This window comes from Micavibrio aeruginosavorus ARL-13 (assembly GCF_000226315.1).
Classification (GTDB): domain Bacteria; phylum Pseudomonadota; class Alphaproteobacteria; order Micavibrionales; family Micavibrionaceae; genus Micavibrio; species Micavibrio aeruginosavorus_B.
Map to the genome: position 1 here is coordinate 1837679 of NC_016026.1, position 57671 is coordinate 1895349.

Here is a 57671-nt window from a genome sequence, read left to right on the forward strand (position 1 = left end):
CGCCGCGCGGTCATTGCCGCCGGGGGACAGGCTATCCCCCATAAAGATGGTCAGAGCGTTGCGATCCACATAATCGGCGTTATCAATCGCATAGCCCTTGTTGAACACTTCGGACAACACCGTCACGTCATGTTCCGTATCGCTGTGGATCACAAATATTTTTTCACCATTCACCACCGGATGATGGGGTGATTGCAGGATGACCTCAAACGCGCCACGCGCCTCGGCCAGAATGGCGGCGCGCGCTTGCGGATTTTTGTCAATCATGTTGCGCGCATCAATATTCACGCATCCGTGTTTGTAATGCACGATCAGCCCCGGCGTCAGCGCACCCAGCGCCCCCGCCACCTTGTTAAACTGTTCAATGATGTAATCGGCCCCGGTCGGCAAAGGCAGTTTTTCGATGACAGTGCCACCGGCTCGCATCAATTCCGTTCCATGACTGCCCATGATGTGGAATGGCGGTTTTGTTTGCGAAACGGGCAAGCGGGCCAGCATATTTGCCGCCGACCGCCCGGTAATCATTGTAAAGGACACGTTCGGATGATTGATCAGCGACCGAATCCCCACCAACGCATTGCGATCAATCTTGGCCCGCAACGGGTCATTGCCGGACTGGCACAACGTGTCATCAAAATCGCTGAAAATCTGCACACGCTCGCCCGCACGGATTGCGGTGGAAACGCGATCAACCAATGTTTTTATATCCATTGTCTTATACCCTGTTCAATGAAGCCCGTTTAATTAGGCCTTGCGCGGTTTTCCCGGCGTTGGACCTTTGGGGATGGATCGCAATTGGCGTTCCTGCCCCAGATCATTTTCAATCGTGGCCAATGAGGCCGCCAATTGTTCGTTGATGTTGCCGCCATCAATAATGCCCGTCTGCGGCACCAGGCCCAGACGTTTGGCAACATCCTGATACGCTTCGATCACACCGCCCAGATCATGGCGGAAACGATCCTTGTCCAGCTTCTCACCCGTTTGCGCATCCCACAGACGGCAATTATCCGGTGAAATTTCATCGGCCAAGAACAGATACAATTCCCCGAATTCGCCGTGCATGCGACCAAATTCCAATTTGAAATCGACCAGACGCAAACCAACCCCGGTGAACAGGCCGTTCAAATAATCATTGATCCGCCATGCCATGGCCAGCAGCTCGTCCAGCTCATACGGGTCGAGCCAGTTGAACGCGATGATGTGGTCTTCGTTCACCAACGCGTCGCCGCTTTCGGCCTTCTTGTAATAAAATTCCACCACCGGGCGGGGCAGGATTGTCCCCTCTTTCACACCCAGGCGCTGGCACACCGGACCGGCGGCAATGTTCCGTACAACAACCGACAACGGGATCATGTCCAGCTGGCGCACCAGCTGTTCGCGCATATTGACGGATTTCAGGAAATGGGTCGGAATGCCGATCGTTTCCAGACGCGTCATCAAATGCGCGGAAATGCGGTTGTTCAACACGCCCTTGCCCGCGATCACGGCTTTTTTCGAATTGTTGAACGCGCTGGCGTCATCCTTGAAATACTGGATCACCGTTCCCGGCTCCGGTCCTTCATAGATGATCTTGGCCGCGCCTTCATAAATCACGCGACGTCTTGACGTCCGCGGGTCTTTGTTCCACATCATGGGCACAACTTTACAGAATGGGGTCGATAAGGCCCCTATATAACCATGGATTCAGCGGCTTTCAAATGCTAGATTTGGGCCGAAATTCGCATTTTTAACCCCGACCAAGAGGACCGGACAGTATGTCGAGCTTTAATGACCGCAAGGACGCTTTTGAAAACAAATTCGCCCATGACGAAGGCCTGCGCTTCCGGGTCGAAGCCCGCACCTGCAAGCTGTTTGGCCTGTGGGTTGCGGAACAGCTGGGCCTGAACGGTGCCGATGCCACCACCTATGCCGGCGAAGTCGTCGCCGCCAACCTGGAAGAAGCCGGATTTGACGATGTGAAACGCAAGGTCCGCCCGGATATTGATGCCAAGGGGCTGGATATTTCCGACCACATGCTGGACACGATGCTGGACCAGTTCGCCCAAACGGCCAAAGAACAGATCATGGCGGAATAACCCCAAACCGGGTGACCGATTAAAAAAGCCCCGTAAAACGGGGACGTTTTTATATTCAATTTTTTTGTTTTGTGTTCCCTAGTCCAACTCGCGGCTGGGTCTCTTAATCGGACCCGTAACCTTCGAACGTGCGCCTGTGGGAAGTCTCTGTCGCGGACTTTTGCACAGGGCGTGACCACCTCTTCAAATTTGGTATGGGAGAATTGTTAGCCAAGCGGGACTGGGGATGCAAGCAATAATCCATCCTTTCGCTACAAAATCACGTAATAAAGTTGCGAATATCAGCATTTTTTCCGAAAATTCGGTCTTTTGCGGCGCATCATGCCATTTTTTCGCCCTTTTTCACCACCCAAACCACCCCTGCCCCACCCCCGTTTTTCGCGTTTTGCGAACCGGGATGGTAGGATGAAAGAATAAGCCAGCCAGACAGAGACCTTCGCAAGCCGCTTCCGCTGGCCCGATTCCCTTGCTATGGCTTAAAGACCCTTTAAAAACAGGCACAAGGATAGGCGCACAAAGATGGCGACATTCTCCCTCCCCACGCTGAAACGCGGCATCAAGCTGGATATTCCGCTCTCCGTTGCAGGGTTGATGCTGGCCGGGGCGGCGGCGACGGATTACCCGCTGAACAATATCGGCCTGATCGGGGCGGTCATCGGCATCGTTTTCTTTATGGCGCGGGAGGCGGACCGCCTGTTCACCGGGCGCGCACGCACCGCCGTTCTGGTGTGGTGGATGGCGTGTTTATGTGTGCTGTTCGTGGTCAACATCCCGGTGGCTTTGATTATGACCCTCTTGCCCAGCGTGGTGTATGCCCGCCGTCACCGGGCCCAGGCCGCCCTCTCCGACGATTTTTTGATGGCCATGAAAGACCGGGGATACCGGCTGATCATCCTGGCCATGGTGTTTATGGTCGCCACGGCGGCCCTGTACGGGTTCAAAGTGGTCCCAAAAATCATGGATAAACAGGCGATAGAACTGGAAAGCTATTCCAAAGTCTCTATTTAACTCCCGGAAAAGCCGCTGAAAAGTCCGCGAAAACTTGCGCATTTTTGAGCGCGTGAGTATGCTAAACCCATCAGAAGGATACGGAAGTAACGCCATGGGCATGACCGCCGCCGCCATTGAAGACTTGATCCGCCAGGGCATCCCCGATGCACAGGTTCAAATTTCCGATCTGCGCGGTGATGGGGACCATTATGCGGCGTATATCGTGTCGGAATCCTTCCGCGGGAAAAGCCGCGTGCAGCAGCACCAGATGGTCTATGCCGCGCTTCAGGGAAAAATGGGGGCCGAGCTGCACGCACTGGCCATCCAAACCGCAGTACCGCCAGAAGAATAATGGAATCAGAAACACTGCGTAAAGAAAGAGAGTGACGAGGAATGGATAATATTATTTTCGACCGCATCCGCAGCGAAATCACCGCCAACGATGTTGTTTTGTTTATGAAGGGCACCGCCGTGTTCCCGCAATGTGGCTTTTCCGCTGCGGCTGCGCAAATTCTGACCCAACTGAATATCGCCTTCAAGGATATCAACGTGCTGGAAGATAGCGGCATCCGTCAGGGGATCAAGGATTTCGCCCAGTGGCCCACCATTCCGCAATTGTACGTCAAGGGCGAGTTTATCGGCGGCTGCGACATCATGCGCGAAATGTTCGCCAGCGGTGAATTGCAAGATCTGCTGCGCGACAAGGGCGTGGCCTTCAGCGACGCGGCATAAGCTTCGACCGCACAATTTTTCCAATAAAAAGACCGGATCGCTCCGGTCTTTTTATTACTCGGATTTTTAATGCGATGGCCCGGTTTGTACGGCCTCAACGGTCTTGATCCGGCGAGCATCCATTTCAACCACGGTCAGGGTCCAATCCCCAATCGTCATGGTATGGCCGATATCCGGCACGTGGCTGGCCTGGGACAGGATCAATCCGGCCACCGTGGCATAATCACCATCGGGCAAATCCGGCAGATTCAACAATTCCTGCACATCTTCGACCGGGGTCAGACCATCAATCGTATATCCCTTGGCCGTTTCGGTATAAGACGGAGCCGAGGCGACATCTTCCAGCCCCGGAATTTCACCGGCAATCGCTTCGAGAATATCCATGTGTGTGACCACGCCTTGCGTCGCGCCATATTCATCGACCACCAGAACGATGTCCTTCGGATGTTCCTTAAACAATTCCAGCAAGCGCAGAATATCCGTCGTTTCATGCACGGTCAGGGGGGCGTGAAGCGTGCGGTCAATATGCGGAACACCATCACGGATATAGGCCGAGAGCAGATCATCCTTGTCGATAATGCCCACAACGTTATCAATATCACCCCGTGTCGCGATAATGCGCGAGTACGGGCTGGATTCAATTTCCGCCAGAATGGCGTCCGGTTCATCATCCAGATCAATCCAGTGCAGATCCGGGCGGGGTGTCATAACCGATCGCGCATCCCGGTTGGTCAAGGCCAGAATACTGCGGATCATTTTTTCTTCTTCGGGTTTGAAAATATCCGTGTTTGGATTGTTTTTCATCAACGAGATCATGTCCATTTCACTGACCCCGTCATCGTCATGGCCCGTGGTTCCCTTGCCCGTCAACAGGCGCAAAACCGCATCCGTTGTTTTCTGGCGATAATCTGTTGTATCGGCCAGACGACGGCGATGTTTGGCCAACGCCGTCTGGTTGAACGCTTCGATCAGAAGCGAGAAACCGATGGCCGCATACAGATACCCCTTCGGAATATGCGCCCCCATCCCCTCAGCGACCAGAGAGAAACCAACCAGCAGAAGGAAACCCAAACAGAGCATGATCACCGTCGGGTGGGCATTCACAAAGCGGGTCAGCGGCTTGCTGGCCACAATCATGATGCCGATCGCCACCGTGACCGCGCAAATCATCATACCGACATCATGGGTCATGCCCACCGCGGTAATCACGGCGTCCAGCGAGAACACGGCATCCAGAACAACGATCTGGGCCACCACGACGCCAAAGCTGGGAACAACACTGACATTTCTGTTCCCGTGACCAAACCCTTCCAACCGGCCATGAATTTCCGATGTGGCCTTCATCAACAGGAACAAACCGCCCCCCAGAAGGATCAGATCACGACCGGAAAATTCCATTCCCATGACCGCGAACAATGGCGCGGTCAGCGTGACCATCCACGAAATACTGAGCAACAGAACCACGCGCATCAACAGCGCAAGGATCAGGCCGATCACACGGGCCTTATCACGCTGATGCGGGGGCAGTTTATCGGCGAGAATTGCGATAAAGACGAGGTTATCAACACCCAGAATAATTTCGAGAAGAACCAGCGTCCCGAAACCCGCCCACATTGTGGGGTCCAACATCCATTCCATGGCTTTTGAAAACCGCTCCTTTCGTCGTTACGTCAGTTGCGCGGCAATTTGCTATCGCGATGAATATTGGCGGATATGATCAAACCGAACCCGATCATGGCCGCCAGCATGGATGTCCCACCATAGGACACCAGCGGCAACGGAATCCCCACAACCGGGATTAACCCCATAACCATAGCAATATTGATAAACACATAAAGGGAGAAGTTCACCATCAGACCAAAGGCCAGCAAGCGCCCATACACATGGCGACAGCGGAACGAAATCCAGCCGCAGTATATGAAAATCAACAGCAACAGGCCCAACAACACCAAGCCACCGGTCAGACCCCATTCTTCGGCCCACAGCGTGAAAATAAAGTCCGTTTGTTTTTCCGGCAGGAAGTTCAGGTGGCTCTGGCTGCCGTTCAGGAAGCCTTTGCCCTCAATCCCGCCAGACCCCAGCGCGATTTTCGATTGCATAATGTGGTAACCAGAGCCCAGCGGATCGGCCTCTGGATCGAGGAAGGTCAGAACGCGTTGTTTCTGGTAATCGTGCATATAGAAATGCCAGACCAGTGGAATGGCCGCCAGCCCCGCCGCAATCCCGACGATAAACAGCCAGATCGGCGCGCCGCCTAAGAAGAACAACGCGGCCCCGTCCACCACCAGCATCACCGCCGTACCCAGGTTTGGCTGTAACAACACCAAACCGACAGGCGCAAGGATCAACAAGGCGGGCGGGATCAGGAAGGTTAAACGCCGCAAATCTTCGGACCGCGCCCCATTAAAATACCGCGCCAGCGCCATGACCAGTGCCAGCTTCATCAATTCCGATGGCTGAATCTGCATAAAGCCCAGATTGATCCAGCGTTGGGCACCCATGCCGATCTGCCCCATAAATTCGACGAAGATCAGCATGACAAATCCGGCGGCATAAATCAGATACGACATGTTGTACCAGAAGCGCTGATCAATCAGCGCCACAATGATCATGGCCACCATACAGAAGATAAAACGCACCGTTTGGCGCGACGCCCACGGGTCCATATTGCCGTTGCCTGCGGAATAGAGCGCCGCAATTCCGATAAAGGCCACCAGCGAAATCAGGACAATCAGCCCCCAATTCATATTGGCCAGCTTTTGCGACAAGGTCGGACCGGATTGAAGATCGAAACTGCCGAGCATTATCCCGCCCCCTGCGCTGGTGATGGTTCGCTTTCGGGTGTGACGGCTTCGGATTCCGGCGCAACCTCGTCCTCAATTTCAATATCGGCATCCGCCGGATCTGCGTTCAGTGTCGTGGTGTTGTTCACCTTGATGGGCGCTGGGGCAATCCCATGCCCGTCGGGCGATACAACCCGCGCCGCCGGATTGCGCTGTTGCGCCATCAAAATCAGATCTTTGGCGATCGGTGCGGCCACCGCCGAACCACCGCCGCCATGCTCGACAACGACCGAAACAACATAACGTGGATCATTATAGGGGGCATACCCGACGAACAACGCATGGTGTCGGTGGTTCCAGGGCAGATCTTCGTTCTTGATGCCCAGCGCCCGCTGTTCCTTGGTAATCCGGCGAACCTGGGATGTTCCGGTTTTGCCGGCCATCTCCATGCCCTCGATCGTGATGCGGGAACCATAGGCCGTGCCACGCGGATACATGACAACATGTTCCATCCCGTCACGCACGATCGCCAGGTGCGCCGGATTAAATCCCATGGACGGCCATTCTTTCTTCTCAACCGGAACATCGCCGATCATGGCCGTTAATTGCGGCATTACCGCGTGGCCACCATTCACCAACCGCGCCGTCATCACGGCCAGTTGCAACGGCGTTGCCTGTACATATCCTTGTCCGATCGAGGCGACAACCGTTTCCCCCCGATGCCATGGCTGGCCCAGATGGGACCGCTTCCAGGCCTGTGTCGGAATCAGACCTTTGCGTTCTTCGGCCAATCCGGTATCCAGCATCACGCCCAGACCAAAACGATTGGCCATTTCGCCAATCTTGTCGATGCCGATATCCAGCGCGACCTGATAAAAATACGTGTCACAGGATTGCGCCAGCGCCGTCACCAGATCAACACTGCCGTGCCCGCCCTGTTTCCAGCAATGGAACCGCGTATCGCCCATATTGAAATGGCCGGGGCAAAATACACGGCGCCCCGGCGTAATCGCGCCGCTTTCCAGACCGGCCATGGCCGTCACCATTTTATAGGTCGATCCCGGAGGGTACTGCCCGCCGATGGCCTTGTTGTTCAGCGGTACACCCGGATCGGCCAACAGGCGGTTCCACGTTTCCGGGGTCAGCCCCCGGCTGAATTCATTCGGGTCAAAAGACGGAACCGAGGCCATGGCATACACCGCCCCCGTTTTCGCATCCATAATGACCGCCGAGGCGGAACGCTGAACCGACAGACGCTCACGCACATAATCCTGTAATTCCGAATCAATGGTCAGGGTGACATTACGCCCTGGCTCGCCCGGTTTGCGGCTCAGCTCGCGCACCTCGCGCCCGACCACGTTGACTTCGACCTCCGCGGCCCCGGCACGGCCTCGCAATTCACTGTCCAGAACTTTCTCCAGCCCGGTCTTGCCGATTTTGAATCCCGGCATTTTCAACAACGGATCGTCAGTGGTCTGGTCCGCCTTGTCGACCGCACCCACATAACCGATCATGTGCGCAACGGCCTCACCCAACGGATAATACCGCACTTCACCCACATCAATCGACACACCGGGCAGATCGGGCAGATTGACTTCAATCGTCGCAACCTCGTCCCACGACAAATTGTCGCGAATTTCCAGTGACGCAAACCGCGGGGATTTTTTCGCCGTTTTCAAAACCGTCTGCACCGTTCCCTCTTTCAAGGGAATCAATCTGGCCACGGTATTGAGAACCTGTTCCAGATTTGTGGTTTGTTCCGGCACAACCAGCGCGCGGAAATTCTGGCTGTTCTCCGCCAGCGCGACACCGTAGCGATCAAGAATCAAACCGCGTGAGGGAGCCAGCAGCTTGACGTTAATCCGGTTATTTTCAGCCAGCGTTTTATACCGATGCCCTTCGACCACCTGCAACCAGGCCAGCCGTCCGGCCAGAACCGTCATCAACCCGCCCTGCATCGCACCGATCAGCAGCGCGCGGCGGGTAAACGACATACTCCGGTCCTTGTCACGTCTGCGTTTCATGAGGGCAACAGGCGGTGGGTCAAAATCAGGAACAACGTAATCACCGGGAACAGGAAGACCGTCATCGCTGCGGCCACCATGACCGGCATCAACGGCCCCCAGACCATATCAACCAGACCATACAGGCCCCATTGCAACAACGCCACCCCGCCAACGACGAATGAGAAAACCGCCCACGTGGTGATATATGGCTGCGCCATCAGGAAACGGCGCTGATCCCGCACGATCATCTGTACCAGTACGAAGGAAATGGCGTTTACGCCCAGCGCCGTACCGGAAATCATATCCAGCAATATGCCCACGATGAAGCACAGCGCCGGCGGCATCAAGGTTGGCCGATACACGGCCCAATAATAAACCGGCATCAACACCAAGAACGGTTTGACCACCCCCATATAGGGAACGGGCAGCGCCGTCACGTTCAACAGGAACAGTACAGCCAAAAGGATGTACGGGACCGTCAACCGAAGGGCAGCATCAATGCTGGTGATTGAAATTTGTCGCGAACGGCGTCTTCGCATGATGGATCAAGGCGCAGGCGCGGCAGCAGGTGAGATAACCGCAGGCGTTTCCGCAAGATTGTCCAGGACGGTGCGTTCCAGTACACGGTCAATGATACGAACGAAAGACAAATTATCGGCCTGCGCCAGAAGCTGGACACTGACCTGGCCATTATCACCCAGAACAACGTAACCAACCGGAACACCCGGCGGAAACAAGCCGCCATGACCCGATGTAACAATGCGCGCGCCAGCCTGTAATTCATGATCGCGCGGCAAGTGGATCAGCGCCGGTGTCGCACTGTTTTGGCCAGCGACCACAGCCTTGATATCAGATCCTTCAATAACCACAGGCACGCGCGAGTTCATGTCGGTCAGCAACAGAATGCGCGCGGCACGGCCACCGGATTCAATCACGCGGCCGACCAGACCTTCACCCGACAACACGGCCTGCCCCTTGATCACGCCGTCATTCTGCCCAGCAAGGATCAACAGACTGCGCGCAAACGTATTGCCCGCGTCCGCAATCACACGCGCCGTAATATAGGTATACGGCGGCGGCAGTTTCAGGTTCAGCAATTGTTGAAGCGATTCATTTTCGGATTTCAGGCTGAGCGCGGTTTGGTACCATTCGCGCAAGCGGGCATTTTCAGATTTCAGACGCTCATTCTCCGCCTGCAATTCGGCCAGCCCCGTCACGGCCGTCACATAATCAGCCGCCACACGGAACGGTGTGTTCACCGCGGCCATCAACGGCGCAGCCACATCGGTCGCCGCCAGACGAACCCCCTGCAACGTTGCCGGGTTCATTGCCGATGCCATAAACAGGATAACGCCAGTGGCGAGAAAGACGAGCGATGGAGTCCGCGTTCCCCACAAACGAAGGGACAGTAACCGGGTCATTCCTCTGCTGCGCGTGCGTATTCTCAAAACCCTGACCTTTAAAGCGCCCCTTTCGGACGGACGAAATGATATTCCTGAAGAGAAAATTACACCGAAAGAGGTAAAACAAATATGAAAGCCGTTTCAAGACCTTCCAATGTTTAATCTACCGGAAATTTCAACATTCGTCCACGCACATCGATTCAAATACGACGCGTATTGATTTCAAATGTATGTAAAATGCCCGTCTATATTTTCCGCGATTAGCCCATCTTTCAACAAACGGCGGCTGTGGGCCATAAAAAAGCCCGGCATCCTTACGGAAGGCCGGGCTTTCAAATCACGCGTAAAACGCCATCAGTAGCTACCAATCAGGACGTTTTTCAGGGCCTTTTCCTCTTCCAGCGCATGGCCAGTGCCCAGCGCAACGCAGGACAGCGGGTCGTCGGCAATGGTCACGGCCAACCCGGTGGCATGGCGCAGGACGTGGTCGAGGTTGCCCAGAAGCGCCCCGCCCCCGGTCAGAACAATGCCCTTGTCCACGATATCGGCGGCCAGTTCCGGCGGCGTGTGTTCCAGCGCGACCTTCACCGCCTCGACAATCGCGCCAACCGGTTCGGCCAACGCTTCGGCGATCTGGCGTTCGCTGATCATGATTTCTTTCGGTACGCCGTTCATCAAATCGCGGCCCTTGATTTCCATCTGGCGGCCCTCGCCATCGGCGGGCGGACATGCGGACCCGATTTCTTTTTTAATACGCTCGGCCGTGCTTTCACCAATCAACAAATTGTGCACGCGGCGTGTGTAGGCGATGATGGCTTCGTCCATCTTGTCACCGCCAACGCGCGCGGATTTCGCATACACGATACCACCCAATGAAATAACGGCAACTTCGGTCGTGCCGCCACCAATATCAACAACCATCGACCCCGACGGCTCTGTCACCGGCAGGCCCGCACCGATTGCGGCGGCCATCGGCTCTTCAATCAAACCAACACGGTTTGCACCAGCGGATTCAGCGGACTCGATAATCGCGCGCTGTTCAACGGCAGTGGACCCCGACGGAACACAGATCACCATTTTCGGTGAGACGAAAGAACGACGATTGTGAACTTTGCGAATGAAATGCTTGATCATCGCTTCGGTCACTTCGAAGTCGGCGATCACGCCATCACGCAGCGGGCGAATGGCAACGATGTTGCCCGGTGTCCGGCCCAGCATTTGCTTGGCCTCGTTCCCGACGGCCAGAATATCTTTCTTCCCGCCATTGATGGAAATGGCCACAACAGAGGGTTCGTTCAGAACAATGCCCCGCCCGCGCACATAAACCAGCGTGTTGGCCGTGCCAAGGTCGATGGCCATATCATTCGACATAAAACCGAAAAGCTTAGAGAACATGGATGATGGTCCGAAAAATCGAGAAAGGAGGGATGGTCTTCTTTATTCTGTATAGCAGAGAAAAAATGGCTTTTCACCTGCTATTCTTCATTTTCGTGGACATGAAAAAAGGCTGGCGGCACCGACGGTGTCCCAGCCTCTGATCCCATGTCACAAGAGCAATTAGCCCTGGCGCACTTTCATGCGCGGGTTTTTCTTGTTGATGATGTATACGCGGCCACGGCGACGCACCATTTTGCAGTTGCGGTCACGGGATTTCAGCGTTTTCAGCGAGTTCACGACTTTCATGGCACAATTCCATATATGTCCAAAATTCCTACAGAGGCCGCACAATAGCCATCGCCCGCCCCCCTGTCAAGCGTTCCTGCCGCACTTTTTTGAGAAAGAAAACGTATATTTATCAATGCACTAGGAAGGATCAGGCCGCCACGCTCAGTAAAACAAGCATGATATAAGCGAAATGAGTCAGGTTGTGGGCCTCCTGATCCAAGCCAAAGGACCACCAGAACCACCGATCATTCGGCCCCCAGCCATAGCGGCGGGTGATGATTCCCTTGGTCCGGTCAATGGTCCCATGGACGACACAATCCACCAATCCCAGCCACCACAGGCCCGGCGCGAAGACCAACATTATCAAAAATGTCATCGCCCCATGAATGGCCGCATGGATCGCCAGAGCCGTATATCCCGCCAGCCCGGGCGCGCCCTTGTTCATCGCCATCCAATCCGTTTGCAACAGGAAATCCCCCGCAAACTGCTTGGCCCGGAAGGTGAGATAGAGCAGCGGTAAAAGAACGATCCACGATATCATACATATGTCCCCTTCATATCGCCCCCGTCGATAATTATGGAAGCAATCTGCGATGCCGTCCAGCAAAGGATTGATTTCGTACGATTGCATCCGTTTTGTTAACCATCCATTCACCGACCTGCCCCATTATGGTGTGGGGGAAATTCCCGAACACTCTGTTGCGACCATCATTTCAAAAACTGCGGACTTCGACTTTGACAAAATCCGATTCAAACGGCGCCAGCCATTCCAAACGCAGCTTCGACACCGGCGAAATCATCATGCGCCAGGGTGATGCGGGCGATTGCGCCTATATCATCGAAGAAGGCACCGTCGAAATTCTGATCGAAAAACCCGATGGCCGTGTGCAACATGTTGGCACACGTGGCCCCGGCGCGTTGATTGGCGAAATGGCCATTGTTGACAGCGCACCGCGCACCGCGACCGTGCGCGCGTTGAAACCATGCAAGATGCTGGAAATCACGATGGAGGATTTCACCAGCCGCCTGACGGGCACCGACCCCGTCATGCAAATGATTATGCAGGTGATCCTGACCCGTTATCGCGACACGCTGACGCGCGCGGATATTTTACACGATAGCGATTCATTCCCGCCGCCGGAAATGCTGGAACAGGATCTGGCGGAAAAAGCCGATGTGGTTGAATCCATCAAGATCGCAAACGAATTTCAAACTGCGCTGGAAAACGGCGAACTGTCCCTGCACTATCAACCCATCATTGATTTGACGCGTGGAAACGTTGTCGGGTTCGAAGCCTTGATGCGCTGGATCCATCCGGAGAAGGGTTTTATTTCCCCCGGTGTATTTATTCCCATTGCGGAAAAGAATGGATTGATTGTTCAGGCCAGCCGTTGGGCGCTGGGTGAATCATGCCGCGCCCTGCGCCGGATCGAAGCCCGCGTGGGCGCCGATCGTGAAATGTATATGAGCGTCAACTTCTCCTCGACCGATTTCGCGTCGGAGAATTTTATTGACCACCTCTACAATATCATCAGCGAAAGCGATGTTTTGCCGACGCAGGTCCGTTTGGAAATCACCGAGCGTCTGCTGATCCAGCAGCCGGACAACGCCAAAGCGATGTTGCAGATGTGTAAAGATGCCGGCATGGGCATCGCCATCGACGATTTCGGCACGGGCTATTCCTCGCTCAGCTATCTCTACTACTTCCCGATTGATACACTGAAGGTGGACCAAAGCTTCGTTCGCGCGATGCAGCGCGATGAAAAAAGCCTGGAACTGGTGAAATCCATTGTCGGGCTGGGCAAAAACATGAAAATGTCGATTATTGCCGAAGGTGTTGAAACCGTTGAGGAAGCCCGCCTGCTGCAGGATATGGGCTGTGACAAGGTTCAGGGGTATTATTTTGCGAAACCGATGCCGGAAAAAGACGTCATCGAATTCCTGCGCAATTATCAGCCCATCAAATTGCGGGCCTAGCCCCGACCCTACCCGTATGAATTTCCAGCAAAATCCGCAGGTTTTCTGCGGATTTTTTGGTGCATAAAATTTTATCTATATCCGGCTCAAGTCCTTCAAAGATTTCAATAAAATGCAGGACAATAATTACACGAAATTAAACAATGTCCGGGATAATGAGAGAATGCGGCACAGGTGTATGCACCGGTCCGCATCGTGTGCATCGCGGATCACAATGGGGATTTCGCGGGTGAATTTGGGGAATATCAAAGGGGTTTAAAGATGGCACGGAATGTTGATGGCAGTGTCGAGGGCGTTTCTAGTTCCGATCAGGGAACCGTGAAAACAATCGATGCCAGCGGGCAGACGAAAATAGATTTGCCTGATTCCAGTTTCATCACGGATGTCACGATGACACGTGACGGGCAAGATCTGACCCTGCGCAATGATGATGGTCAAACCATCACCATCGAAAATTATTTCACCGCAGACACCGCCCCCGTCCTCAGCAGCCCGAATGGCGCCATCCTTAGCCCCGCGATGGTAAAATCCTTCGTTCACAGCGAAACCGCCGGTCAATACGCACAAATGGGATCCGTCGATGATGTCAGCCCCGTTGGCGAAATCACCGAATTGAACGGCAGCGCAACCGTCACCCGGGCCGATGGCACAACGGAAACCATCACGCTGGGAACAAAAATATTCCAGGGCGACGTGGTTGAAACCCAGGGCGATGGCGCGGTGAATATCACCTTCATTGATGAAACCAGCTTTGCCGTATCTGAAAACGCCAAGCTGGCCATTGATGAATATGTTTTTGATCCGGCCAGTGGCTCGGGCAAAACAGATTTCTCGGTTCTGAAGGGCGTGTTCGTATTTACGTCTGGTCTGATCGGGCGTGAAGATCCGGATGATGTGACGATTGATACGCCTGTCGGCTCCATCGGTATTCGCGGCACGACCATTATGGGTGACATTGATCCGAGTGGTGAAAGCCAGATTACCGTGGTCGAAGGGGCCATCGTCGTCCGTACCGAAGCCGGTGAACGCACGTTGGCCGAACAATTCGAAACTGTCACCTTAACGGGGCAAAATAGCGAACCAGCCTATCAGGGCACGTTGGATGCCAGCCGCGTGACCGATGATTACGGCGCAGTGAAATCCGTATCCGGTACCTTATTCAGCGCCTTTGGCACAAGCGACGCCCCGGCTGCAAACGATGCGGGCGACGCCCCCGCCGATGCCGCCGCCCCGGATGCATCGGACACCACCGTGCCCGAAGGCGACGAATCCGGCGCAGCACAGGACAGCGCCCCGACGGACGCGCCCCCGCAACAGGATGGCGCGTTAAACCTCGCCCCTGTAACGGATACAGCCCTGGTCGGTGATGACACCATGACAGGCGGACTGGATAGTGGCTTTGATCGCGCCGTTGATAGCGGTACGACCCTGACCAACATCGCCGGGTCGACGGGCAGCACCGTAGGAACAGCGATTAACACGGTGGGCAGCGCACTGGGGTCGACCACAACCAACACCGCCCCGGCCCTCACCACAACACGGCCAACAGACACAACATCACCAACCGATCCTTCCGCCTTGCCCAGCACGGGCACGGATGCAGGAACAGGCTCGGGTGGAGGTGGCGTCACGACACCGCCGCCACCGGTTCTGGCCCTGAATCTGAACATGCTGGGCAACCTGAGCGATATCAGCCTGTCCGGCGTTGTGGTTGGAACGGTGTCAACAACCGTGGCCTATACCGAAACGCTGAATTTTGTTCTGAACTCACCGTTAAGCGGTGGTGGGGATCCGCTGTTCCAGCTGGTATCCACGGGACCGGATTCGGCCAATATCGTGCTGACCGCGGCCGGAGCCCTGCATGTTCTGGCCAACCAGACTTATAATCTGAGCATCAGCGTTACCGAACCATCCAGCGGACGCACGGCATCAACCGCCAACACCGCCCCGGTTATGGATGAAGCGAATATCTCGCTGAACGACATTCTGTCGGCAGGGTCCACAGCCGATGGGCGTTATATCCCGTCCATCTCTGCCGGTTCGCACCATGCGCAGGCAGTCGCAGCCGTGGGCGATACAGATGGAAATGGTACAGCCAATTATATTTTCGCCAGCGACAATACATTGTTCCTGGATGATAATAGCGGCAACATTTCACAATATAGCTTGTCGACATTGGGCTTTGACAATACCGAAGGCCTGTCGATCAACGGCGTTGGTGATGTGGATGGCGACGGCCGTCTGGATTACATCGTCGGTGGACGAAATACAGCCAGCGGTGAAGGCCGTGCCGTTTTAATTGGCGGTGATGGCACCGTATCCGGCATTAACGGCTCCTCCGGCGTCAGCCATTTTGGCCATGAAGCCATTGGCATTGGCGACATTAACGGCGACGGTTATGCCGATGTGATGATTACATCGCCCAGCGCCTCCGTTTATGGCAAGGCCGGGATTTATCTGGGTGGCAGTGACTTCAGCAATATTTTGACGGCCACGCCGGACTACGTCATTAACGGCCCGTCCACAAACAGCAACCTGGGCCGTGAAGCGGCCAGTCTGGGTGATTTGAACCAGGATGGGTTTGACGATTTCGCCGTGACCGTACCGAAAACAGCCGGAGCCGTAAATGGTGAGGTCTGGATTTATAACGGCGGCAACACGCTGAACACCGCCAACCCGTTCAAAATCACTGGGTTGCAAACCGGGTCCGACGGCGGCTTGGGCCTGCTCAATCTGGGTGACATGAATGGCGGGTATAAAAACGACTTTGCCATTTATGAAAGCGGAACCGACACCGTTCACGTGATATTTGGCGAGGGAAATACATTCCTGTCTGGCGGCACCGCCACGATCAGCACCGTATCGGATTTGCGCATCACGGCCAGTGACGCCAATTCGAAAATTGAAAGCGGCGGCAGCGTTGGCGATTATAACGGCGATGGCCGTGATGATATGGCCGTTGCCGTGCGCACCGATTCAACGATGGATATTTACGTGATTTACGGCCGTGCCGGTGTGGCCGGTTCCATCGATCTGGATAACCTGACACTGGAAAAACACCAGTACGAACACATCCGTATCAACCTCGCCGATCCGGCTTTGGGACTGGGCAACCCCACAACCGACCCGTTCGACGTTGAAATCACCGCTCTTGGTGACTTGAACGGTGACGGATATGACGATTTTGCCATCGGCACGCCCGACAGCAATGGCGGCGATGGTGGCTTGTACCTGATGTACGGGCAATCCGATGGCGGGTTGACCTCCAGCGGGCAAGCCGTGGTCACCGGCGCAAGTGCCACAGCAACGGCTGCGGGTCAGGCCGTTGTAGGGACATACGCCAATGATACCCTGTCCGATGGCGGTGCATTCTCGAACATTGCCATCAATGGCGGCGCAGGAAATGATGTCATTACCCTTTTCTCTGCCAACACACGCCACGTTGATGGCGGGGCGGGATATGACCAGGTCAAGCTGAACACCTCTGGGCTTATTGACTTGAGCGGTGCCGATGGATCATTCAGCAGCAACAGCCTGATGAATGTCGAGGAGATCACCCTGATGCAGGCCTCGAGCACATTAAAAATGGACATGGCCGACATTTTCAAACTGTTGCAACAATCGGCCGACAACCAGCTTTATATCAACACCGAAGGGACGTTGACTGGTTCGCTGCAATTGTACGAAGGTGGAACAGTTGAATCGCTGACCGCCGCCGGGTTCACGCAAACGGGGACATCCAGCGTCGGCGGAACCGATTACAATGTGTTCGAAATGGGTGGATACCAGCTGTATGTCGACACAAACGTCGCTGTAGCCGTCTGATCCTTATTTCGACGTTGCTTCAAAAACACCGTCCCAGCCATCGCCGGGGCGGTTGTTTTTTAAGGTCCGTATACGGGCCAGGAACATATCATAATATGCATCCAGTCGCGCATGAGAGGCCGATCGAGCCTGGGTTAGCGCCTGTTCCGCACCGTCAAAATCCGCCGCCCGGTACAGATCAAGCATGGATTGGTGCGCGGTCATCCATGTCATGAAGTCGGGTGTTTTTGCATAGGCTTCATCACCGACCAGCGTAAAGATGCGCACGGGCTCTGTCTTGCCTTTCACGCGCAATAAATCCAGCTCAACAAAAGCCAAGGGCCCCGCCGCCTTTTTTGTGCGTTCCGACACGAGGATTTGCACGCCATAGGTCTTGGTTTGTCCTTCCAGCCGGGAGGCCAGGTTAACCGAATCCCCCAGGGCGGAATACGCAAAGCGTTGTTTCGATCCCATGTTCCCGACAGAGGTCATGCCGGTATTGACACCGATGCCCGCACTCAACACCAGAGGTTTTTGACCGTTCTGCGCGGCGCGGTCCGCCAAAGCGGCATTGATCGGGGCCAAGGCGTCATTCATCTGCAACGCCGTCAAGCAGGCGCGGCGCGCATGATCCGGATCATCCAGCGGCGCATTCCAGAACGCCATCATGGCATCGCCCATATATTTGTCGATCGTGCCCCGATTTTCCATGACCAGCGATGACATCGGCGTCAGGAAATCATTCATCAACTGGATCAGCTCTTCCGGGCTCAGGCGTTCCGATATGCTGGTAAAACCGCGAATATCGGTAAACATGATCGACAGCTCGCGCACCTCACCACCCAGACGCAATTTGTCCGGATCATTGGTCAGTTCTTTCATATAATCGGGCGAGATATACAGACCAAAGGCCTGACGGATCTGACGACGGTCAGCCTCCATCCGGATATAGGCCAGCAAGGCCGATGCCATAAAAATTACACCCAGGGCCAGTGACGGGTAAAAGACATCGATCAGCTGGCCATGATTAAGGAAGGCATACCACCCACCATACACGCCGCCCCAACCAACAGGGTGACCATCGCCGCCTGACCAAACGCCCCAATAAACGGCGCCAGACCAACAATCAACAATCCCGCAACCAGAATGGCCACAGCCTCCAGTCCCTCCACCTCGATTGAGCGGTGCAGAAATTTTTCCTGCAGGATCTGGTCAATAATGTTCAGGTGAACCTCAACCCCCGGGCGAAACACATCCAGCGGCGTGGCCCGGATATCCTTTAACCCGATGGCACTGGTGCCAATCAAAACGATCTTGCTGCGGATCAATGATGGATCAACGGTGCCGTCCAGAATGCTGGCCGCCGACACATACCAATCATCCCGCGATTTGGCGAAATAGGCGAGGAAGTTGCCCTGTGCGTCCGTTGGGATCAGCAATTTGTTTTTCAGGAAGCGTAAACCTTCGACCCCAAAACGGCTGGAATCCAGTTCGGCAAAACGTTCATCCGCCAATTCGATCGACAGCGCTTTTTCACCCAGAAGATATCGCACAACCTCCAACGACAAGGATGGGTAGAAAAAGGAAATGTTCCCTCCATCTTTTCCCTGATCCTGCATCGCCACCACCATCGGTACACGACGGATGACACCGTCTGTATCAGCAGTCACGAAGAAACTGCCCTCGCCATAGGCTCCCTTGCTGATCACAGGCAAGTTAACCGTGGCATTGTTCATGATGCGAACGTAACGTTCGGCATTTTTCTGGCTGAAAAATGCTTTTTGCATCGGGCGGTTCCCGGTTTCTTCGGTGACGAAGGAAAAACCGGTAATAACATTACCTGCCTTGGCGATGGCCTCTCCAAAAACCGTGTCGTTATCGGGGAGTTTTTCAATCGCCGCACGCAAATCACCGGCCCCGTCTTCCGTCGGGATGTAAGAGAGCAAACGTTGTGGGCTAACCCGGTCATGTTCAGGAAAAACAGTATCAAACGCAATGACCAGTGCGCCCTGTTCATTCAGCTTTTCAACCAACTGCGCCAACACGTCGCGCGGCCATGGCCACTGCCCCAATTCAGGCCGCGCCATCGACGCCTCGTCAATATCGACAATCACCACATTATTGCCGGGATCACGCGGTTTCAGGATATTATAGTAATCAAAGGTAAAGTGCCGGATTTCCTGCCGCCAGCGGGCATTGGAAAAGCTCAAACCCACGGCCACCGCCACCAAAACCAGCAGCAGGCATAAATGGAACCAGCGGTTGATGGCAAGACGCATCATCAGCGATCAAATCTCAGTAAAGGCTTTATCCTTCGCCATTAAAACAGGCTTGGCCAGATACTCAAGAATGGTACGGCGACCCGTGACCACTTCAATCATCGCCACCATACCCGGCGTAATCGGCAACGGATTTTCCGCCGTGCCCAGATAATTTTTATCGGTTTGCACTTCGACTTCAAAGAATGTATTGCCCTCTGCATCGGCAATGCTGTTCGCGCCAATACGAACCAGTTTGCCATGAAGACTGCCATAACGCTGCGCGTTATAGGCACTGATTTTAACGTTGACGTCCTGACCAACATCCAGGAATGCAATATCGTTTGGTGACACGCGGGCAGTAATTTTCAATTCTGGTTCCGCCGGGACAATTTCCACCAATTGCTGGGCTGGCTGGATCACACCGCCGATGGTTTGAATGGCGATATTGTTCACCACGCCATCAACGGGGGACTTAATTTCGGCGCGCGACACCCGGTCACCGATCGACTTCAGGCTTTCCTGCAACCGGGAAATTTCGGTTTCAACGGCGTTCATCTCGCTCAGGGCCTGCGAACGGAAACGGTCCTGCTGGTCTTCGGCTTCTTTTTTTGCCGCGCTTAATTGCGCCTCTAACCCGGTCATTTTTTGACGGTTGGCATTTAATTGCCCTTGAATGTCATTCAATTCGCGCTCCAGGCGAATTTGCTCCAGCTTCGGCACCGCTTTTTGCTCAACCATTTTGCGGGTAATGGCCAGTTCCTGATTCAACAGCCCGGCGCTGGACCCCAGACGATTAATTTGCGCTTTGGTTTCGGCAATCTCGGCATTGGCCTTGTCAATTTTATCCTTTGTAATGGATGTCGCGTTGGCCAATTCGCGTTGACGTGATTCATACAGCGCCTTTTCATTGGCCGCGATTTGTGGCGCGTCCTTCACAACATCCGCAGGTAAGGTCAGGGCCGCACCAGTCGATTCAGCCTCCAGCCGTGCACGTTTGGCCCGCAGGGTCAGGCTTTGCGCCTGTGCGCCGCCTTGCTCTGATGAATAAAACACATCGGACAGGCGCATCAGCACCTGATCCTTGGCCACACGATCCCCTTCACGGACCATCAACTCCTGCAAAATCCCGCCTTCCAGGCTTTGCACAATCTGTATTTCACTGGTCGGAACCACCTGTCCCTGACCACGGACCAGCATATCAACCTTGGAAAATCCGGCCCACAGGAAGAACAGAACAATCAAACCCAAAACGCTGTACAGCATAATGGCCGACGCGCGCGCCGGGCGCATACGTGTTGCGGCTTCCAATTCAGACATATAATCGGTTTCACGGATGGTCATGCGGCACCTCCGTTATTTGGGCCGGGCTTCGGCGCAGAAACGCCTTGGGCCAAAGCCTGAATGACTTTGTCGCGCGGTCCGTCGATCAAAACACGCCCCTGATCCATCACGATCAGACGATCCACCAGCGTCAGCAAATGCTGGCGGTGCGTAATCAGAATTAACGTCTTGCCTTCGGACTGCCCGCGAATATGGCGAACGAAGGCTTCCTCGGCCTGCATATCCATGGCATTGGTCGGTTCATCACACACCATGATGGCGGGGCTGAGCAGCATGGCACGCGCCAGCGCAATCGCCTGACGCTGACCACCGGACAGGCCCGCACCCTGTTCACCCACCGGGGCGTCATAGCCCATCGGATGGCGAGATACGAATTCATGCACGCCCGAGGCCATAGACGCGGCCAGAATTTCTTCCTCGGTCGCCTGCGGACGAGCGATGGAGATGTTTTCACGCACAGATCCACGGAACAGAACGATATCCTGCGCGATATAGGCGATGTTTCGGCGCAAATCCGCCGGATCAATCTGACGGTAATCGGTATCATCGGCAAACAATGTGCCGGCCTTCGGCTCATACAGGCCGGTAATCAGCCGCGCTACGGTGCTTTTACCCGACCCAACACGCCCGACGATGCCGACCTTTTCCCCATGTTCAATGGTGAAGGTGACGTCGCGCAAAATATCGCGGTCCGTATGCGGATAGGCAAAAGTTACATTTTCAAATTTGATTTTCCCGTTCAGCACCGGGCGGTGCAGGAAATTTTTATGCGGCGGGCGTTCCACCGGGTTGGCCATAAATTCGTTCAGCGATTTCAGGGCTCGCATCGTCTGGTGATACCGTGACATCAATCCGGCGATCTGCCCGATCGGGGCGATGGCCCGGCCGCTCAGCAACACGCACGCTATCAACGCGCCCATGGTGATCGATTGGTCGCGCACCAGATACATACCCAGCAACACCGCCGCCACACTGGCCGCCTGTTGCAGGAAGGTGGCAATATTCACGCCCATGGCGGAATAAAAACGCGATGTTTGCGCATGCGCCGCGGCATCGGCCGCCATTTCGCCATAACGGGCGCGCAAGCGCCCATCGGCCCCAATGGCCTTGATGGTTTCCAACCCATGAATGGTTTCAACCAGAAGGCCGTGCTTGGCTTCCGCCGTGTACATGGTTTTACGTACTGCCGCCTGCAACGGAATTTGCACCATCCAGCCCACAGCCGCAGCCACAGCGATCAAGGAGCCCAGCAACAACGCAATCGGCCCACCCAAAACCCAGATGACCGCCAAAAACAGCAGGGTAAACGGCAAATCAACCAGCGTCGTCAGCGTTGCCGATGTCATAAATTCACGCACAGAATCAAATTCACGCAGCATGTTGGCAAACGCCCCACCCGACGGCGGACGGGCCGAGAGTTTCATATCCAGCAATTGCCCATAAATACGCCGCGCCGCCACCACATCAATTTTACGCCCGGCAAAATCAATGAAGTACCCGCGCAAGGTCCGCATCAGAAAGTCAAAGCCAAAAATGGTCAGCGCCCCGATCCCCAAAACCCATCCGGTTTCCACCGCCGCATTGGGAATAACACGGTCATACACCGTCATGATGAAAATCGGGCTGGTCAGCGCGAACATATTGATCATCACGGCGGCCAAACCGACCTGTCCGTAAATTGCGCTGTTATTCAAAAACGGGCCCCAAAACCAGTGACGGTCGGTATCCTGTAAATGCGGGGCCTGTGGGTCATGAAATTCCGCATTCGGATGAATGTAAATTGCATACCCGCCGTAATTTTTATCCAGCGTATCAATCGCCACATCTTTTTCCGCCCCGGTTTCGGGCAGGAAGACGCGCGCCGTATTTTTATCACTCTCCAGCGCCAGCAAAACACACGCCCCGCCCCCCTGCATCACCAGGACAACCGGCAAGGCATAGGACGAAATATGCGTCACAGTTTTGCGTTTAACGATGCTGGTTTTCAGGCCAATACGCCCCGCAGCTTCGCAAAATAAATTCGGTCCCATGCCACGTTCATCATAGGGCATCCCGGCATGCAGGGCCTCAGCGGAACGGGCATGACCGAAATGCCCGGTCAGGAAGACCAGACAATTCAGCAACGGGTCAACCGATTGCGCCGCAGGAATTACAGGAGTCTGTATCGACGAATCCACGGGTGCGTCATTCATGCGCCGCGCCCGACTTCGCTTGATCTGCCATTTGAGCCTCTGCACGCGCCTCGTCCTGCGCGTTTTCGTGAGCGGATACGATGCTCATCACATCCTGCAGATACCCCATATGGGCCAGTACGGCATATTGCGCAGCCAAATGGCGGTAATCGGCATTCACCACACCCAGACGGGCATTGAAATTGTTGTTTTCCGCCTGTAACAGATTCAGCAACGTGACCTTCGCCGCCTCGAACTGCTTTTCGTAGGTGGTCAATAAATCCTTGGTCACGCCGACACGATCGCGGCCATTGTCCAGACGGTCCTTGGCGGCCTGCATCTCGGCATAAGACGTGCGGATCTGACGCTCGATATTGCGGCTGATTTCATCGCGGCGCGCCTGGCTTTCGGCATAACGACTGGTCGCTTTACGAATGCGGGCCAATTCCGCCCCGCCCGTCGAAAATGTCCAATCCATCCGCACGACGGCTTTGGCATCAACCACTTCGCCGCCGATAATATCGGCTTGATCTTTTTTCAGATAGGACAGTTCACCACTGAAATCCGGGTACAGGGCCCCTTTTTCCGCATCCGCATCACGCGCGAACGCTTCCTTTGTTTCATCGGCAACGCGCAAGGCCGGATGTTCCTGCAACGCCATGGCAACGGCCTCATCCACGCTGGCCAAAACCGCACCAGATGGCAAATCCGGACGGACCAGCGGATCGGTCGGCACCTGCCCCACGACTTCGCGGTATTCGGCAACGGCCTTGGCGAACTCACCTTCGATATCGGCCTGTGTGCTGTCCAGCTGAATTTGAATGTCGTGCGCCTGCACCGCCATGGATTCATCGGCAGCCCCTTGCTCCACCATGGAATCAATACGGGTGCGGTAATCGGCAATCAGCTTGTTATGATCGGTGATCATGGTTACGGCTTCTTTGGTCCGCAACACATCGAGATAGGCCAGCACAACACGCAAGCCCAGATTTTCCCGTACATCGGCAACATTGCTTCCAGCAGACCGCACACGCGCATCGGCGGCCCCAACGCGATTGACCGTTTCCAACCCGTCCCAGATTGTCTGGCGCACGGCGACGCTGCCTTCATACAGCCAGGAATAGCCCGCTCCCCGCTCGACGGTCAGACCGCGGCTGGTGCTGTTGTCACCATAAATCCGGCCCATGGATCCACTGGCGTTCAGCTCGGGGAAGTAACCGGAGCGCTGTTCCTGTTTTTCTTCGGCGTAGTAATCCCGGCTTTTCATTGCTGCCTGCACTGTGGGGTGCGCGTTCAGGGCCGACACCATCGCCTCTTGCAATGTTTCTGCCCGCGCGCCCGTCGCAAGACCAAAAACCGATACCCCCGCAAGAACAGCAAAGGTTGCCGTACGCGCCAACAAGAAGGCCCGCGGAGAGAAAGCCGGAAAAAATTTCAATGACATGGACATACAGGGGCGCGTTCGTTTTATAAGAACAAAGAATAGCCCCTTGAATCTAAACAAAAACGACACAACAGGCAAGGCCGCAGACCAAGATGGAGACCAATTGCACCGCTCGCGTGCGGTGCGCCATGGATACCCGTGCAAGAACACCGCTATTCCCGGGGGTCAGGCTTCACAAAAAGCGCCATATCTGCCATGGTTTTATCGCGCGATTACGCGCAGAGAATCAGGCGAAAAACAAAATACCATAATGATTTTTCAGAACACCGATTCTTTTCAAGCAGACCTCCGGCCCCATGGCCGGAATTATCAAGGGATTCTACGACCGTGAGTCTGACCATCTTCATTCCCAAAGAAACCGCCCAAGCCGAACGCCGCGTTGCCGCCACGCCGGAGACCGTCAAAAAACTAATCGCGCAAGGGTGCGCGGTCCGCGTTGAAAAAGGGGCCGGTGTTGAATCATCCATCCCCGATGCGCTGTACACGGATGCGGGCGCAACCATTATCGACACCGCCGCTGATGGATTTTCCCAAGCCGACATCGTCCTGAAGGTACAGGCCCCGACCGACGACGAGGCCGCAAAAATGAAAAAGGGTGCGTTGCTGGCCTGCATCATGGCCCCGTACCAGAATGCAAACCTGATTGCCGCACTGGCCAAACAGGGCGTCGATGTCTTTTCGATGGAGCTGGTCCCGCGTATCACCCGGGCGCAAGCGATGGACGTTTTGTCGTCCCAATCGAACCTGGCGGGGTATAAGGCCGTTCTGGATGCTACCGAACATTTCAACCGCGCCTTCCCCATGATGATGACCGCTGCGGGCACCGTGCCCCCGGCCCGCGTCTTTATTATGGGCGTTGGCGTTGCCGGGTTGCAGGCGATTGCCACCGCCAAACGTCTGGGCGCCATCGTATCCGCCACCGACGTGCGTGCGGCGACGAAGGAACAGGTGCAATCGCTCGGCGCATCCTTCGTGATGGTTGAAGATGACGAATCCAAAGCCGCCGAAACCGCCGGCGGATACGCCAAAGAAATGTCCGATGCGTACAAGGCGAAACAAGCGGCCCTGATCGCCGAAACAATCGCGAAGCAGGACATTGTGATTACCACCGCGCTGATCCCTGGCCGCAAAGCCCCAACACTGGTCACCGCCGCCATGGTGAAAACCATGAAACCGGGATCGGTGATTGTTGATCTGGCCGTGGAGCAAGGCGGAAACTGCGAACTGTCGAAAGTCGGCGAAGTGGTCGACGTTGATGGCGTGAAAATTATTGGCCACCGCAACGTGCCCAGCCGCCTGTCCGCCAATGCTTCGGCCCTGTATGCGAAAAACCTGCTGAACCTGCTCGGCCTTGTCTTGAATAAAGACGGCGCGAAGGACATTCCGTGGGATGACGATATTATCAAGGGCGTCGCCCTGACCCGTGACGGTGCACTGATCCACCCGCAATTTGGCGGACCAGCACCAGCACCAAAAGAACAACCGACAGAGAAGGCAGCCGCACAATGACCAGCGAAACCCAAACTGACATCAGCACCAGTGCCGTCGATCTGGCCAACGCCGCCCGCGCACTGGCCGATCAGGCCGCCACACTGGCCATGCAGGCCGGACAAAGTATTTCCGACAGCGGCGCAGCCCATGGCGGTGATGCGTTTCTGGTCACCGGGCTGACCGTGTTCGTTCTCGCCTGCTTCGTCGGATATTACGTGGTGTGGAAGGTGACACCCGCGCTGCACTCGCCATTGATGGGCATTACCAATGCGATTTCATCGGTGATCATCGTCGGCGCGTTGATCGCCGCGGGCCCGTCCGATTTTTCGTTTTCAAAAATCCTTGGTTTTCTGGCCGTGATGCTGGCCTCCGTCAACATCTTTGGCGGTTTCATCATCACGCGGCGCATGTTGCATATGTTCAAGAAAAAGGGAGCATAAAAAATGAACATGAAACCGCACCCGTCCAAACCGATGGACATCACCATCGAATATACCGGCCCCATCAACGGCTATGCGTTGTGGGAGAAGAAAAGCTCCCTCAGCAATGCGTTTAACTCCATCTCCGGTATTCTGGCCCGCCATGGCGCGACCATTTACAAGGATAGCTGGTCCATCCACGACCCGATTGCGGATGGATCTGTGCCGACCGCGAATGTCCGCGCCCTGTTGTTCGAACTGCGCCCGCTGGGCTTTATCGTCAAACGCGGCTGATACACACGAAACACCCTGTTTTAGGAATAGATAAAAATGGCCTCGCTTGCCCCCCTCTTCTACCTGATCGCGTCCGTCTGCTTCATCATGGCGTTGCGCGGATTATCCAGCCCGGAAAGCGCACGCCGCGGCGTCGTTTACGGCATGGTGGGCATGGCGCTGGCCGTGGCAACCACATTGATGATGCCGGGCGTGGTCTCTTACTTCTGGATTATCCCGGCGATCGCCATTGGCGGATCCATCGGCACAGGCATCGCCCTAAAAATCCAGATGACCGCGTTGCCGCAATTGATGGCGGCGTTCCACTCGCTGGTGGGTCTGGCGGCTGTATTCGTGGCCTCTGCCGCGTTTACAAATCCGGAGGCTTATAATATCGGCCAATCCGGGGCGATCCGCCTGAACAGCCTGATTGAAATGGCGCTGGGCACGGCGATTGGTGCGGTAACCTTTACCGGGTCCATTATCGCATGGGGCAAATTACAGGGCACGATTTCCGGCAAGCCGCTGACCTTCCCCGGTCAGCATAAACTGAACGCCTTGCTGGGCTGTTTGTTGCTGTTCTTCATTATCATGCTGTGCGCAACGCAAAGCGGCCTCTGGTTTATGGCCATCGTTGTGCTGGCCCTGGCGCTGGGCGTTTTGATGATCGTCCCGATCGGCGGCGCGGATATGCCGGTGATCGTGTCGATGCTGAACTCCTATTCCGGCTGGGCGGCGGCGGGCATTGGCTTTACCCTGCATAACAACCTGCTGATCATCGTCGGCGCGCTGGTGGGGGCATCGGGTGCGATCCTGTCTTATATCATGTGCAAGGGCATGAACCGGTCTTTCCTGAACGTTCTGCTGGGCGGCTTTGGCAATGACGCATCGGCGTCCGGCGGCCCGGCATCGGATGCGGGTGATCGCCCGGTCAAAATCGGATCCGCCGATGATGCGGCCTATATCATGAAAAACGCCTCCAGCGTGATCGTGGTTCCGGGATACGGCATGGCCGTGGCCCAGGCCCAGCACGCGCTGCGCGAAATGGCCGACATTCTGAAGAAAGAAGGCGTCAGCGTAAAATACGCCATCCACCCCGTTGCGGGCCGCATGCCCGGCCACATGAACGTGTTGCTGGCCGAAGCCAACGTACCGTATGACGAGGTGTTCGAGCTGGAAGACATCAATCGCGATTTCGCGCAAACCGACGTCGTCTACGTCATCGGGGCCAACGACATTACAAACCCGGCCGCAAAAACCGACCCGACATCACCGATTTACGGCATGCCCATTCTGGACGTGGCCAAGGCGAAAACGGTGCTGTTCGTCAAACGCTCCCTCGGTTCCGGTTACGCCGGTGTGGACAACCCGATGTTCTATCAGGACAACACCATGATGCTGCTGGGCGATGCCAAGGCCATGACGGAAAGCATTGTGAAGGGGCTGGAAGATTAAGTCCTTATAGAAAAACCACAAAAATACACCAAATGGGGCGCAAAAATCACATTTTGCGCCCCATTTTTGCCCCTTTCGGCCGCGAGAATGAGAGCATAAGGTTTTTAACCGTCGGATCATCAATCGGAGTGGGATCAATGAAAAATATCAAATTATACGTTCTGGGTACTGTTCTGGTCAGCGCACTGAGTGTGCCTGTGTCTGTGCGCGCCGAAAATGTCGCGGACAACGCCGCCAATGATGCGATGAAACGCCCGCCTGCTGGCGAACGCATGATCGAAGCCCTGGACACCGATAAATCCGGCGATGTGTCGCTGGAAGAATTTCAGGCCAAGCACGCTGAACAATTCAAAACCATGGACGCCAACAATGATGGCAAATTGACCAAGGATGAGATTGGCAAAGCCCACGAGCAGCGCAAAGCCAAGATGAAAGAGCGCATGCACGAAAAGCGCGAGCAGATGAAAGAGAAAGCAGCGAAAGAAGCGGCCCCGGCAGAAGAAGCGCCGAAAGCCGAGTAAGCACAAACCGTTCCCCGCACGGATTTGTTTTTGGGTCTGTTCCTCCTCCCCCGTTGGTGGCCCTGTCACAAAACAATCCGTGAACCCGAACCCCGGATCAGTGTCCCCCCTGATCCGGGGGTTTTTTTAATACGGACTTCGCACCGCAAAACCCCGAAAACTTGACAATTTCGCCTATTTTCATAACAATGAAACCAAGTTTTAAGGCCCGCCCTGCTAAAACAAGGGCATCACAAAAAAACAGGCCATAAACAGGGATTAACCCGGACAGAGTCACCGGGTTCTGCGTGGGGGAAATATATGCCGGCAATCCGGAGTCTGACCGACAGTTTCAATCGCGTAAGCATGCCGCCCGAGGGCTGGCACGAAGCCATGTTCGTCAACGCGGACAATCAGCGCATTCGTTATGCACAAATCCCCGCCCATACGGCCCCCGGTGAATCGCCACGCGGTACCGTCGTGTTGACACATGGCTATGGTGAGTTTGTTGATCTGTATTACGAAGCGATCAAGGAATATCAGGCGCAGGGGTTCAATGTCTGGGCCATGGATTGGCAGGGCTTTGGCGGATCCGACCGCGACAATCCCGACAAACCGCATCTGGTCGACGCACAGGGCATGAATCAACACGTGCGCGATCTGAACCAATTTGTTCGTAACGTTGTCCAGCACGATAAAAATACACCCCTGATCATGTCGACCCATTCCATGGGCGGGCACCCCGGCATGCTGTATCTGCAACGCCATCCCGGCGTTTTTGACGCCGCAGTGATGAGCGCGCCGATGTTTGACATTCACCGCCTGGGAGCCGGGCCATGGGCGCGCCCGCTGGTACACGCGATTTTTAACGCCGCATCCCATATCGGTTTACAAGATCGCCCCGTCCCCGCATTGGAAGGCGTTTTGGCCAAAGTCGGGCAATGGCGTGAGGAAGATGGGCGCCGCACCGTCGGCATGCACAATTTGCGCGAAGTGTGGAGCAACGCCGTGCGGGCCAATGCCCCGGAACACAATATCGCACGCCCCAGTTTTGGATGGATCAATTCCGTTTATGACACCGTGAAGGAATTGAATGACCCCACAAATTTGCGCAAGGTCACCATTCCCGTCCTGATCGGCAGCGCCGGGCACGAAACGCTGGTTGATAATGGGGCACATGCCCGTGCGGCGGCAGCCCTGCCCAACGCAAAGCACATCACCCTGCCCACGGCGGGACACAGCCTGTGGCTTCAGGATGAGCCGAATTATACCCGTTGGGCATCCAGCGTGAATGGATTCCTGGAGGCGACCGTGCATGATTTTTACAATCGCCGCAACGCACCAACGCCCGCGCCGCCCCCAGATCCGGCCCAGATCGTGACACGGGCCCCGCAAGCCGCGCCAAACGCCGCATAAAAGACCATAAAAACCAGGGAGACGGGGCCTTCCTCCTTGCATAAGGGACAGGGCCGATTTACCCTTCTGAGTTGTCACATTTTGGGCCTTAGCATCAGACCATGGACCGTAAAACAGATCATCCCGATCTTAATCCCCGCTTCCTGCAACCCGATGGGTGGCGGTGGCATAATTTTACGAATCCGCAAGGCCGCACCCTGCGCTTTGGCACGGTCAGCCCGCGTGACAAAATTCCGGATGCGGTCGTCGTCTGCCTGCCTGGCTTATCCGAATTTGGTGAGAAATATTTTGAACTGGCCCACGACATGCTGGACCGCAATCTGGCCTTCTGGGTTCTGGATTGGCAGGGGCAGGGAAAATCCCACCGCCATCTAAACAATAAACACCGTCGCTACTCCACCGGCTTTGACGATGATGTCGCCGATTTGCATTTCTTCCTGAACGAGTACGTGAAACACGCCGCGGTTCAGCCGGACGTGGGCCGCATTCCGCTGGTCATGCTCGCCCATTCTATGGGCGGGAATATCGGCCTGCGCTATCTGTCACATCATCAGGATATGTTTGCCTGTGCCGCGTTTTCGGCCCCGATGCTGGGGATACAGGCCCTGAACATCATGCCACAGCGCGTGCACCTGCTGCTGACGGGATTGTTTAATGAAATTGCCGGGACACAGTATGTTTTCGGCGGTAAAGACTGGTCCCCGGTCGAACGCGATGACCCGAAACGCAACATTTTTTCATCCCACCCGGGCCGAGCCGCCATTCACAACGCATGGAGCCGGTTTGACCCCGCGTTACAGGTTGGAAACGTCACGTTCCGTTGGTTGTATGAAGCGGCCCGGTCCTGTGCCCTGCTGCAACAGAAAAACATCCTGGAAGATATTCATACGCCCTGTTTCCTGGCCTGCGCCCAAAATGAAAAACTGGTCGACAACCGCGCCACACACAAGGCCGCCGCACGCATGCCCCATGCAAAGGTGATGGATCTGCAGGAATCTTTGCATGAAATCCTGATGGAACGCGACCCGATCCGGAATGCCTTCCTCAACGGTTTTGACGAATTATTACAGCACAACAAAATCCGTACACAACGCACGCCCTTTTAAAAACAAGAAGAACAATAAATGGAGTCAACCATGACCACCCCGATCGACAAAAAAGCCCAGCGCGAAGTGCGCCTGAGCGATCGCATTCTGTATGCGCTGGAACTGGCGCTGGAGCAGGAAGATGTACAGGTCGCCGATATGCTGACCCGCGCGTTGGAAATGTCGATGACCCGCAACACGGGCGGCGGTGAATTCGTTGAACGCCGTGATTACCCGGCCGAGATTGAAGAAGCCATGCGCAAACTGCATGCGCTGAAGGCCCGCAAGGGCGTCGCAGGACATTAAGGTTTACAGCCCCGCAATCAATTCCGCCCATTCGGCTTCGGTCAGGACATTCACGCCCAATTCACGGGCCTTGGCCAGTTTCGACCCGGCATCTTCACCCGCAACGACGTAATCCGTTTTTTTCGATACGGACCCCGCAACCTTGGCCCCCAGCGATTCCGCGCGGGCCTTGGCCTCGTTCCGTGTCATGGTGACCAATGTGCCGGTAAAGACCACGGTTTTCCCTGCCACGGGGCTGTCCCCCACCTGTGGCGCAACATAGGGCTCGATGGTCAACTGGGCCAGAAGATCATCAACGATGGCATGGTTGTTCTTGTCGTTGAAGAAACGAATGAGATCCTCGGCCACGCTGGGGCCGACATCCTCCACACGCAACAAATCGGCCACTGCATCCGATTCCGGATCATACGCTGCCCGCATCGCGTCATACACCGCATCAAACGTGCCATAATGCGCGGCCAGACGTTTGGCTGTGGCCTGCCCCACTTGGCGGATACCGAGGGCATAGATAAAACGATCCAACGGAATGGTCCGGCGTGCGTCAATCGCATCGAACAATTTCTTCGCCGATTGATCCCCCCACCCCATGCGGGCGCGAATGGGCGTCAGACTGCCGCGATCGCGTTCCTGCAGGGTAAAAATATCCGCTGGCGCTCGAACCAGACCATCATCCCAGAATTCACGAATGATTTTATCGCCCAGCCCTTCGATATCGAACGCATCGCGGGATACGAAATGTTTCAATCGTTCCACCGCCTGCGCCGGACAGATCATACCGCCCGTGCAACGGCGCGCCACTTCCCCTTCGGGACGAACGGCGGGGGAACCACAGGCCGGGCAGATTTGCGGGAATTCGTATGGCTTCGCGTTTTTTTCACGCTTATCCATCACCACGCTGACCACCTGCGGGATTACATCGCCTGCGCGTTGAATCACCACATGGTCGCCAATACGCACATCCTTGCGCGCGATTTCATCTTCGTTGTGCAGGGTGGCGTTGGACACGACGACACCGCCGACCGTGACAGGTTCCAACCGCGCCACGGGCGTCAACGCCCCCGTCCGGCCCACCTGAATATCAATGCCATGCACAATGGTCACGGCCTGTTCCGCCGGGAATTTATGGGCGATGGCCCAACGCGGCGCACGCGACACGAACCCGAGGCGGGACTGCAAATCAAGGCGGTCCACCTTGTACACCACGCCGTCAATATCGTAATCCAGATCCGGGCGCAGATTCATGACCTTGGTATAATATTCAAGAATCTGTTCCGTGGTTTCGCACAATTGCGCCGGTTCCGCCTCGGCAAAGCCCATTGCCACCAATGCCTTGCGAATACCCCATTGTGTATCGGCAATTGGCGCAGATATATCCCCCAGCGCATAGCCAAAAAATCGCAACGGACGCGCGGCGGTAATGGATGAATCCAGCTGCCGCACACTGCCCGCCGCCGCGTTGCGCGGGTTGGCGAAGACGGGTTTCCCCTGTTCTTCCTGTCGCGCATTCAACGCCATAAATTCATCACGGCGCATATAGATTTCACCGCGCACTTCCAACACATCCGGCACGGTGCCCTTCAATGTTTGCGGCACATCGCGGATGGTGCGGACATTGGCGGTAATATCCTCGCCCTCGGCCCCGTCACCACGTGTTGCGGCCTGCACCAGAACACCGTTTTCATAGCGCAGGGAACAGGACAACCCGTCAATCTTCGGCTCCGCCACCACGGCGATTGTGTCGCTGAAATTCAGGAAACGGCGCACACGATCGATAAAATCGGTCACATCCTGATCTTCGAACGCATTGCCCAGCGATAACATGGGAACACTGTGGCGGATCTTTTTAAATCCGGCGGCGACCGGGGCACCGACCTTGTCTAAATCTTTTTTGGATGCGATTTCCGGATATTGCGCGGCAATATCAAAAAACCGTTTTTTCATCCGGTCATATTCAGCATCGGAAATATCCGGCGCATCGTTCTGGTGATAGGCAATGTCGTGCCGTTCCAGCTCTTTCACCAGATTTTTATATTCTGCGATAATTTCGGGTGGGGTGTTGAAAAGGGAGTTATTCACAATACACCCCCTTCGTCATACCGGCGAAGGCCGGTATCCATAGGATAGATTGAATGGACCCCGGCCTTCGCCGGGGTGACGGTTAGAGTTTTCATTACCCCGCCTTCGCTTCCAGCAATCGATCCGCGGCCGCGCGGGCTTCGGTGGTGATGGTGGCGCCGGACAACATGCGGGCAATTTCTTCGCGGCGTTCGGCCAACTCATCCAGCGGAATGATTTTCGTGGTCAAATCCGCTCCGCCCGACTTCATCACGATCAAATGATGGTTGGCGCGCGCGGCCACCTGTGGCGAATGGGTGACGACCAGAATTTGTTTCTGCCCCGACAGGCGGGCCAAACGTTCACCCACGGCATCCGCCGTCGATCCGCCAATCCCCGTATCCACCTCGTCAAAAATCAGCGTATGAGCGGCACCCGTATCGGCCATCACAACCTTCAGCGCCAGCATAAAGCGCGCCATTTCACCGCCCGATGCAATTTTATTCAACGGCCCCGGATCAGACCCCGGATTGGTGGCGACCAGAAACTGCACCCGGTCCATACCCGTCGGGCCCCAGAGTGTTTCATCATCCACCGCATCCACACGCGTAAAGAACCGCGCCTTGTCCAATTTCAACGGCGGCAATTCGGCGGCAACCAACGTATCCATTTTCTTGGCGGCCTTAATACGGGCATCGGAAATTTTCTGGGCCGCAGCTTTATATTCTGCGCGCGCGCCTTCCACCGCCTTCATCAGGCCAGACAGAATATCATCGGTCCGATCGGCCAGACGCAATTTATCGGTCATCTCGGTATGCAAACGCGGCAAATCATCCGGGCGGCACCCGAATTTACGCGCCGCCCCGCGCAGGGCATAAAGGCGATCTTCCGCCGCTTCCAACGACATGTCGCCATCGCTTAAAGATGACGTCATGGATTCAATATCGCGCACGGCATCCTGCAGCGCGCTGGCAGCATTATCCAACGCGGCCAGAACCGGATCAATGGAGGCCGGAGCCTTGTCCCCAATACGCGTGACCACACGGGCGGCGGCGGCAATCCGCATTTCCGCGCCGTCATCGGAACTGATGGCCTGCCACGCTTCGTCCAACGCGCTGAGTACGTGCGCCTTATGCTTCATGGTTTCACGGATAGTCAGGAGAGCATCTTCCTCCCCTTCTTCGGGATTCAGCTTGTCCAGCTCGGCAACGGCATGGCGTAAATATTCTTCTTCCGCACGGGCTTTTTCGGCTTCGACCTGTGCCGTCTTTAACGCCGCGCGGGCATCGGACCACGCATTCCATTGCCGGTTCAAGGCCCGCACATCGTTATGCAACCCGGCATAATCATCCAGCAAATCGCGGTGCGTTGTCGGGTCCAGCAGGCCGTGCGTATCAAACTGGCCATGGATTTCCACCAATTGGTCGCCCACCTGTTTCAACAGGCCAACACCCACGGGCTGGTCATTGATAAAGGCCCGGCTGCGCCCATCGGCCCCCAGCACACGGCGCAGGATCAGCGTGTCATCGCCCGCAATGCCCTGTTCGTTCAACAGCGTTAAAACAGAATGTTTGGAATCAATGTGAAATTCGGCGGTGACGCTGGCTTGATCCTGCCCTTTTCGGACCAGACCGGAATCGCTGCGCGCGCCCAAGGCAAGACCGAGCGAGTCGAGAAGGATGGATTTCCCCGCCCCCGTTTCACCGGTCAGCGCGCAAAAGCCATGGTCAAACCCGACCGTCAGCTGGTCGATCAAAACAATATTGCGGATGGTCAGCGTGACGAGCATTCACCAACCCCAGATGCATCAGTTCGGTTTAAACAGGGAATCGACCGTACGATCAACGAAGCCGCGTTCGTCCATAATCTTCTGACGCATCGCGGGGTCAAGCAATTCATACGTATCTTCATACCACGAGCTGCCCGGATAGTTGTAGCCGAGAACAGCCGCCACGCGCGTGGCCTCATCCGTCAGGCCCAGCGTGATATAGGCCTCGACCAGACGGTGCAGCGCCTCGGGCACGTGGGTGGTGGTTTGGTAATCCCGTACGACAACACGGAAACGATTGATGGAGGCGTTGATTTCGCCGCGGGTCAGGTAATAACGCCCGATTTCCATTTCCTTGCCAGCCAAGTGATCCAGCGTCAGATCGCGTTTCAGGATGGCATCACGTGTGTAACGGCTGTCCGGGAAACGGCGGATCAACGTGTCAAAGGCCTTCAATGCCTCATCCGTCATATACTGGTCGCGGGCCACGTCACTGATTTGTTCATAGAAGCACAGGGATTTGAGATACAAGGCGTAATCAATGTCCTTGTGCCCCGGGTGCAGTTCAACGAACCGGTCCAGCGACAGGATGGCTTCGTCATACCGCATGCTTTCATACTGGGCATAAGCCGCCATCAATTCCGCGCGCACGGCCCATTCGGAATACGGGTGCTGGCGCTCAACTTCCTGGAACAGGCGGGTGGCTTCGCGGTAATTCTTGGCATCCATCGCGGCGGCGGCATTGGTGTACAATGTTTCCACCGGCGTATCGACTTCGGTCTTTGTGTCTTCCTTGTTGCCCGTGCTGGAGCACGCAGCCGTAGCCAGCAAAACCGGCACGCACAGGATGGGGAGAATTTTATTCAAACGCTTCATGACACACCCGGTCAAAATCAACGGAAATCCATTGAAATTCATAGCCCGAAGCCCCCCGGATTGAAAGGGGGGACGGGGCAGAAAAGCCCCCTTGTCAACAGGTTGATTTTCAATAAAACCGGGTCCGGGTCCGATGCGGCGGGGTGGCCATATAACGCGGGTCTTCAACCGAACGGTGCCACAGCACATGGTCAATATCCATGACCCGCACGCCCTTGATGGCGCAAATGCGCTCCACCGCCTCAACGGCGCAGGCGCGCAGTTCGATTTCTTCGTCACTGCCCGCGGGGATAAACACCCCGGCGGCAATCCGGGCGGCCAGATCGTCGGACAGCGTCAACACCCCGTCGGTCACCAGCACATGGGGCACGGCATTGTCGGCAAACAGGGTCAGACGGTCCATATCCCCGAACAAGGGGCGGCCATGGCGGACGAAGGCCAGATGCAAATCCGCCGCCGCGATCTGGGCCCGTTTATACAGCGGGATGGCCCGGCCATGATAATTGTGAACATCCTGGAACCCCGGCAATTCGACCAGACGGCACACCAGCCGCGCCGCGTGCCCATCGGCATCCTGCACCAGTTTCAGGAACGATCCATCAAAATGATCGCGGACAAAGGTCCCCAGTTCGTTCAGGGCGGCGGCGAACAACACCGCCACCTCCGTCCCTACCGTGCGATGGGGCAGACCGAACATGCGGTGACAATCCAAAACACTTAAATTCGCCATGGTGGCCGCATCCATCGGCCCCTGACTGTCAAAATGGTATTTCAACGCGGTGGACACGGTGTAGTAAATGGAATGGTCGCGCAGACGCCACCCCTCCTCTACCAATGCCGCTTCATACCCCGATCCAAAATTGATTGCCTCCAGCGCCATGATATAGGCGGCCAGAGATTCCAGATCGTTGCTGTCGTAATGGTAATCGAGATCGAGAACATTATTCGGCGCGCGCGGCGATAATGTTTGCGCATAATCCCGCAAGACCCAGTCATTGATCGTCACATGTTGCGCATGATCGGCAACGAAGCGGCAGCCTTCACGCACACGGCCAAAAACATCGCAAGGCACGCCCGCATTATTCAATACGCTCTGGTTCGTTTTTTTTCGAAAGGGCCACATAGAGGTTCTACTTCGTATCGTATTGACGAAAACGCGATAAAAAACACGCCCCAAGCCCATCGTCAAGAGAGTCTTGAAGTACGTCGCATAACATCTTGTTTTTCATGGAAATCAAAGCCCGGCGCGATTGCGAAACGATCCGCACCGGAACATGTTTTTAGGATCAGGCAATCGCCACGGAACCAACACGCGCATCATCCGGAACGGCGGACAACACACCATCATTCATCGCATCATATTCGACGAACAAATCGACCGGAACCCAGGCCCCCGGCGTGGAAAACAGAACGTGCAGGATCTGATTGTTCAGGGCATGACCAGCCTTGAACCCGTCATATTCCCCGATGATCGGGCCACCGGCCAGATACAAATCACCGATCGCGTCCAACAATTTGTGACGGATGAATTCATCCGCAAACCGCAGGCCGCCATCATTCATAACGCCCGCGTCATTCAACACGATTGCGTTATCCAGCGAACCGCCGCGTGCCAAACCTGCTGCGCGCAGGGCCTCGACTTCCTGTACGAAGCCAAAGGTGCGGGCATCGGCAATATCGTGACGGAAATTGCCGTTGACCAGACGCGTTTGGTACGTCTGGTGCCCGATGGACGGGTGGTTAAAATCAATGGCGCCGCCGAACACGGCCCCGTTGGACGGGCGCAGACGCACGACCTTGTCGCCGTCACGCACTTCGACTTCTTTCAATACGCGGATGGCGCGGCGCGGGGCTTCCTGCGCCTTCGTTCCGACGGAGTCGATCAAGGCCACGAACGGTGCGGACGAACCATCCATCACCGGAATTTCCGGGCCGTTCAGTTCGATCAGCGCGTTATCCACGCCGCAACCACGCAAAGCAGCCATCAAATGTTCGATTGTTCCAACGCTGGCGCCGTTTTTATTGGCGACCACCGTGCACATGCGCGTATCGACCACATGATCCCAGCGGGCGGGAATGCGGTTATCACCGTTCGTCACATCGGTCCGAACAAACACAATGCCATGATCCGCCCCAGCCGGGTTGATCACCATGGTGACATCGGCCCCGGAATGAAGGCCCACACCAACGCATTGTACGGATGATTTCAAAGTCTGTTGCATACGCGTATTACACCACCGGAAGGCCCGGCCCATTGGAAAGAGAGATCTCGTAAAGTGACTATATAAGACTCTGATTTTCCAAAACAAATCACGCTTTATTGCGGTTTGTTACAAACGCTAACGCATTGATTTTAATAGACCAAACCCCAACCACCCTCCCAACAAAAAAAGAGGGGGTTGGATAAACCAACCCCCTTGGAAGGAGAGGCCAACGCCCCTGATGAAATCAGGGATTAATTGGCCTGGCGACGTAAGAAAGCCGGAATATCCAGGTCTTCATCATTTTGCAGACCCGGCTTGGTGGCTACTGGCGCATCGATGGCCAGTGCCTGCTGAACCGGAGCATGGTGCCCGGCGCGCAGACCACCCGCATTGGTGTGGTTTTCGCCAGCATGCGGAGCGGCTTGTTCACGAACATCCAGCACGTCCTCTTCTTCGTGGCGGCGTGTAAACCGCTCGAAAATGGACGGGGTGCGTTTTTTCGGCTGGGCCGCCTGTTGCGTTGCCACGGATGGCGGACGCAGGGTCAGACCAGAGGGTTGTACCGGAGCTTCGACCGTGCGGTGCATCGGTGCGGGAGCGCCATAGGACACAACATCCGGCTGGCGTTCCGGTTCAACGGCACGCGGCGGGATAAAGGATTCACCGTAACGGCTGCCGCGCATCGAGTCTTGCGTTGGGCGGGTTACCGGTTGCGGTGCGGCTTGCTGCTCATACTGATGATAGTACGATTGCTGAGCCTGAACGGTTTCCTGGACCTGAACCTGCACTTGGGCTTGTTCCTGCACATAGGCCCGAACCGGAGCCACTTCAACGGCCTGCTGTTCAAACATGTCCATTTCAACGGATTGGTCCATCTTGCGCGCAGCGGAACCAACCATTGAACCGGAAACAGCCGACGTTGCCGCCGTGCGAACCGGAGCCGATACAGCGGAATGCGTCGTCGTTGGGCGAACCGGCGCGGACGTTTGTGCCGGAGCCGTTACCTTTGCAGCCGGAGCCACAACAGCATCAGCCGGACGCGCGGTGCGATCAACGCGGCGTTCCGCCTGTTGTGCGCTGGTCAGCGCGTTCAGAACCGTGTTGGTTACGTTTTTTGGGCCACGTGATTTGGCAACAGCCTCAACATCGATACCCGTTGCGAAAACGGATACGCGCATCACGCCATCCAATGTGCCATCGAACGTCGAACCGAAGATGATATTGGCATTCGGGTCAACTTCGTCACGGATGCGGTTACAGGCCTCGTCCACTTCGAACAGGGTCATGTCGTAACCGCCGGTCACGTTGATGATCACGCCATGGGCGCCCTTCATCGATACGTCGTCCAGCAACGGGTTGTTGATGGCGGCTTCGGCGGCCTCAACGGCACGGCGTTCGCCAGTGGCTTCGCCCGTCCCCATCATCGCCTTGCCCATTTCCATCATCGCGGTGCGGATGTCGGCAAAGTCCAGGTTGATCATACCCGGCATAACCATCAGATCGGTCACACCGCGTACGCCGGATTGCAAAACGCCGTCCGCCATTTTGAAGGCATCGGCAAAGGTGGTTTTTTCGTTCGCAACGCGGAACAGATTCTGGTTCGGAATGACGATCAGCGTGTCGACATAGTCTTGCATCTCAGCAATACCAGCCTCGGCCATCTTCATGCGCAGGGCGCCTTCGAAATGGAACGGCTTGGTCACAACACCGATGGTCAGAATGCCCTTGTCGCGGCACGCCTTCGCGATAACGGGTGCAGCGCCCGTTCCCGTACCACCGCCCATACCGGCCGTGATGAAGGCCATGTTCGCGCCATCCAGGAAGCGCAGAACATCATCCAGAGATTCTTCAGCCGCAGCGCCACCGACTTCCGGTCGCGCACCCGCGCCCAGACCGCCGGTTACGGCCATACCCAACTGAACCTTGTTTTCACACAGGGAACCATCGAGCGCTTGCGCATCGGTATTGCAGACCACGAACTCCACACCCTCCAGGCCGGAGGTGATCATATTATTGACGGCATTGCCGCCCGCGCCGCCGACACCGACGACCGTAATTTTCGGAGACAATTTCTTAACCTCTTTGTGCTGCATTCTTACATTGATCATTTGGAAAGGACCTCCGTGGACGCGGTGGAGTTGACTACTCGTGATTCTATGGGGGATGATTCGCCTTTAAAAGAGCCTTCGCGCCACAGAAGCGCGGAAAAGCCCAGAAATACGCGCCATTTCCCCCGTTTAATTTATTGTTTTTCAGATGAGGACGAACCGCTAAGTGATTCATCCGACTCAAGACTTTCCCAGTGTGGCAAACCCACCTTGATTCGGAAAGAGTCACACAACGTTTTCCTGTGGATAAATATTGATTCTGTGCATGGATTCAATACGATTCGTCCACAGGCATCAGGGGATGAAGGACGGGATAACCATGGGGATGATCAGGAAACGCCGACAGCACAGGTGTTTTAGGGCGCAATCCCGTACAACGTGGCCCAAAATTCGGCGCGCGGATTGCGGTGATGGCGTTCAAATTCACGACGCCGCTGGGCCGCATCCGCATCGATGAAAATTTCCGGGTCAAAGGTCACAACCTGTCCCGTTGGTAGAATGCCGACATTCTGGGGTTCGGAATCATAATCAAACCAGTCGCGCGGATAGGCTTTGTTCGTCCCCCACGACAGATCCAGAATGGCATTGGTATAGGCACGATCACCCCTCGCACCCACACGTTCGGGCAAGCGCGTCAGCGGCACCACCTCGGGCAGCATTTCAATGCGCACCTGATCAAAATCATCCAACATATTCTGGTTACTGACAAAAGCCTGCAACACAGTTGGATGAACGGGGCGCAGTTGGCGGCAATTATGATCAGCCTCAACCCGAACAACGCGCATTTCACCGCTGGCCCCATGCCGCGCACGAAACGCCACGGCGCGCCCACCATTCCCCAGATAGGATAAATCGGTATAGCCCTGATCGGCGACAAAGTCGGCCATGCGTTTTTGCACAGCATCGGGCATTGGACCCCACGCCCGCATCGCCAAATTCCCACCTAGATTACAATAGGCAGGCGCCAATTGATTCAAAGCATTAAATGCATCGCTTAACGTGGCATAGCGGGTTGCGGGAACATCGTTCGTGGGTTGCCAGATCGCATCGTGATTGACCATGCCATCCGCATGATAGCTGGCACGCGCCTGTGCGCGCAGCCATTCGATCCGCCCACTCCATGTCCGTATATTGGGTTTTGCCATAGGGGTGGTTATAGCGGGTTTATCCCACCCCAACCACCGGATTTTACCAGTTTTCCCGCAGCCAGAGGCGCACGCGGTCGAACAGATTGCCCGGTTCCGCCTGTGCCATGATGGCGGCAGGCATTTCATCGGCATGTTCGGAAATAAAGGTCAAAAGCCCCGCCGTCGTGGCAAAGGCCGGGCCGCTGACCGCTTCGGGCAAGGCCCCAACGCGCAAGGGGCGCCCCAAGCGCACTTGTTTATCCAGCACATGCTGACCGAGATCGCGCAGCCCCGGCAACTGGCTGGCCCCGCCGGTCAACACCACACGGCGGCCGATGGCCGAACCCAGCCCGGAATCATCCAGACGCGCCCGCACCAATTCAAAAATTTCTTCCAGACGCGGCTGGATAATCCCGACCAGCAAAGAACGCGGGACATGGTTGGGCGCAACATCCGGGTCTTCGCCGATTTGCGGCACGTCGATCAGTTCGCTTTCATCCGTGGACGACGCCATGGCCGAGCCATAGAGGGTTTTCAACCGCTCCGCCGCCGCCATGGTGGTGGTCAGACCGCGGGCCACATCACTGGTGACATGCTGGCCACCGACGGGAATAGAGTCGGCATAAATCATTGATCCGCCTTGGAATACGGCCAACGACGTCACGCCCCCGCCCATATCGATCACAGTGCAGCCCAGATCCATTTCATCTTCGACCAGACTGGCCAGACCAGCGGCGTAGGACGACAGGCACATCGCCGTTATGTCCAGATGCGAGCGTTCAATGCAGGTTGCAATATTGCGCAGCGCCCCGGTATCCCCCGTGACCAGATGGATATGGGCCTGCATTTTTTGCGTAAACAACCCGCGCGGATCGCGCACGCCGCCATGCCCATCAACGGTAAATCCCGTCGCAATCGTGTGGACCAGTTCGTGATCGGTGCTGAGCGCCTGCGTTTGTGCGCGGGCCAGCGCGCGGCGGATATCATGGTCCGTGACCTCATGCCCCAGAACGTCGATATCAACACCAAAGGAATGCGATTGCGCGTGAATGCCGGGCACGTTGATAACAACTTCGCGCAAGGGATAACCCTTGATCGTCTGCGCCGCCATGTGTTCGGCCGCGTTCACCGCCTGACGGATGGAGGCCTCGGCGGCCTCCAGATCAATAACGGTACCGCCCTTGATCCCGTTCGACGCCTGATGGCCGATGCCCAAAACTTCGAACCCGCCTTCATCATCAATAATGCGCGCGATAAAGCATGCGATCTTGCTGCTGCCAATATCCAGCGCAGCGAGGACGGAGCCCTTTGGTTTTGGTTTGTGTTTCATAAGCTTATACGCCGTTCATACCCTTAAATATCATTCTCGCCAGACAGGCTGAAACTGGCTTTATATTCCTGTACACGCCCCGGCGCGGTGCGCACGGTGATGCGATTGCCTTCACGCAAATCAACAATCGTGATGTCTTTTTTCAGCAGACCATCTTCGGCATCGGCTTTGGCCAGACGGGACAGCGCCAATGCCACATCCCCCTCCGGCAGACGGACAACAACACCATTTTTCATTTTCAAATCCCAGCGACGCTCGCCCACCCATGTGATGGCCTCCACCTGATCGCGGATATCGGGCTCACCGCCCAGCAAAGAAATCAGCGGAGCCGCATGGAACGGCGCGTCTTCGCCCACAATCAAGGGCAGATCGCGGAATTTCGCCAGATTTGTTTCGGCCAGAACGGCGCCCTTACCATCAACCAGACGAATTTTCCCCTGATGTTGCCACAACGCCAGCGGCGCACGTTCGGTCAAACGCACATAAATCGTATCGGGCAAACGGCGTTCCACGTGGGCGCTTTCCACCCAGGACACGCGTTCCAGTTGGGTTTTCACAGCGGCCGGGTCAAACGCCATAATCGGGTCGCCCCGGCGCACATTAATCAGCCCCAGCAAAACATCCGGGTCCGCATTCACGCGGCCTTCGACCAAAACATTCTGTACAGCATAACCCGCTTCGGCGGCAGAGGATTGAAAGGCCTGTTCGGCATTATCGATCGTGCGCGTCACCGTGCCGGACATCCACAGCCAAGCACCACCCCACGCGCTGGTCACGACCAACGCGGTGATAAAACCAAAACGGCGTAACGCGTTAATTATGCGCGTTTTTTTTGCGTTGCGGCTGCGCCGTCCGAGGACGGAGCTGCGGCGTGCGCCGTTTGATTTGCCTGATCGAGAGCGTGGCATCGGGCATTCTCCACAAGGTGGGCACAAAGTTCGGCAAAGGTTTTGCCGTTGCGAATAACCTGGGACGGACCGATGGATTCAGCCGTGCATCCAGGTTGGGTGTTAATTTCGAGGAAGCACAATCCCGTTGCACCCGCCTTTGAATCGTCATAGCGGAAATCACAGCGGGCCAGCCCTTCGCACCCGAGAACATCGTAGACACGCTTCGCGTAGTCAAGCGCCGTGTTGTAAACATCATCCGGCACGGGGGCCGGCATGACGTAGGATGTACGGGTGTCGTGGTATTTGGCTTCGTAATCAAAGAAACGGGTTTGGGATACAATTTCGGTCACAGCCTGGGCCACGCCGTCCAGAACGGCCACGGTCAATTCGCGGCCCGGAATATAGCGTTCAACCAGAACGGTTTCACCGTAAACCCAGCTATCCGCATCCAGCGGCGGATGATTGTCGTTTTCCAGCACGATGCGCACGCCCACGCTGGAGCCTTCGTTCGTCGGCTTCACAACATACGGCGCATCCATGACTTTGCCGGACAGCACTTCATCCTTCGTCGCGACGCGACCTTCGGCCACTGGCACGCCAACCGATGCGGCCAAGCGACGGGCAATCGGCTTGTCCATCCCGATGGCGGATGCCAGAACGCCGGAATGGGTGTAAGGAATTTCGAGCATTTCCAAAACGCCCTGAATAACGCCATCTTCGCCGCCGCGGCCATGCAGGTTATTGAAAACCGCATCCGGTTTCGGCGTCAGCGCGGCGATCAGCGCCGGAATATCTTTCTTCACATCAATAACGGTCACGTCATAGCCCGCTTCGATCAGGGCTTTTTCGACGGATTTACCTTTATCCAGAGACACTTGACGCTCGGCAGACCAACCGCCAACCAGCAATGCAACCTTCTTCGCCATGATGAGCCCCTTTCGCTTTCGTGACCTGTTACCATCATTGCAGATGTTGGGGGTCGGGGACAAGCGCCGGATCGGGCAAAACATCACCAATTCGGCGAATTTCCCACCGTAACGTCACACCGGTTTGATCCAGCACACGGCGGCGGATCTCTTCCCCCAGATTTTCCAGATCAGCGGCCGTGGCCGTTCCGGTATTAATCATAAAATTACAGTGCAAATCCGACATCATCGCCCCGCCGATGGTCAGACCCCGGCCGCCCACGCGGTCGATCAATTGCCAGGTCTTCGTTCCCTCCGGCAATCCCGCCGCGGCCAGTTCATCGGCGGATGGGTTGGCGAAGGTTGATCCGCCGGTTTTTTCGCGGATCGGCTGTGTCGTCGCGCGCTTGGTTTTAATGTCGGCAATATGGGCGCGAATGGTGTCGGCATCGCCCGGCGTTCCACGGAACACGGCGTGCGTGAAAATCCAATCCTCTGGCACATCGGTATGGCGGTACGTCATGTGCATATCGGCGAGCGTCAACTGGCGCACGCACCCCGCACGATCCACCGCCGTGGCGCGGACCAGAACATCTTTCGTTTCCGTTCCATATGCACCCGCATTCATGCGCAACGCGCCACCGATCGTACCGGGTACACCACTTAAAAATTCCAATCCCGCAAGCCCCGCATCGGCGGCGACATTGGCCACATTGCCATCCAGCGCCGCAGCCCCGGCGAATACGTCCATCCCATCAATGCGGATATCAGCAAATTCACGGCCCAGACGGATGACAACACCGCGCAAACCCCCATCACGCACGATGGTGTTGGACAAAACGCCCAATGTCGTCACGGGAATATCCACCGGACACGCCGACAAAAACGCCACCAGATCATCCAGATCCGCCGGCTTGAACAGCACATCCGCCGTACCCCCGCACCGGAACCACCCCACACTGCCCAACGGGGCATTGTCGGTGTAGCGTCCGCGCACGGACGGCAATTGGGTAGATGCAATTTTAACGGCGGGTTTTGTCATGGCAGGGTTTACGCAGCGCTTCCCGATTTTTTCGTCAGGCCGCGTAAATTTTCAATCTGCCCCGGCAGAGCATAGGCCCATTTGGTAATGTCCCCAGCCCCCAGACAAACAACATAATCCCCCGGTTTCGCCACGGCATTGATCGCCACCGGCAACCCTTCGGGTCCGGCCAGAACGGCCACGCGATGGTGGCCGGATTGTTCAACCCCTTCCGCCAAAATCTGGTGATCGACACCATTGATCGGCGTTTCACCGGCGGCATAGACGGGCGCAATAAACACATAATCCGCATCGGCGAAGCACGCACAGAAATCACCGAACAACGACGACAAACGCGAATAACGGTGCGGTTGCATCACGGCCAGAACACGGCCACCTGTTTCCGATACAGCCATGCGCGCGGCCTTTAACACCGCCGTAATTTCAATCGGGTGATGGCCGTAATCATCAATCACGGTGATGCCATCAACCACGCCCGTGCGGGTGAAGCGGCGTTTGACCCCGGCGAAATTCGCCAAAGCTTCGCGCATGGCCTCTTCGGCAAAATTCAATTGATGACCAATGGCCAGTGCCGCCAGAGAATTCTGCACGTTGTGCAGACCCAACATCGGCAGATGCATATCGGACAAGGTCAAACCATCATCGAAAATCACATCGAAAACGGACACACCATTTTCAACACGCACATTTTCGGCGCGTACATCCGCATCATCGGCAAAGCCATAGGTGATGATTTTGCGATCAGTGACGGATTCGGCCAGATCGCGCACTTCCGGATGATCGAGGCACAGAACGGCGAAACCATAAAACGGAATGTTTTGTACATATTGGCGATAGGATTCACGCACAGCATCAAAATCGCCGTAATGATCCATATGTTCCGGGTCGATATTGGTGACAACGACATGCGTTGCGGGCAGGCGCGTGAATGTACCATCGCTTTCATCCGCTTCGGCCACCATCCAATCACCAACGCCCATACGCGTGTTGGTGCCATAGGCATTGACGATACCGCCATTGATCACGGTCGGGTCCAATCCGCCGGATTCCAGCATCGCACCCACCATCGATGTCGTGGTGGTTTTACCGTGCGTGCCGCCAATGGCGATGGCCCGGCGCAAACGCATCAATTCGGCCAGCATATCCGCCCGGCGCACAACGGGCAGACGCGCATCCCGCGCGGCAACCAATTCCGGATTCGTCGATTTCACCGCAGATGACACAACGACAACCGCCGCCATATCACCCTTCGGCGTCTTCAAATTTTCTTCCGCGTGGCCGATGGACACGTGAATGCCCTTGTCCCGCAGGCGTTGCACGTTGGCGTTTTCGGATTGGTCCGAACCCTGCACGCTGTAACCCATGCCATGCAAAATTTCGGCGATCCCGCTCATGCCAATGCCGCCGATACCGACGAAATGCAATGTTCCGGTGTCGCAGGGAATAATACGCATCTTACTTATCCTCATTACTGGGCGTCGGCCCTTGCGGACGCATCGCTTCGCCGTCCCAGCCAGAGGCCACGGCCATCACCAAATTGCCCAAGCGCCGCGCCGCATCCGGGCGGCCAACGCTGCGCGCTGCTTCCGCCGCACGGAACAAGGTTTGCGGGTTTTGCAGGAACGTTTCAACACGAGCCAACAATGCTTCTTCGGTAAACCCGTTCTGAGTCATCACCCATGCTCCGCCCGCATCGGCTACCATATCGGCGTTGGCTTTTTGCTGTTGGTCGGCATGGTGCGGATACGGCACGAAAATCGCCGGGCGGCCGGCGGCGGTCACCTCGGCCACCGTGCTGGCACCGGAACGGCCAATCACCAAATGCGTATGCGCCAAACGGTCCGGCACATCGCGGAAAAATGTTTCCAATTCCGCCTTGATCCCGGCTGCATCATAAATACGGCGTACATTTTCAATGTCGCTTTCGCGGCATTGCTGAACCACTTCGATCCGCGCGCGATAATCCGGGGACAGGCGCGACAACGCCGCCGGAACCACATCGGAAAACACGTGCGCACCCAACGACCCACCCATAACGAAAATGCGCAGAATGCCATCCGGCTGGATGATGGGGTATGGTTTGTAGCTTAAAGACGAAATTTCTTCGCGCACAGGATTGCCCGTGACAACGGCGCGGGCATTATCCGCCGGTTCCAACCCATGCACATGCGGCATGGACAGTGCAATACGGCTGGCTCGCCCGGCCAGCATGACGTTGGCGCGCCCAACAATCGCATTTTGTTCATGGATGATTGTATCAATCCTCATCCCCTGCGCCGCGAACACGGCGGGGAAAGACGGATACCCACCAAACCCGGCAACGACGACCGGTTTCAATTTCTTCACCAGATTGCGCGCCTGAATAATCCCGAGGGCCAGTCCGGCCGCGCCGCGCACCTTGCCCACCAGACCACGGCCCAGCGTTCCCGCACTGATCACATGAACCGGGATATCTTCGAAAATATTGGCGAACTTGCTGCCGCGCGCATCGGTGACCAGTTCGACGCGATAGCCACGCGAAATCAGATCGCGCCCCAACGCCGCCGCCGGGAACACATGGCCACCGGTCCCACCGGCACTCAAAAGAATCAGTTTGGATGTATCTGTCATAATGACGTTTTACTGCCTGAAAACGGGTCTGTACAGACCCGCATCATGCCACAAACCCGTCTTATCCCAAAGGTTTAGGAGGCATTCATCTGGGTTTTCGGGGCCATTCCGCCCTTGGCGATGGTCGACCGCCCCTGCCGCCGGGTCAAAGCCAGCAAAAACCCCATCCCGATCCCCACGGCGACCAGCGACGATCCACCGTAACTTAAGAAAGGCAATGTCATCCCCTTGGTCGGGATCAGGGCCAGATTCGACCCCATATGGACCAAGCTCTGGCACCCGAACATGGTCAGCAGACCACCCGTGCCCAGAATGACGAACATGTTATCCGAATCCATCACGCGGTTCAGCCCGCGCAAAATCACCCAGGCGAACAAGCCGATGATGATCAGCAACAGGACCAACCCCATTTCCTCACCCGCCACCGAAAACACGAAATCGGTATGGGCATCGGGAATGGCCAGTTTCACCGTGCCCTGCCCCGGGCCGGCACCAAACGCGCCACCCTCCTGAAACGCTTGACGCGCCAGATCGATCTGGTACGTGTCACCCGTTTCGGGGTTAAGGAAGCGATCAATACGGCTGCGCACGTGGTGCAGGCCGAAATAAGCCCCCACACCGCCGAGTGCCGCCACACCGCCCAGCCCAACGACCAAACGCAACGGCAGACCAGCCAGAAACACCTGCCCCACAATAATCGCGGTGACCAGCATCGACATCCCGAAATCGGGCTGCAGGATCAGCAGTGAAATCAGCAACGCATACAGCCCCGCCGCCAGACGGTCCCCCGGGAATCCCGGCTGATCCTTCTGCCGCGCCATGAACCAGGCGATGACAACGGCGAAGGCAGGCTTGGCAAATTCACTGGGCTGGATGGATCCGAATGGCAAGTGAATCCAGCGCTGCGCGCCCTTCACCTCCGCCCCGGCGACCAGAACGAACGCCATACACAAAATGCTGCCCGCCAGAATAACACTGGCAATACGCCAGATGGTCCGGTGCGAACACATCGACAGCCCGATCATCGCCAGAAGTGATGGCACCAAAAACACCATATGGCGTTTGAAGAAATAATATTGGTCCAACCCCAGCCGTTCCGCCACCGGCGGCGATCCGGTCACCACCATCACAATCCCGATCCCGGCCAAGGCCAGCATGATGGACAGCAACACGCGATCCACCGTCCACCACCATTGCCCGACGATGGATTGGTCGGTCCGGGAAAACATGCGGCCCGTGCGGGCGTGGTTGGTGGATAATCCAATCATGCCTTGTCCCCTTCGGGCAGCGCCATGACCATTTTCGTGAATTCATCGCCCCGGTGTTCAAAGGACCGGAATTGATCGAACGACGCACAGGCCGGGGACAACAACACAACGCCGGCCCCGCCCGGTTCACCCCGCGCGGCCTGCGCCGTGATATGGGCATCATTCACCGCGCGGTCCAGCGTTTCACTGCGCACATATTCAACGCCGTGATTGTCCAGCCACTTGCAAAAATCATCCATGGCCGCGCCAATCACGAACGCCTTGCGGACGCGATCCATAAACGGCTCCAGACCGTTCAGCCCGCCATCCTTCGGCTTGCCCCCAACGATCCAGCAGATATTGCGGTAGCAAACCAAAGCCTTGGCTGTCGCATCGGCATTGGTGGCCTTGCTGTCATTGACATAGGCAACACCATTGATCACCCGCGTCATAAACTGACGGTGCGGCAAGCCCGGATAGGTTTTGATGGCGTTCATAATCGTATCGGCATCCAAACCAGACAGACGCGTGGCGATATAGGCCGCACAAATATTCTGGTGATTATGCACACCGGGCAAGGTCGTCAATGCGGATACGGACCCAATCTCACGTGCTTCCCCATCCATGCAATCAAACAACACGCCGTTTGATACATAAACACCGCGTTCCACCGCATTCACGACGGAAATCGCGTACACATCGCGATCACCCGTATCCTGCACCTGTTTGAACATGGCGCGGGACGGTTCATCATCCACACCGATAATGGCCGCCCCGGCCCCGCGAAAAATCCGCATCTTCGCCGCCGCATATCCGGCCATGTCGCCGTGGCGATCCAGGTGATCGGGCGTTAAGTTCATATGCACGCCAATATCGGGCGCAAAGGTCGGGCACAAATCCAATTGATAGGATGATAATTCCAGAACGATCACGCCATCTTTCGGCGGCAATTCAATATCCAGCGCCGCACGACCAATATTTCCGCCGACGGATGCGGTCACGCCACCGGCATTCAAAATATGCCCAATCAACGCTGTGGTTGTCGATTTACCGTTTGTGCCGGTGATGCCGATGGTTTTACGGCCATGGTGAACACGGTGCAATAATTCGACATCACCCAGAATTTCAACGCCCGCATCCTGCGCCCGCGCTACAACCACGTGCGGTTCCGGGTGCGTCAACGGAATGCCCGGGGCCACCACCAACATGGCAAAACCGGACAAATCGGCCAGCGCCAGATTGCTGATCGTTGCGCCTTCGGATGCCGCTTGGGTACGCTTGGTTTCATCATCGTCCCATGCCGTGACGGAGACACCCGCCCGCACAAAAGCCGAAACGGTGGCCAGGCCGGACAACCCCAACCCGAACACCGCAACAGGACGACCACCCAGACCGGCGGCTATAGACGATAGATCAATCATCGCAATTTCAATGTTGAAAGCCCGATCAAAGCCAGAATGACAGCAATGATCCAGAAACGGATCACAACGGTCGGTTCCGACCACCCTTTTTTCTCATAATGATGGTGCAGCGGCGCCATCCGGAACACGCGCTTGCCCGTTAATTTAAACGATGCGACCTGAACAATCACAGATACAGTTTCCAGCACGAACAGACCGCCAATAATGGCCAGCACCAGTTCGTGTTTCGTAATCACCGCCATCGCACCCAGAACACCGCCCATGGACAATGATCCGGTATCGCCCATGAACACCATCGCCGGGGGCGCGTTGTACCACAGGAATCCCATCGCCGCACCAACCAATGCGCCACACAGAATGGCCAGTTCACCCGTGCCCGGAACAAACGGAATTTGCAGGTAGTCGGAATAAATCGCATTACCGACCAGATAAGCAATCAGACCAAAGCATGCCGCCGCAATCGCCACCGGAACAATCGCCAAACCGTCCAGACCATCGGTCAGGTTGACAGCGTTCGACGCACCAACCATGACCACAACCGCCCATGGAATGAAGAACCACCCCAGATTCAGGAACAGCGATTTAAAGAACGGAATGGCCACATGATGGTTCAGCGTTTCCGGCGCCACATGCATGACCCACAGAGTCGCAATCAAACCAATGCTCACCTGTGCCACCAGTTTCAATTTCCCTGACAGCCCCTTGGAATTTTTCTTGGTCAGTTTCAGATAATCATCGCCAAACCCAATCAAGCCGAACCCGACCATGACCATCAGTGCGATCCACACATAATGGTTGGACAGGTCCGCCCACAGCAATGTGGAGATGGTCACGGAGATCAGGACCATCAACCCACCCATGGTCGGCGTACCGGCCTTCTTCGCGTGGGCTTCTTCCAGATATTCGCGGATGTTGCTGGCGCTGCCCTGTTTGGATTTCAGCCAACGGATCATGCCGGGGCCGATCAGGAAACAGATCACCAGCGCCGTCATAATGGCGCACCCGGTCCGGAAGGTCAGATACCGGAACAGGTTGAAAAAGATAAAATCATCGCCCAGCGGGGCCAGCAAATTATAAAGCATCTTCGACCTCGCGGCGTGATGTGTTTGCGTTTTTCTTTTGTTTTCGCGTTTGTGGCAGGTGACGCAGTGTTTCCACCACAACATCCATCCGGCTGCCATGTGATCCCTTGACCATCACGACATCGCCTGGCACCAGAACTTCGGGCACGATTTCAGCTAATTCCGCACTGGTCGCACGATGCGCGCCGCGCTGTTCCGGCGGCAGGGCATCATGCAGATTTTTCATCAACGCCCCACATGTATAAACCAGATTCACATCGGCGGCCTGTAACGGCAAAGCCAGATCCGCGTGGAGGCGCGCGCCATCGGCCCCCAGTTCCAGCATATCACCCAGCACCGCAATACGGCGGCCACCACGGCCCGGATCAATCAGGGCCAGAACCTTGAACGCCGCCTGCATCGCCACGGGGGATGCGTTATAGCTTTCGTCGATCAATGTGACAGGATTACGGCGATCGCCGATATTGATGCGCTCGCGGCGACCACGGCCCACCGGCGGCTGAACTTTTTCCAATGCTTTCGCGGCCTTACGCACATTGCCCCCGGCGGCGGATACCGCCAGCAACACGGCAATTGCATTCATGGCGATATGGCGTCCGGCGATCAGCAGGGTGAAGGACACTTCCTCCCCGCAGATTACGGCCTTCACGCGCGACCCGTTGGAGGCCAGCAGGCATTCCACCAACCGCCCATCAACATCTTCGCCGCCACCAAAGGACAGAATTTTTCCAACGCCGCATTTGCGCGCGGCCTGTGCCAATTGGTCAAAATGCGGATTGTCGGCGTTTAAAATGGCCACACCGTGCGCATCCATGCCCTCGAAAATTTCTGCCTTCGCTGCGGCAATAGCTTCGGTCGAGCCGAAATGTTCGATATGGACCGGTTCAATGGTGGTAATGATCGCAATATCCGGGCGCACTTGTTGCGTCAGATTTGATATTTCGCCTGCATGGTTCATACCCATTTCAAAAATGCCGTAATCACATCCCGCATGCATGGTGGACAGCGACAGCGGAACACCCCAATGGTTGTTGTGGCTGGCCTTGCTGTAATGGGTTTGGCCCAGGGCACCAAAGGCCACAGCCATCATTTCCTTCGTTCCGGTTTTACCAACCGAACCGGTGACACCAATAATTTTTGCACCCGTGCGATTGCGCGCGCCCTGGCCCAAGGCCTGCATTCCCTTGAATGTATCATCCACCATCAAAACTGGAGCATGATCAGGCAGGCCATCAACAGCGCGCGCAACCATGACCGCAGCCGCACCCTTTTCCAACGCCATTTTCACATAGGCATGCCCATCGCTGGCATCGCCCTTGATCGCGATAAACAAATCGCCCGGCTGCAATGTGCGCGTATCAATCGAAACGCCCGTGGCGGCCCAATCCTGCGACCCCAGCAAACGTCCGTTCGTGGCTCTCGCCGCGTCCGCTGCACTCCAGATCACGTGTGATGCCGGCTTCTGCCTATGCTTACAAAATAACATTCTTATGCTTCCCCAAGCCCGATATTCAAAATTGCTGTAGTGGCCTCTTCGACATCGTCGAACGGGTCCACTCGATTCCCGATAATTTGCCCCTGCTCATGCCCTTTGCCGGCAATGACCAGAACATCCCCTTTTTTCAACATGTGTACGGCGTGTTGAATGGCCGCACGACGATCGCCGATATTTTCGGCATGGTTTCCGGTTACACCGGCCATAATTTCGGCGCGAATGACATCGGCTTGTTCAAAGCGCGGATTATCATCGGTAACGATGACATGGTCGGCCAGATCAGCGGCAATCCCCCCCATCACCGGGCGTTTTCCCTTGTCTCGATTTCCACCGCAGCCAAACAAGCACACCAATCGCCCAACCGTATGCGGGCGCAATGATTGCAAAACATTGACCAACGCGTCCGGCGTATGCGCGTAATCGACATAGACCGCAGCCCCCTTCGGATGACCGGGAATATTCTGCAACCGCCCCGGTGCCCCCTGCAGGCGGGACAGACCCTCGACCAACGCATCCACACGGGAAATATCTTCGGCCATAGCCAGACCGAGCGCGCACAACGCATTCATCGCCTGAAACTGCCCGACCAGCGGTAACGCCACCGTGTAATCACGCCCCAGAACATTGATCTGCAAATCCTGTCCATCCGGGCGCAAAGCGCGGGATTTCAAAACGATATCCTGCGCCTTTTGCCCATAGGACCACATTCGCAGGCCACGCGATTTGCAAATATCGGCCAGCGCCCCGAATGCCTCATCATCTGCATTCAAAACCGCCGTGCCACCATCGCGCAGAACGGATGAAAACAGACGCGCCTTGGCCGCCAGATAGGTTTTCATGTCACCGTGATAATCCAGATGGTCGCGGGTCAAATTGGTGAACCCCGCCGCCGATACGCGCACACCGTCCAGACGGTTTTGATCCAGCCCGTGGCTGGAGGCTTCCATCGCCAGATGGGTCACACCCGCATCGGCCATCTCGGCCATCAGCGCCATCAGCGATACCGGATCCGGTGTTGTCATTGACCCGTCACGGTTAAAATGCGTACCGCGCACACCGATCGTACCCAAACTGGCCGAGGCCATATTTAACCCAGCCCAAAGCTGTTGCGTGAAATGTGCGGTTGATGTTTTGCCGTTGGTACCAGTCACCGCCGCAATCATCTCTGGCTGGCGCCCATAAAATCGGGCGGCCATGATCGCGGCCACATGGCGCGGATGATCATGCGTGATAAAAATGGCCTTCCCATCGGGTGTTGTCCCGGTTGGAACAACGATGGCCACAGCCCCTGACTCAATCGCAGCGGATATAAAATCACGTCCGTCGACTTTCGCCCCTGGAACAGCGATAAAGACGTAGCCCGGCTTGACCGCCCGGCTGTCCAGCGCAATGCCGGATATATTGATATCTGGCCCTGCATAATCATCGATCAGGGTTGAAAGCATCATGGCCATCATTCCCCCGCCTTCTTTGGATCATGGACATAGCGAACCAGTTCGGCAGAAATATCTTTTTCCGGCGGGACATCTTTTGGCGGCAAGGCCAGAACCGAAGCCATCGCCGTAATCACACGCCCAACAGCGGGAGCCCCAACCCAGCCGCCGGTGGCATAGCCATAGGTCGATTTGTTACCCTGTGGCTCGTCCACAATCACCAAGACGACATAGTCCGGATCATCTGATGGGAAGACACCGAGGAATGAAGACAGCAAACGCTTTCGGTCATATCCACCGCGCGCACCCGGTTTTTCCGCCGATCCGGTTTTTCCGCCCACCATATAGCCGGGAACATCGGCTTTACCACCCGTACCGTGGCTGACCGTCAGGCGCAGCAATTGACGGATGCGGTGCGCCGTTTCCGCCGACACAACACGCACAGATGCGCTTTCTTTATCATCTGCAATGTTATCCAAAACTACATGCGGATTAACGCGCAGACCGCCATTAACAATCGACGATGCCGCCGCAGCCACATGCAAAGGCGATACCGCAATACCGTGACCATAAGACGCCGTCAGGGTACTGGTTTCACGCCATGGCGACGGGATAATCGGCTGACCAACCTCGTCAATTTCCACCTTGACCGGGGCCATAAAACCCAGATCAGCATAGAAATTTTTCAATGCATCCGTCCCCACAGCCTGGGCCATCAAGGCCGACCCAATATTCGACGAATACATGAAGATTTCAGGAATGGTTAGAACGCGTTTTTGCGCGTGATAATCCCGGATCGAAAAACGACCGATGGTCAGCGGCTTGGTCGCATCAAAGGTCTGACCAATCGGTGCATTTTTTAATTCCAGATAAGCCGCGGTCGAAAACAGCTTGAAGGTCGAGCCCATTTCATACACGCCCAGTGACAGGCGGTTGAACAAATTATCCGGCTTGGCCGATCCCGCGCTGTGCGGATCGAAATCGGGCAGCGATACAGCCGCCAGAATTTCGCCGTCATGCACGTTCATAATCACGCCCATGCCGCCCTTGGCGTTGAACTCCTTCATCGTGCGGGAAATCTCACGGCGCAGAACGTGTTGCAAACGCACATCGATGGTCAGCTGCACGGGCTCCTTACCCGCCTTCAACACTTTGTCGAAACTGCGCTCAACCCCCGCCAGACCGTTGCCGTCCACATTGGTGTAGCCCACCAAATGCGCCCCCAAGGCCCCTTGCGGGTACAAACGGTTGGCTTCGGTTTCAAAGGACAGGCCCGGATGCCCCAGACCAAGAACCGCGTATTGATCTTGAGGCGCAAGGTTGCGCTTGATCCAGACAAAACGCCCCTCACGCTGCAATTTTTTCAAAACATCGCCATAGGACAGGTCCGGTAAAACCTTGACCAGATCGCGCGCGACCCCTTCCGGGTCCGGAATTAATTTCGGATCGGCGTAAAGTGATGCCGTTTGCACGGATCGCGCCAGAATAACGCCGTTGCGATCGACAATATCGGCACGCAAAGCCGTTGGTGCCGTCTTCGCCCCCTGCGCATAATCACGCGGGGATGATTCTTGTGAAAATCCACTGGACAACCCTTGGCTCAAACGCGGCAATTCACCCTGCAAAATCGTCAGGTCGAACCCACGTACAGCCACCAGAACGAAGGCCGAGGCAAAGCACAGCCGCATAAACATGATTCGCCCGCGCGCCAGATCGAGCGCAGAGCGCCGTGTCCCGATCAGCTTCATGACCTTTTGACGGAAGAACGGGGATGGATTCATTGCGCCCCTCCGCTTGATGGTTCCGTATCGGTCAGACGATTGATCAGCGTATCAAAATTTTCAGACGAGGGAGATGATGTTGCCGGAGAGGCCACAGGATCGTGGGCAGCAACAGAAGGCGGAGAACCCGCCGGAGGAGTGGATGGTGCAAGGACAGCGCGGCGCAACGCTGGATCGGGTTTACGCGCGGGAATAATCGGCTCAATCTGGTCGGGCAACGCCCCACCATCACGCACCAGCAGAGCCGGGTCAATCGGCTCCATCTTCAAATGCTGGCGTGCCAATTCTTCCAATCGGTCAGGGCGATTGAGGTAATCCCATTCCGCCTCCAAGACGCGCAGGGCTTCGCCTTCTTTGGTCAGTTGCGCATTCAATCCGCGCAATTGATGCTCGGCCTGTTGGACGTTTTGACTGGTCTGGAACAGCATGAATCCTGCCATCCCGGCTAAACCAAGCGAAACAATCGACGAAAGGCGAATGCGCATTATCCACGCCCCCCTTTCGCAAATTTTTTGGATGTTTCCTCACTCCATGCCGGAGCATTGGTACGGATAGCACTCCGCAATTTTGCGGATCTTGAACGGGGATTGCGCCGAGTTTCGGCATCGGTGGGATCAATCGCCTTACGTTGCGTAAGACGGAAGGTCGGTGCCGGATGATCGCTGAGCGCGGTCATCGGTGCGTGACGGGACGGTGCAGG

General features: G+C 56.1%; 50 protein-coding genes (2 of these 50 running past the window's edge). 14 read left to right on the forward strand and 36 right to left on the reverse strand.

The genetic code is table 11. From position 1 onward, the window contains the following. Both MICA_RS08785 and purC read right to left on the reverse strand, forming a co-directional pair. Positions 1 to 711, reverse strand: the 5' portion of a protein-coding gene (locus MICA_RS08785; protein ID WP_014103389.1) for an HAD family hydrolase. The gene continues 189 nt to the left of window position 1, outside the view; only the first 711 of its 900 coding nucleotides appear in the window; the start codon lies at positions 709 to 711; the stop codon falls past the left edge of the window. Positions 712 to 744: 33 nt separating this feature from the next. Further along, positions 745 to 1632, reverse strand: a complete 888-nt coding sequence (gene purC / locus MICA_RS08790) for a phosphoribosylaminoimidazolesuccinocarboxamide synthase (protein ID WP_014103390.1) — start codon at positions 1630 to 1632, stop codon at positions 745 to 747. A 122-nt stretch (positions 1633 to 1754) separates the two neighbouring features. Here purC and MICA_RS08795 point away from each other — a divergent pair, with 122 nt between their 5' ends. From MICA_RS08795 to grxD, 4 genes are all read left to right on the forward strand, one after another. After that, entirely contained in the window at positions 1755 to 2075 is a 321-nt protein-coding gene (locus MICA_RS08795) for a DUF1476 domain-containing protein (RefSeq protein WP_014103391.1), read from the forward strand. A 519-nt stretch (positions 2076 to 2594) separates the two neighbouring features. Further along, complete coding sequence (locus MICA_RS08800; RefSeq protein WP_014103392.1) at positions 2595 to 3083, forward strand: hypothetical protein; 489 nt, start codon at positions 2595 to 2597, stop codon at positions 3081 to 3083. Positions 3084 to 3177: 94 nt separating this feature from the next. Then, the gene (locus MICA_RS08805) at positions 3178 to 3417 is read left to right on the forward strand and encodes a BolA family protein (RefSeq protein WP_014103393.1); all 240 of its coding nucleotides are present in this window, start codon (positions 3178 to 3180) and stop codon (positions 3415 to 3417) included. 41 nt (positions 3418 to 3458) lie between these two features. Continuing rightward, positions 3459 to 3797 carry a Grx4 family monothiol glutaredoxin gene (gene grxD / locus MICA_RS08810; protein ID WP_014103394.1) on the forward strand — a complete coding sequence of 113 codons (339 nt, stop codon included), beginning with the start codon at positions 3459 to 3461 and terminating at the stop codon, positions 3795 to 3797. A gap of 66 nt (positions 3798 to 3863) precedes the next feature. Here grxD and MICA_RS08815 read toward each other — a convergent pair whose 3' ends face one another. The 8 genes from MICA_RS08815 to MICA_RS08850 all read right to left on the reverse strand — a co-directional run bounded on the left by MICA_RS08815 (position 3864) and on the right by MICA_RS08850 (position 12195). Next, positions 3864 to 5435 (reverse strand): TerC family protein, encoded by a 1572-nt coding sequence (locus MICA_RS08815; protein WP_041793978.1) that lies wholly within the window; start codon positions 5433 to 5435, stop codon positions 3864 to 3866. A 32-nt stretch (positions 5436 to 5467) separates the two neighbouring features. Further along, entirely contained in the window at positions 5468 to 6601 is a 1134-nt protein-coding gene (gene rodA, locus MICA_RS08820; RefSeq protein WP_014103396.1) for a rod shape-determining protein RodA, read from the reverse strand. Then, positions 6601 to 8574: a penicillin-binding protein 2 gene (gene mrdA / locus MICA_RS08825; RefSeq protein WP_014103397.1), complete on the reverse strand. Its 1974-nt coding sequence runs from the start codon at positions 8572 to 8574 to the stop codon at positions 6601 to 6603. The genes rodA and mrdA overlap by 1 nt, the downstream gene beginning before the upstream one ends. A gap of 26 nt (positions 8575 to 8600) precedes the next feature. Then, positions 8601 to 9125, reverse strand: a complete 525-nt coding sequence (gene mreD, locus MICA_RS08830; RefSeq protein WP_236619889.1) for a rod shape-determining protein MreD — start codon at positions 9123 to 9125, stop codon at positions 8601 to 8603. Positions 9126 to 9131: 6 nt separating this feature from the next. Next, positions 9132 to 9926: a rod shape-determining protein MreC gene (gene mreC, locus MICA_RS08835; RefSeq protein WP_014103400.1), complete on the reverse strand. Its 795-nt coding sequence runs from the start codon at positions 9924 to 9926 to the stop codon at positions 9132 to 9134. A gap of 417 nt (positions 9927 to 10343) precedes the next feature. Beyond that, positions 10344 to 11384 carry a rod shape-determining protein gene (locus MICA_RS08840; protein WP_014103401.1) on the reverse strand — a complete coding sequence of 347 codons (1041 nt, stop codon included), beginning with the start codon at positions 11382 to 11384 and terminating at the stop codon, positions 10344 to 10346. A gap of 162 nt (positions 11385 to 11546) precedes the next feature. Then, positions 11547 to 11672, reverse strand: a complete 126-nt coding sequence (gene ykgO, locus MICA_RS08845) for a type B 50S ribosomal protein L36 (RefSeq protein WP_014103402.1) — start codon at positions 11670 to 11672, stop codon at positions 11547 to 11549. A gap of 130 nt (positions 11673 to 11802) precedes the next feature. Further along, positions 11803 to 12195 carry a DUF3307 domain-containing protein gene (locus MICA_RS08850; RefSeq protein WP_014103403.1) on the reverse strand — a complete coding sequence of 131 codons (393 nt, stop codon included), beginning with the start codon at positions 12193 to 12195 and terminating at the stop codon, positions 11803 to 11805. Positions 12196 to 12389: 194 nt separating this feature from the next. Between MICA_RS08850 and MICA_RS08855 the strand changes: the two genes are divergently transcribed. Continuing rightward, a complete protein-coding gene (locus tag MICA_RS08855; RefSeq protein WP_014103404.1) occupies positions 12390 to 13631 on the forward strand; it encodes an EAL domain-containing protein in 1242 nt (413 codons plus the stop codon). A gap of 261 nt (positions 13632 to 13892) precedes the next feature. After that, positions 13893 to 17456, forward strand: a complete 3564-nt coding sequence (locus MICA_RS08860) for an FG-GAP-like repeat-containing protein (protein WP_014103406.1) — start codon at positions 13893 to 13895, stop codon at positions 17454 to 17456. Positions 17457 to 17459: 3 nt separating this feature from the next. Here the strand turns inward: MICA_RS08860 and MICA_RS11905 are convergent, their stop codons facing one another. The 5 genes from MICA_RS11905 to MICA_RS08880 are packed head-to-tail and all read right to left on the reverse strand — an operon-like array spanning position 17460 to position 24607. Beyond that, positions 17460 to 18407, reverse strand: coding sequence for an adenylate/guanylate cyclase domain-containing protein (locus tag MICA_RS11905; RefSeq protein WP_148260458.1), 948 nt, complete (start codon positions 18405 to 18407; stop codon positions 17460 to 17462). Positions 18408 to 18448: 41 nt separating this feature from the next. Further along, entirely contained in the window at positions 18449 to 19717 is a 1269-nt protein-coding gene (locus MICA_RS11910) for a CHASE2 domain-containing protein (protein WP_049782129.1), read from the reverse strand. A gap of 6 nt (positions 19718 to 19723) precedes the next feature. Beyond that, positions 19724 to 21037 carry an HlyD family type I secretion periplasmic adaptor subunit gene (locus MICA_RS08870; protein WP_014103407.1) on the reverse strand — a complete coding sequence of 438 codons (1314 nt, stop codon included), beginning with the start codon at positions 21035 to 21037 and terminating at the stop codon, positions 19724 to 19726. Beyond that, complete coding sequence (locus tag MICA_RS08875; RefSeq protein ID WP_014103408.1) at positions 21034 to 23229, reverse strand: type I secretion system permease/ATPase; 2196 nt, start codon at positions 23227 to 23229, stop codon at positions 21034 to 21036. The genes MICA_RS08870 and MICA_RS08875 overlap by 4 nt, the downstream gene beginning before the upstream one ends. Continuing rightward, entirely contained in the window at positions 23222 to 24607 is a 1386-nt protein-coding gene (locus MICA_RS08880) for a TolC family protein (RefSeq protein ID WP_236619890.1), read from the reverse strand. Before MICA_RS08880 ends, MICA_RS08875 begins: the two co-directional genes overlap by 8 nt. A 378-nt stretch (positions 24608 to 24985) precedes the next feature. On the opposite strand from MICA_RS08880, the gene MICA_RS08885 reads away from it, so the two are divergent. From MICA_RS08885 to MICA_RS08920, 8 genes are all read left to right on the forward strand, one after another. Further along, positions 24986 to 26161 carry a Re/Si-specific NAD(P)(+) transhydrogenase subunit alpha gene (locus tag MICA_RS08885; RefSeq protein ID WP_407635806.1) on the forward strand — a complete coding sequence of 392 codons (1176 nt, stop codon included), beginning with the start codon at positions 24986 to 24988 and terminating at the stop codon, positions 26159 to 26161. After that, the gene (locus MICA_RS08890; RefSeq protein WP_014103412.1) at positions 26158 to 26583 is read left to right on the forward strand and encodes an NAD(P) transhydrogenase subunit alpha; all 426 of its coding nucleotides are present in this window, start codon (positions 26158 to 26160) and stop codon (positions 26581 to 26583) included. Before MICA_RS08885 ends, MICA_RS08890 begins: the two co-directional genes overlap by 4 nt. Positions 26584 to 26586: 3 nt before the next feature. Continuing rightward, positions 26587 to 26856 carry a hypothetical protein gene (locus MICA_RS08895; RefSeq protein ID WP_014103413.1) on the forward strand — a complete coding sequence of 90 codons (270 nt, stop codon included), beginning with the start codon at positions 26587 to 26589 and terminating at the stop codon, positions 26854 to 26856. Positions 26857 to 26892: 36 nt separating this feature from the next. Beyond that, positions 26893 to 28290: an NAD(P)(+) transhydrogenase (Re/Si-specific) subunit beta gene (locus MICA_RS08900; RefSeq protein ID WP_014103414.1), complete on the forward strand. Its 1398-nt coding sequence runs from the start codon at positions 26893 to 26895 to the stop codon at positions 28288 to 28290. A 137-nt stretch (positions 28291 to 28427) separates the two neighbouring features. Beyond that, the gene (locus tag MICA_RS08905) at positions 28428 to 28811 is read left to right on the forward strand and encodes an EF-hand domain-containing protein (RefSeq protein ID WP_014103415.1); all 384 of its coding nucleotides are present in this window, start codon (positions 28428 to 28430) and stop codon (positions 28809 to 28811) included. Positions 28812 to 29111: 300 nt separating this feature from the next. Beyond that, positions 29112 to 30206: an alpha/beta fold hydrolase gene (locus tag MICA_RS08910; protein WP_014103416.1), complete on the forward strand. Its 1095-nt coding sequence runs from the start codon at positions 29112 to 29114 to the stop codon at positions 30204 to 30206. A 101-nt stretch (positions 30207 to 30307) separates the two neighbouring features. Then, positions 30308 to 31312, forward strand: a complete 1005-nt coding sequence (locus MICA_RS08915) for an alpha/beta fold hydrolase (RefSeq protein ID WP_014103417.1) — start codon at positions 30308 to 30310, stop codon at positions 31310 to 31312. 30 nt (positions 31313 to 31342) lie between these two features. Continuing rightward, a complete protein-coding gene (locus MICA_RS08920; protein ID WP_014103418.1) occupies positions 31343 to 31597 on the forward strand; it encodes a hypothetical protein in 255 nt (84 codons plus the stop codon). A gap of 3 nt (positions 31598 to 31600) precedes the next feature. Here the strand turns inward: MICA_RS08920 and ligA are convergent, their stop codons facing one another. The 21 genes from ligA to rsmH form a co-directional block, all read right to left on the reverse strand. Continuing rightward, complete coding sequence (ligA, locus tag MICA_RS08925; RefSeq protein WP_014103419.1) at positions 31601 to 33673, reverse strand: NAD-dependent DNA ligase LigA; 2073 nt, start codon at positions 33671 to 33673, stop codon at positions 31601 to 31603. 94 nt (positions 33674 to 33767) lie between these two features. Next, positions 33768 to 35441, reverse strand: coding sequence for a DNA repair protein RecN (gene recN / locus MICA_RS08930; RefSeq protein ID WP_014103420.1), 1674 nt, complete (start codon positions 35439 to 35441; stop codon positions 33768 to 33770). Positions 35442 to 35459: 18 nt separating this feature from the next. After that, positions 35460 to 36338 carry an outer membrane protein assembly factor BamD gene (locus MICA_RS08935; RefSeq protein ID WP_014103421.1) on the reverse strand — a complete coding sequence of 293 codons (879 nt, stop codon included), beginning with the start codon at positions 36336 to 36338 and terminating at the stop codon, positions 35460 to 35462. 67 nt (positions 36339 to 36405) lie between these two features. Next, positions 36406 to 37419: a queuosine 5'-phosphate N-glycosylase/hydrolase gene (locus MICA_RS08940; RefSeq protein ID WP_049782131.1), complete on the reverse strand. Its 1014-nt coding sequence runs from the start codon at positions 37417 to 37419 to the stop codon at positions 36406 to 36408. 163 nt (positions 37420 to 37582) lie between these two features. Next, entirely contained in the window at positions 37583 to 38518 is a 936-nt protein-coding gene (gene lpxC / locus MICA_RS08945) for a UDP-3-O-acyl-N-acetylglucosamine deacetylase (protein WP_014103423.1), read from the reverse strand. Between the two features lie 233 nt (positions 38519 to 38751). Beyond that, positions 38752 to 40593, reverse strand: coding sequence for a cell division protein FtsZ (gene ftsZ / locus MICA_RS08950; RefSeq protein WP_081463076.1), 1842 nt, complete (start codon positions 40591 to 40593; stop codon positions 38752 to 38754). Between the two features lie 371 nt (positions 40594 to 40964). After that, a complete protein-coding gene (locus tag MICA_RS08955) occupies positions 40965 to 41753 on the reverse strand; it encodes a hypothetical protein (protein WP_014103426.1) in 789 nt (262 codons plus the stop codon). 43 nt (positions 41754 to 41796) lie between these two features. Then, a complete protein-coding gene (ftsA, locus tag MICA_RS08960; protein WP_014103427.1) occupies positions 41797 to 43065 on the reverse strand; it encodes a cell division protein FtsA in 1269 nt (422 codons plus the stop codon). Between the two features lie 23 nt (positions 43066 to 43088). Then, the gene (locus MICA_RS08965) at positions 43089 to 43973 is read right to left on the reverse strand and encodes a cell division protein FtsQ/DivIB (protein ID WP_236619891.1); all 885 of its coding nucleotides are present in this window, start codon (positions 43971 to 43973) and stop codon (positions 43089 to 43091) included. Continuing rightward, complete coding sequence (locus MICA_RS08970) at positions 43883 to 44881, reverse strand: D-alanine--D-alanine ligase (RefSeq protein WP_014103429.1); 999 nt, start codon at positions 44879 to 44881, stop codon at positions 43883 to 43885. The genes MICA_RS08965 and MICA_RS08970 overlap by 91 nt, the downstream gene beginning before the upstream one ends. A 34-nt stretch (positions 44882 to 44915) precedes the next feature. Next, the gene (gene murB / locus MICA_RS08975; protein WP_014103430.1) at positions 44916 to 45902 is read right to left on the reverse strand and encodes a UDP-N-acetylmuramate dehydrogenase; all 987 of its coding nucleotides are present in this window, start codon (positions 45900 to 45902) and stop codon (positions 44916 to 44918) included. Between the two features lie 8 nt (positions 45903 to 45910). Beyond that, positions 45911 to 47356, reverse strand: coding sequence for a UDP-N-acetylmuramate--L-alanine ligase (murC, locus tag MICA_RS08980; RefSeq protein WP_014103431.1), 1446 nt, complete (start codon positions 47354 to 47356; stop codon positions 45911 to 45913). A gap of 1 nt (position 47357) precedes the next feature. Continuing rightward, positions 47358 to 48512 (reverse strand): undecaprenyldiphospho-muramoylpentapeptide beta-N-acetylglucosaminyltransferase, encoded by a 1155-nt coding sequence (murG, locus tag MICA_RS08985; RefSeq protein ID WP_014103432.1) that lies wholly within the window; start codon positions 48510 to 48512, stop codon positions 47358 to 47360. Positions 48513 to 48586: 74 nt separating this feature from the next. Next, a complete protein-coding gene (locus MICA_RS08990) occupies positions 48587 to 49780 on the reverse strand; it encodes an FtsW/RodA/SpoVE family cell cycle protein (RefSeq protein WP_014103433.1) in 1194 nt (397 codons plus the stop codon). Further along, complete coding sequence (gene murD, locus MICA_RS08995; RefSeq protein ID WP_014103434.1) at positions 49777 to 51180, reverse strand: UDP-N-acetylmuramoyl-L-alanine--D-glutamate ligase; 1404 nt, start codon at positions 51178 to 51180, stop codon at positions 49777 to 49779. Before murD ends, MICA_RS08990 begins: the two co-directional genes overlap by 4 nt. Further along, a complete protein-coding gene (mraY, locus tag MICA_RS09000) occupies positions 51177 to 52262 on the reverse strand; it encodes a phospho-N-acetylmuramoyl-pentapeptide-transferase (RefSeq protein WP_014103435.1) in 1086 nt (361 codons plus the stop codon). Before mraY ends, murD begins: the two co-directional genes overlap by 4 nt. After that, on the reverse strand, positions 52252 to 53709 hold the full coding sequence (locus tag MICA_RS09005; RefSeq protein WP_041793987.1) for a UDP-N-acetylmuramoylalanyl-D-glutamyl-2,6-diaminopimelate--D-alanyl-D-alanine ligase: 1458 nt from the start codon (positions 53707 to 53709) through the stop codon (positions 52252 to 52254). Before MICA_RS09005 ends, mraY begins: the two co-directional genes overlap by 11 nt. 41 nt (positions 53710 to 53750) lie before the next feature. Continuing rightward, positions 53751 to 55214 (reverse strand): UDP-N-acetylmuramoyl-L-alanyl-D-glutamate--2,6-diaminopimelate ligase, encoded by a 1464-nt coding sequence (locus MICA_RS09010; protein WP_014103437.1) that lies wholly within the window; start codon positions 55212 to 55214, stop codon positions 53751 to 53753. Next, positions 55211 to 56971, reverse strand: coding sequence for a peptidoglycan D,D-transpeptidase FtsI family protein (locus MICA_RS09015; RefSeq protein WP_014103438.1), 1761 nt, complete (start codon positions 56969 to 56971; stop codon positions 55211 to 55213). Before MICA_RS09015 ends, MICA_RS09010 begins: the two co-directional genes overlap by 4 nt. Next, the gene (ftsL, locus tag MICA_RS09020; RefSeq protein ID WP_014103439.1) at positions 56968 to 57456 is read right to left on the reverse strand and encodes a cell division protein FtsL; all 489 of its coding nucleotides are present in this window, start codon (positions 57454 to 57456) and stop codon (positions 56968 to 56970) included. Before ftsL ends, MICA_RS09015 begins: the two co-directional genes overlap by 4 nt. Beyond that, positions 57456 to 57671 carry the end of a 16S rRNA (cytosine(1402)-N(4))-methyltransferase RsmH gene (rsmH, locus tag MICA_RS09025; RefSeq protein WP_014103440.1) on the reverse strand. The gene runs 792 nt beyond the window's last position, so only the last 216 of its 1008 coding nucleotides appear in the window; its start codon lies beyond the right edge, outside the window — the gene reads right to left on this strand; the stop codon is at positions 57456 to 57458. The genes ftsL and rsmH overlap by 1 nt, the downstream gene beginning before the upstream one ends.

Coding starts and splice junctions, on each gene's coding strand:
- purC (WP_014103390.1), bottom strand. CDS start 1,632: ATGATGTGGAACAAAGACCCGCGGACGTCAAGACGTCGCGTGATTTAT.
- MICA_RS08795 (WP_014103391.1), top strand. CDS start 1,755: ATGTCGAGCTTTAATGACCGCAAGGACGCTTTTGAAAACAAATTCGCC.
- MICA_RS08800 (WP_014103392.1), top strand. CDS start 2,595: ATGGCGACATTCTCCCTCCCCACGCTGAAACGCGGCATCAAGCTGGAT.
- MICA_RS08805 (WP_014103393.1), top strand. CDS start 3,178: ATGGGCATGACCGCCGCCGCCATTGAAGACTTGATCCGCCAGGGCATC.
- grxD (WP_014103394.1), top strand. CDS start 3,459: ATGGATAATATTATTTTCGACCGCATCCGCAGCGAAATCACCGCCAAC.
- MICA_RS08815 (WP_041793978.1), bottom strand. CDS start 5,435: ATGGAATGGATGTTGGACCCCACAATGTGGGCGGGTTTCGGGACGCTG.
- rodA (WP_014103396.1), bottom strand. CDS start 6,601: ATGCTCGGCAGTTTCGATCTTCAATCCGGTCCGACCTTGTCGCAAAAG.
- mrdA (WP_014103397.1), bottom strand. CDS start 8,574: ATGTCGTTTACCCGCCGCGCGCTGCTGATCGGTGCGATGCAGGGCGGG.
- mreD (WP_236619889.1), bottom strand. CDS start 9,125: ATGCGAAGACGCCGTTCGCGACAAATTTCAATCACCAGCATTGATGCT.
- mreC (WP_014103400.1), bottom strand. CDS start 9,926: ATGGCATCGGCAATGAACCCGGCAACGTTGCAGGGGGTTCGTCTGGCG.
- MICA_RS08840 (WP_014103401.1), bottom strand. CDS start 11,384: ATGTTCTCTAAGCTTTTCGGTTTTATGTCGAATGATATGGCCATCGAC.
- ykgO (WP_014103402.1), bottom strand. CDS start 11,672: ATGAAAGTCGTGAACTCGCTGAAAACGCTGAAATCCCGTGACCGCAAC.
- MICA_RS08850 (WP_014103403.1), bottom strand. CDS start 12,195: ATGATATCGTGGATCGTTCTTTTACCGCTGCTCTATCTCACCTTCCGG.
- MICA_RS08860 (WP_014103406.1), top strand. CDS start 13,893: ATGGCACGGAATGTTGATGGCAGTGTCGAGGGCGTTTCTAGTTCCGAT.
- MICA_RS11905 (WP_148260458.1), bottom strand. CDS start 18,407: ATGGCATCGGCCTTGCTGGCCTATATCCGGATGGAGGCTGACCGTCGT.
- MICA_RS11910 (WP_049782129.1), bottom strand. CDS start 19,717: ATGATGCGTCTTGCCATCAACCGCTGGTTCCATTTATGCCTGCTGCTG.
- MICA_RS08870 (WP_014103407.1), bottom strand. CDS start 21,037: ATGACCATCCGTGAAACCGATTATATGTCTGAATTGGAAGCCGCAACA.
- MICA_RS08875 (WP_014103408.1), bottom strand. CDS start 23,229: ATGAATGACGCACCCGTGGATTCGTCGATACAGACTCCTGTAATTCCT.
- MICA_RS08890 (WP_014103412.1), top strand. CDS start 26,158: ATGACCAGCGAAACCCAAACTGACATCAGCACCAGTGCCGTCGATCTG.
- MICA_RS08895 (WP_014103413.1), top strand. CDS start 26,587: ATGAACATGAAACCGCACCCGTCCAAACCGATGGACATCACCATCGAA.
- MICA_RS08900 (WP_014103414.1), top strand. CDS start 26,893: ATGGCCTCGCTTGCCCCCCTCTTCTACCTGATCGCGTCCGTCTGCTTC.
- MICA_RS08905 (WP_014103415.1), top strand. CDS start 28,428: ATGAAAAATATCAAATTATACGTTCTGGGTACTGTTCTGGTCAGCGCA.
- MICA_RS08910 (WP_014103416.1), top strand. CDS start 29,112: ATGCCGGCAATCCGGAGTCTGACCGACAGTTTCAATCGCGTAAGCATG.
- MICA_RS08915 (WP_014103417.1), top strand. CDS start 30,308: ATGGACCGTAAAACAGATCATCCCGATCTTAATCCCCGCTTCCTGCAA.
- MICA_RS08920 (WP_014103418.1), top strand. CDS start 31,343: ATGACCACCCCGATCGACAAAAAAGCCCAGCGCGAAGTGCGCCTGAGC.
- recN (WP_014103420.1), bottom strand. CDS start 35,441: ATGCTCGTCACGCTGACCATCCGCAATATTGTTTTGATCGACCAGCTG.
- MICA_RS08935 (WP_014103421.1), bottom strand. CDS start 36,338: ATGAATTTCAATGGATTTCCGTTGATTTTGACCGGGTGTGTCATGAAG.
- MICA_RS08940 (WP_049782131.1), bottom strand. CDS start 37,419: ATGTGGCCCTTTCGAAAAAAAACGAACCAGAGCGTATTGAATAATGCG.
- lpxC (WP_014103423.1), bottom strand. CDS start 38,518: ATGCAACAGACTTTGAAATCATCCGTACAATGCGTTGGTGTGGGCCTT.
- ftsZ (WP_081463076.1), bottom strand. CDS start 40,593: ATGCAGCACAAAGAGGTTAAGAAATTGTCTCCGAAAATTACGGTCGTC.
- MICA_RS08955 (WP_014103426.1), bottom strand. CDS start 41,753: ATGGCAAAACCCAATATACGGACATGGAGTGGGCGGATCGAATGGCTG.
- ftsA (WP_014103427.1), bottom strand. CDS start 43,065: ATGAAACACAAACCAAAACCAAAGGGCTCCGTCCTCGCTGCGCTGGAT.
- MICA_RS08965 (WP_236619891.1), bottom strand. CDS start 43,973: ATGCCACGCTCTCGATCAGGCAAATCAAACGGCGCACGCCGCAGCTCC.
- MICA_RS08970 (WP_014103429.1), bottom strand. CDS start 44,881: ATGGCGAAGAAGGTTGCATTGCTGGTTGGCGGTTGGTCTGCCGAGCGT.
- murB (WP_014103430.1), bottom strand. CDS start 45,902: ATGACAAAACCCGCCGTTAAAATTGCATCTACCCAATTGCCGTCCGTG.
- murC (WP_014103431.1), bottom strand. CDS start 47,356: ATGCGTATTATTCCCTGCGACACCGGAACATTGCATTTCGTCGGTATC.
- murG (WP_014103432.1), bottom strand. CDS start 48,512: ATGACAGATACATCCAAACTGATTCTTTTGAGTGCCGGTGGGACCGGT.
- MICA_RS08990 (WP_014103433.1), bottom strand. CDS start 49,780: ATGATTGGATTATCCACCAACCACGCCCGCACGGGCCGCATGTTTTCC.
- murD (WP_014103434.1), bottom strand. CDS start 51,180: ATGATTGATCTATCGTCTATAGCCGCCGGTCTGGGTGGTCGTCCTGTT.
- mraY (WP_014103435.1), bottom strand. CDS start 52,262: ATGCTTTATAATTTGCTGGCCCCGCTGGGCGATGATTTTATCTTTTTC.
- MICA_RS09010 (WP_014103437.1), bottom strand. CDS start 55,214: ATGATGGCCATGATGCTTTCAACCCTGATCGATGATTATGCAGGGCCA.
- MICA_RS09015 (WP_014103438.1), bottom strand. CDS start 56,971: ATGAATCCATCCCCGTTCTTCCGTCAAAAGGTCATGAAGCTGATCGGG.
- ftsL (WP_014103439.1), bottom strand. CDS start 57,456: ATGCGCATTCGCCTTTCGTCGATTGTTTCGCTTGGTTTAGCCGGGATG.